The 57671-nt window shown below is 72.2% G+C and carries 32 protein-coding genes (1 of these 32 running past the window's edge); 18 read left to right on the top strand and 14 right to left on the bottom strand.

What is annotated here, in order from left to right; genetic code table 11:
• Positions 1-128: 128 nt before the first annotated feature.
• Positions 129-2357 carry a catalase/peroxidase HPI gene (katG, locus tag ACFVJX_RS07960; protein ID WP_384127414.1) on the bottom strand — a complete coding sequence of 743 codons (2229 nt, stop codon included), beginning with the start codon at positions 2355-2357 and terminating at the stop codon, positions 129-131.
• A 225-nt stretch (positions 2358-2582) separates the two neighbouring features.
• Here katG and ACFVJX_RS07965 point away from each other — a divergent pair, with 225 nt between their 5' ends.
• The 5 genes from ACFVJX_RS07965 to ACFVJX_RS07985 all read left to right on the top strand — a co-directional run bounded on the left by ACFVJX_RS07965 (position 2583) and on the right by ACFVJX_RS07985 (position 11797).
• Complete coding sequence (locus ACFVJX_RS07965) at positions 2583-2999, top strand: Fur family transcriptional regulator (protein ID WP_384127416.1); 417 nt, start codon at positions 2583-2585, stop codon at positions 2997-2999.
• Positions 3000-3125: 126 nt separating this feature from the next.
• Entirely contained in the window at positions 3126-4085 is a 960-nt protein-coding gene (locus ACFVJX_RS07970) for an alpha/beta hydrolase (protein ID WP_384127418.1), read from the top strand.
• On the top strand, positions 4082-6163 hold the full coding sequence (locus ACFVJX_RS07975; RefSeq protein WP_384127420.1) for a hypothetical protein: 2082 nt from the start codon (positions 4082-4084) through the stop codon (positions 6161-6163). Before ACFVJX_RS07970 ends, ACFVJX_RS07975 begins: the two co-directional genes overlap by 4 nt.
• On the top strand, positions 6160-7089 hold the full coding sequence (locus tag ACFVJX_RS07980; RefSeq protein WP_384127422.1) for an AAA family ATPase: 930 nt from the start codon (positions 6160-6162) through the stop codon (positions 7087-7089). The genes ACFVJX_RS07975 and ACFVJX_RS07980 overlap by 4 nt, the downstream gene beginning before the upstream one ends.
• Positions 7082-11797 carry a NaeI family type II restriction endonuclease gene (locus tag ACFVJX_RS07985; protein WP_384127424.1) on the top strand — a complete coding sequence of 1572 codons (4716 nt, stop codon included), beginning with the start codon at positions 7082-7084 and terminating at the stop codon, positions 11795-11797. Before ACFVJX_RS07980 ends, ACFVJX_RS07985 begins: the two co-directional genes overlap by 8 nt.
• A 113-nt stretch (positions 11798-11910) precedes the next feature.
• Here the strand turns inward: ACFVJX_RS07985 and asnB are convergent, their stop codons facing one another.
• A complete protein-coding gene (gene asnB / locus ACFVJX_RS07990) occupies positions 11911-13752 on the bottom strand; it encodes an asparagine synthase (glutamine-hydrolyzing) (RefSeq protein ID WP_384127426.1) in 1842 nt (613 codons plus the stop codon).
• A 955-nt stretch (positions 13753-14707) separates the two neighbouring features.
• Here asnB and ACFVJX_RS07995 point away from each other — a divergent pair.
• A complete protein-coding gene (locus ACFVJX_RS07995) occupies positions 14708-16045 on the top strand; it encodes an NtaA/DmoA family FMN-dependent monooxygenase (protein ID WP_384127428.1) in 1338 nt (445 codons plus the stop codon).
• 124 nt (positions 16046-16169) lie between these two features.
• Here the strand turns inward: ACFVJX_RS07995 and ACFVJX_RS08000 are convergent, their stop codons facing one another.
• From ACFVJX_RS08000 to ACFVJX_RS08035, 8 genes are all read right to left on the bottom strand, one after another.
• A complete protein-coding gene (locus ACFVJX_RS08000) occupies positions 16170-17570 on the bottom strand; it encodes an MDR family MFS transporter (protein WP_384127430.1) in 1401 nt (466 codons plus the stop codon).
• The gene (locus ACFVJX_RS08005) at positions 17567-27541 is read right to left on the bottom strand and encodes an amino acid adenylation domain-containing protein (RefSeq protein WP_384127432.1); all 9975 of its coding nucleotides are present in this window, start codon (positions 27539-27541) and stop codon (positions 17567-17569) included. The genes ACFVJX_RS08000 and ACFVJX_RS08005 overlap by 4 nt, the downstream gene beginning before the upstream one ends.
• A gap of 1 nt (position 27542) precedes the next feature.
• Complete coding sequence (locus ACFVJX_RS08010) at positions 27543-28328, bottom strand: ABC transporter ATP-binding protein (RefSeq protein ID WP_384127434.1); 786 nt, start codon at positions 28326-28328, stop codon at positions 27543-27545.
• Positions 28325-29320 carry a FecCD family ABC transporter permease gene (locus ACFVJX_RS08015; protein WP_384127436.1) on the bottom strand — a complete coding sequence of 332 codons (996 nt, stop codon included), beginning with the start codon at positions 29318-29320 and terminating at the stop codon, positions 28325-28327. The genes ACFVJX_RS08010 and ACFVJX_RS08015 overlap by 4 nt, the downstream gene beginning before the upstream one ends.
• Complete coding sequence (locus tag ACFVJX_RS08020; RefSeq protein WP_384127438.1) at positions 29317-30339, bottom strand: FecCD family ABC transporter permease; 1023 nt, start codon at positions 30337-30339, stop codon at positions 29317-29319. The genes ACFVJX_RS08015 and ACFVJX_RS08020 overlap by 4 nt, the downstream gene beginning before the upstream one ends.
• A complete protein-coding gene (locus ACFVJX_RS08025) occupies positions 30336-31337 on the bottom strand; it encodes an ABC transporter substrate-binding protein (protein ID WP_384127440.1) in 1002 nt (333 codons plus the stop codon). The genes ACFVJX_RS08020 and ACFVJX_RS08025 overlap by 4 nt, the downstream gene beginning before the upstream one ends.
• Positions 31338-31447: 110 nt before the next feature.
• Positions 31448-32299 (bottom strand): siderophore-interacting protein, encoded by an 852-nt coding sequence (locus ACFVJX_RS08030; RefSeq protein WP_384127442.1) that lies wholly within the window; start codon positions 32297-32299, stop codon positions 31448-31450.
• Positions 32296-32535, bottom strand: coding sequence for a phosphopantetheine-binding protein (locus ACFVJX_RS08035; protein ID WP_384127444.1), 240 nt, complete (start codon positions 32533-32535; stop codon positions 32296-32298). The genes ACFVJX_RS08030 and ACFVJX_RS08035 overlap by 4 nt, the downstream gene beginning before the upstream one ends.
• Before the next feature lie 505 nt (positions 32536-33040).
• On the opposite strand from ACFVJX_RS08035, the gene ACFVJX_RS08040 reads away from it, so the two are divergent.
• Genes ACFVJX_RS08040 through ACFVJX_RS08055 form a run of 4 tightly spaced genes read left to right on the top strand, consistent with a single transcriptional unit; the run spans position 33041 to position 37448 of the window.
• Positions 33041-33868, top strand: coding sequence for a 2,3-dihydro-2,3-dihydroxybenzoate dehydrogenase (locus tag ACFVJX_RS08040; protein ID WP_384127446.1), 828 nt, complete (start codon positions 33041-33043; stop codon positions 33866-33868).
• Between the two features lie 49 nt (positions 33869-33917).
• A complete protein-coding gene (dhbC, locus tag ACFVJX_RS08045) occupies positions 33918-35123 on the top strand; it encodes an isochorismate synthase DhbC (protein ID WP_384127448.1) in 1206 nt (401 codons plus the stop codon).
• Positions 35120-36757: a (2,3-dihydroxybenzoyl)adenylate synthase gene (locus ACFVJX_RS08050; protein WP_384127450.1), complete on the top strand. Its 1638-nt coding sequence runs from the start codon at positions 35120-35122 to the stop codon at positions 36755-36757. The genes dhbC and ACFVJX_RS08050 overlap by 4 nt, the downstream gene beginning before the upstream one ends.
• A 58-nt stretch (positions 36758-36815) precedes the next feature.
• Entirely contained in the window at positions 36816-37448 is a 633-nt protein-coding gene (locus tag ACFVJX_RS08055; RefSeq protein ID WP_384127452.1) for an isochorismatase family protein, read from the top strand.
• Positions 37449-37693: 245 nt separating this feature from the next.
• On the opposite strand, the gene ACFVJX_RS08060 is transcribed toward ACFVJX_RS08055, so the two are convergent.
• Positions 37694-39253 (bottom strand): aromatic amino acid ammonia-lyase, encoded by a 1560-nt coding sequence (locus ACFVJX_RS08060; protein WP_384127454.1) that lies wholly within the window; start codon positions 39251-39253, stop codon positions 37694-37696.
• 127 nt (positions 39254-39380) lie between these two features.
• On the opposite strand from ACFVJX_RS08060, the gene ACFVJX_RS08065 reads away from it, so the two are divergent.
• From ACFVJX_RS08065 to ACFVJX_RS08085, 5 genes are read left to right on the top strand one after another with little or no spacing between them, the layout of a single operon-like run.
• Positions 39381-40448, top strand: a complete 1068-nt coding sequence (locus ACFVJX_RS08065; RefSeq protein WP_384127456.1) for an ABC transporter ATP-binding protein — start codon at positions 39381-39383, stop codon at positions 40446-40448.
• Positions 40445-41095 (top strand): ABC transporter permease, encoded by a 651-nt coding sequence (locus ACFVJX_RS08070; RefSeq protein ID WP_384127458.1) that lies wholly within the window; start codon positions 40445-40447, stop codon positions 41093-41095. Before ACFVJX_RS08065 ends, ACFVJX_RS08070 begins: the two co-directional genes overlap by 4 nt.
• A gap of 4 nt (positions 41096-41099) precedes the next feature.
• Positions 41100-41786: an ABC transporter permease gene (locus ACFVJX_RS08075; RefSeq protein ID WP_384127459.1), complete on the top strand. Its 687-nt coding sequence runs from the start codon at positions 41100-41102 to the stop codon at positions 41784-41786.
• Positions 41783-42718 carry an ABC transporter substrate-binding protein gene (locus ACFVJX_RS08080; protein ID WP_384127461.1) on the top strand — a complete coding sequence of 312 codons (936 nt, stop codon included), beginning with the start codon at positions 41783-41785 and terminating at the stop codon, positions 42716-42718. Before ACFVJX_RS08075 ends, ACFVJX_RS08080 begins: the two co-directional genes overlap by 4 nt.
• 55 nt (positions 42719-42773) lie before the next feature.
• On the top strand, positions 42774-44183 hold the full coding sequence (locus ACFVJX_RS08085) for a purine-cytosine permease family protein (protein ID WP_384127462.1): 1410 nt from the start codon (positions 42774-42776) through the stop codon (positions 44181-44183).
• A gap of 171 nt (positions 44184-44354) precedes the next feature.
• Here ACFVJX_RS08085 and ACFVJX_RS08090 read toward each other — a convergent pair whose 3' ends face one another.
• Positions 44355-44642, bottom strand: coding sequence for a hypothetical protein (locus tag ACFVJX_RS08090; RefSeq protein ID WP_384127463.1), 288 nt, complete (start codon positions 44640-44642; stop codon positions 44355-44357).
• A gap of 381 nt (positions 44643-45023) precedes the next feature.
• On the opposite strand from ACFVJX_RS08090, the gene ACFVJX_RS08095 reads away from it, so the two are divergent.
• Complete coding sequence (locus ACFVJX_RS08095; RefSeq protein ID WP_384127465.1) at positions 45024-53306, top strand: type I polyketide synthase; 8283 nt, start codon at positions 45024-45026, stop codon at positions 53304-53306.
• 80 nt (positions 53307-53386) lie between these two features.
• Here ACFVJX_RS08095 and ACFVJX_RS08100 read toward each other — a convergent pair whose 3' ends face one another.
• Positions 53387-55186 carry a subtype B tannase gene (locus ACFVJX_RS08100; protein WP_384127467.1) on the bottom strand — a complete coding sequence of 600 codons (1800 nt, stop codon included), beginning with the start codon at positions 55184-55186 and terminating at the stop codon, positions 53387-53389.
• Between the two features lie 171 nt (positions 55187-55357).
• Here ACFVJX_RS08100 and ACFVJX_RS08105 point away from each other — a divergent pair, with 171 nt between their 5' ends.
• Both ACFVJX_RS08105 and ACFVJX_RS08110 read left to right on the top strand, forming a co-directional pair.
• A complete protein-coding gene (locus ACFVJX_RS08105) occupies positions 55358-56611 on the top strand; it encodes a glycosyltransferase family 4 protein (RefSeq protein ID WP_384127539.1) in 1254 nt (417 codons plus the stop codon).
• Positions 56608-57471 (top strand): hypothetical protein, encoded by an 864-nt coding sequence (locus ACFVJX_RS08110; protein ID WP_384127468.1) that lies wholly within the window; start codon positions 56608-56610, stop codon positions 57469-57471. The genes ACFVJX_RS08105 and ACFVJX_RS08110 overlap by 4 nt, the downstream gene beginning before the upstream one ends.
• A gap of 62 nt (positions 57472-57533) precedes the next feature.
• Here the strand turns inward: ACFVJX_RS08110 and ACFVJX_RS08115 are convergent, their stop codons facing one another.
• Positions 57534-57671 carry the 3' portion of a formylglycine-generating enzyme family protein gene (locus ACFVJX_RS08115; RefSeq protein ID WP_384127469.1) on the bottom strand. It continues 825 nt past the right edge of the window, so 138 of the gene's 963 nt are visible here — the last part of the coding sequence; its start codon lies beyond the right edge, outside the window; its stop codon occupies positions 57534-57536.

The raw sequence follows: 57671 nt of genomic DNA on the forward strand, positions 1-57671 counted from the left end.
TTTTTTTTTCACGGCGGGGGGGGGGGTTGCTTACCAAATGTTGGGGGGGCCCCCGGGCCGCCGCCCCCGCCCCCCCGGGGCGGGGGGGTTTTGCGTCCCCCCGCCCCCCCACGGCCCGTTCACGCTGTTCAGACCAGGTCGAACCGGTCCAGGTTCATGACCTTGTCCCATGCCGCGACGAAGTCCTTCACGAACTTCTCCTTGGCGTCGTCGCTCGCGTAGACCTCCGCGACCGCGCGCAGCTCCGAGTTCGACCCGAAGACGAGGTCGGCGCGGCTGCCGGTCCACTTCACCGCACCGGTGGCGTCGCGGCCCTCGAAGGCGGTGGCGTCTGCGGACGCCGGCTTCCACGTCGTACCCAGGTCGAGCAGGTTGACGAAGAAGTCGTTGGTCAGCACGCCGGGGGTGTCGGTGAGGACACCGAGCGAGGACTGCTGGTAGTTCGCGCCGAGCACCCGCAGCCCGCCGACCAGGACCGTCAGCTCGGGGGCGGTCAGGGTCAGCAGGTTGGCCCGGTCGAGCAGCAGGTACTCGGCCGGCAGCCGGTTGCCCTTGCCGAGGTAGTTGCGGAACCCGTCGGCGGCCGGCTCCAGCTCGACGAAGGACTCCACGTCGGTCTGGTCCTGCGACGCGTCGACGCGGCCCGGGGTGAAGGGCACCTCGATGTCGAAGCCGGCGTCCTTGGCCGCCTTCTCGACGGCTGCGGCTCCGGCGATCACGACGAGGTCGGCGATCGATACCTGCTTCCCGCCGGACTGCGCGGAGTTGAAGGACTCCTGGACGCTCTCGAGGGTACGCAGTACCAGCGCCAGCCGGTCCGGCTCGTTGACCGTCCAGCCGTTCTGCGGCTCCAGACGGATGCGTGCGCCGTTGGCGCCGCCGCGCTTGTCGCTGCCGCGGAAGGAGGAGGCCGCCGCCCACGCGGTGGAGACGAGCTCCGACACCTTCAGGCCGGAGCCGAGGATCCGGGCCTTGAGCGAGGCGACGTCCGAGGCGTCGACGGTCTCGTACGTCCTGGCGGGGAGCGGGTCCTGCCACACCAGCGTCTCCGCCGGGACCTCCGGGCCGAGGTAGCGCACGACCGGGCCCATGTCGCGGTGGGTCAGCTTGAACCACGCGCGGGCGAAAGCGTCGGCGAACTGGTCGGGGTTCTCGTGGAAGCGCCGCGAGATCTCCTCGTACGCCGGGTCGAAGCGGAGCGAGAGGTCGGTCGTCAGCATCGTCGGCGCGTGCGTCTTCGACGCGTCGAACGCGTCGGGGACCGTACCCGCACCGCCACCGTCCTTCGGCCGCCACTGGTGGGCGCCGGCCGGGCTCTTGAACAGCTCCCACTCGTAGCCGAAGAGGATGTTGAAGAAGCTGTTGTCCCAGGTGGTCGGGGTGTCCGTCCAGATACCCTCCAGACCGCTGGTGATCGCGTCGGCGCCCTTGCCGGTGCCGTACGTGCTCTGCCAGCCGAGGCCCTGCTGCTCGAGCGGGGCGGCCTCCGGGTCGGGGCCGACGTTGTCCGCCGGGCCGGCGCCGTGGGTCTTGCCGAAGGTGTGGCCGCCCGCGATCAGGGCGACCGTCTCCTCGTCGTTCATCGCCATGCGGCGGAAGGTCTCACGGATGTCGCGGGCCGCGGCGATCGGGTCCGGATTGCCGTTGGGGCCTTCCGGATTGACGTAGATGAGACCCATCTGGACCGCGCCGAGCGGGTTCTCCAGCTCGCGGTCGCCGGTGTAGCGGTCGTCGCCGAGCCAGGTGGTCTCGGGGCCCCAGTAGACGTCCTCGTCGGGCTCCCACACGTCCGCGCGGCCACCACCGAAGCCGAAGGTCTTGAAGCCCATGGACTCCAGGGCGACATTGCCGGTGAGGACGATGAGGTCGGCCCAGGAGAGGTTCTGGCCGTACTTCTTCTTGACCGGCCACAGCAGCCGGCGGGCCTTGTCGAGACTCGCGTTGTCCGGCCAGCTGTTGAGCGGGGCGAAGCGCTGCTGACCGGCTCCGGCGCCGCCGCGGCCGTCGCTGATCCGGTAGGTACCGGCGCTGTGCCAGGCCATCCGGACCATGAAGGGGCCGTAGTTGCCGAAGTCGGCGGGCCACCAGTCCTGCGAGGTGGTGAGCACCTCGGCGATGTCCCGCTTCACGGCCGGGAGGTCGAGGCTGCCGAACGCCTCGGCGTAGTCGAAGTCCTCGCCCAACGGGTTGGCCACCGCGGGGTTCTTGGCGAGGATCTTCAGGTTGAGCCGCTCCGGCCACCACTGGCGGTTACCGCCGCCCTGGGTCGGGTGCGGCGCGCGACCGTGCGCGACCGGGCAGCCGGAGACCTCCTCCGCCTTCGGGTCGGTGACGATCGCGTCGTGGTTCTCAGTCATTGAAATCCTTCCGGACGGGGCGGATCACGTTGTTCTGGCGCTGCGCGCGGCCCGGATGCCGGCGTGAGCGCGCCCGTCTCCTGAAGTCACGCACTTTCCTCTGCTGTCGACCTGTCTCTTGGCTGTCAGCCGGAATCGATCCTACGATGGACCTAGTCCAAGTCAATACGACAGACGGCTCTGTACGAGTCATTCGTCCGAAGACGCAAAGTTAGGCTGGTGGGCATGAGTGACCTGCTCGAACGGCTTCGTGGACGTGGCTGGCGCATGACCGCTCAGCGAAGGGTGGTCGCCGAGGTACTCGCGGGCGAGCACGTCCACTTCACCGCGGACGAGGTGCTCGTGCGCGCAGCCGCCCTGCTGCCCGAGATCTCTCGCGCCACCGTCTACAACACCCTCGGGGAGCTGGTCTCGCTCGGCGAGGTGATCGAGGTCGGCACCGACGGCCGGGCCAAGCGCTACGACCCGAACGCCCACCACCCCCACCAGCACCTGGTGTGCTCCGAGTGCGGCGCGATCCGGGACGTGCACCCCGATGTCGACCCGCTGTCCGGACTTCCGCCCTCGGAGCGTTTCGGCTTCACCGTCTCGGAGGTCGAGGTGACGTACCGGGGTCTGTGCCCCGACTGCGGCGGCGGGTGAGCCCGTTCCGCCGGATCCTCCCGCGACCCGGCCCGAACGGCCCCTGTTGATACTGTCGCCCTGTCCGGATACCTCGTCCGGGCAGGGCATTCCCGGACAAGGCAACCGGGGACTTCAGGGGGATGGATGCGGCCGCGCCTGGTGTTCGTGCACGGAGTCGGCGGCCCCCGCGACGCCACCGCCGAACTGGAGGGCCTGCTGCGCGCGCTGGCCGAAGGCGCGGGAGCGGCCGGCCACTCCCGCGTGGTCCCGGGGCTGCTGGACGGTTCGGCCGCCGACGTACGGTTCGCCCACTACGGCGACCTGTTCACGGACGGCCGGGTGCAGGGCGGAGCAGGCACGAGCACGGCGGAAGCCGGGCCGGAGGTACTGCGCGAGCTGCTGCTCGAAGCGGTCGGCGAACGACTGTCCGACCCTGCGGACGAACACGGGGCACGGGTGCTGCGGCGGGCCCGGACCCAGCTCGCTCCCGAGGGGGAGCAGCAGGGCCTCGGCAACGTCGGCCGCCTGGTACTCAACGCGGCGAACACCCTCATGGCGCTGCCCGGTCTGCGCAGGGCGGGCGGCTGGGCGAGCGCCGCCGTGATGGTGCACCACCTCGGCCAGGTCAGGACGTACCTGGCCCGCGAGGGGACGGCCGGGGACGTTCCGGGCATCGACCGGAGGATCCGCGAGCGGGTCGCCGCGGAGCTCGACCCCGTGGGCCCCACCGTCGTCGTCGCGCACTCGCTGGGCACCGTCGTCTCGTTCGAGACGCTCCACGGCCATCCGGGGCCGGTGCCGTTGTTCGTCACGCTGGGCTCCCCGATCGGGATGCGTACGGCAGTGCGGCCCCGGATGCGGCCGCAGCCCCTGCGGGTGCCCGCGAGCGTCGGCGCCTGGCTGAACTTCTGGGACCGCGACGACTTCGTCGTTGGGCAGCCCGCGCTGGAGAAGCACATCGCCATGAACGACGCGGCGGTGGCCCCGGTGAGCCGGCGCGTCGACTCGGACGGCGCGTGGGCACATCCCGCGGTCAAGTACCTGTCCCAGCCCGGCGTGGCCGGTCCCGTCGTCGAGGCGCTAGAGGCAGCCGCCCTCCGATGACCGTCCGGTTCCCGCCCCGGCACCTGCTGGTGATCGCGCCCCAGTGCGCGGACCTCGGGATGCTCACGGGTCTGGAGGACCTCGCGGGCTCCCTGCACACCGCGCTGCTGGATCCCTGGACCGGTGGCTGCGCAGACGCGCCGCCCGGCGTGACATCGATCCTGTCCGGGCCGGCGGTGGGACAGGCACGGATCGAGGAGGCGGTACGTGACGCGGCGCGGCGCGCCGGAGAGGCGGGCGGCGTACTCGTCCTGGCCTTCATCGGGCACGGGACGCTGCCGGGTGATGTGCCGAAGCTGTTCCTGATGGCGGGCGACTCCCGGCGCGACGTGCCCACCACGGTGGTCAACGTCGGTGACCTGCTCTCGCAGGCACTGGACACCCACGGGGTCGAAGAGGTCATAGCCCTGGTGGACACCTGCCACGCAGGCGGAGCCGTGCCCGACATCGCCGCGCTGGGGACGGGGATCCGCAGGGGCGCGACGAGGCTGACCCTGCTCATGTCGGTGGGGGTCACGGAGCCCGCGTTCGGGCTGGACTTCACTCGCGCGCTGTTGCGCGTGTTCGGTGCGGGTGTCGCGGGCGCGGGCGAGTACCTGTCGGCCGAGGCCGTTCTCGACGCGGTGAACGAGGCCACGGACACGGGTGCGCGGCTGGTGCACATGGACGGCGACCCCTACGGCAGACCCCGCTGGCTCGTGCGCAACGTGCGGCATGCACAGGGCGGCGGGCCTCTCCTGGGTCCGGCAGGTGAGGAGGATCTGGAGTGGGCGTTGGAGCCCTTCGGCGAGGGGTGGCCGCCGGCTGCCGTGCACAGCGTGTCCGGCCTCGAAAAACTGCGGGAGGCGCTGCGCGCGGCCCCTCCCGGGTGTACGGACGGCCCCGCTGATGTCGCGGTCGCCCTGCGCGTCGTCGACGGTCTGCTGGACGGGCTGCTGACCGCGGAACTGCTTCGTTCCTGGCCGGGCGCCCCTCTGACCTCCGAGCGGATCCGGCGGGCTGCCTGGACGGCGGGCGGCACCTCGGTCCCGCTGCCCGAATCGAACGGCAGCGATCTGCTCCGCGACTGCGTCGAGTTGCTCAGACTGCGGGCGCCGCGTACCGGCGGCAGCCGGACGGCTCCGCTCGCCGCCTTCGTGGCCTCGCTCGCCGACGAGGACGGCCTGGACCCGCACTGCGACGCGCTGACGGCGTGGGCGAGGTCGTGCGGTGCGGTCGTGGAACTCAACGACGCCTTCGCCGCGCTGGCGGAACACGACACCTCCTCCCGCCTGCGGCTGGTCGTCAGCCTGCACGCGGCCCTCGCCGACGAATGGCCCGAGACCCTGGTCGCCTGGCTGCTGGACCGCGGGACCGTGATCGCGCACCGCGAGTTCGGCTGCGCTCCCAGCCGGGCCGGGGTCGAGCGGCGGCTCGTGGGAGTGCTGAAGTGGGCTTCCGGCGAGGCCAGGCGGGTCGGGGCGGCACTCAGACGGGTGGAGGTCGCCGCGTCATCGGCGCTGCTCACCCAGTGGAGTCCCGAGGAAGCGGATCTGGGGATCCGACTGGGTGTGCGGCACGACGTCGTGCTGCGCTGGAGCGAGCGGCTGTGCCCGCCCGACCACCTGTACTGGATCAACGACCACGCCCGCGACCGCCTTGCGACGATGCGGTCGGAGCCGGATACCCGGGCGCCGGTGGACTGGCTCGGTCGCGACGAGACCAACAGGCCGTCGGAGCTCAACGAGCGGCTGCGGAACGGCGTGTACGAGCGGGCCGTGGCCCTCGGACACCGACCCGAGCGCCTCGACCAGGTCATGCCGAGTCTGCTGGCCTACGCTCCGATCGTGCTGTGGCCGAAGGACAAGGACGATCTGCCGCCCGACTCCCGGACCAGCGTGAACCGTTACTGGCACCGGCTGCCCGGCGAGTTCAGCGCCGCCTACCGCGACAGCTGGCGGGGGCGCGGCACCGGTGAGGGCGCCGCGGGGGGCCGATTTCCGCTCGCCCGGCTGCGGTCCGTGTGGCACGACACGGAGTGGCTGGACTTCTGCGACTGGTTCGAGACGTGCTCGACGGATGGGGAGAACACCGTATGACCTGGCAGCCCTTCTACGTCGGCGACGGCCGGCCGCGGGACGTGGACCTCGGCGCGCCGCCGCCCTGGCGGACCTTCCCCCGTGCACCCCTGGACCAGCAGTTCCAGCCGCCCGCGGGTCTGATCACCGCGGTCAACGCCGCGCTGACCCTGCGCAGGCCACTGCTGGTGACCGGCACGGCGGGCTCGGGGAAGTCGACGGTGATCGAACAGGTGGCTGCCGAACTGAAGCTGGGCGACGTGCTGCGCTGGCACATCACCTCCCGCAGTACCCTCGCCGACGCGCTGTACCGCTACGACGCGCTGGGCCGTATCCACGCGCAGCGCCTCGAAGGCGCGGGCGGCGGGGACGATATCGCTCCGTTCCTGCGGCTGGGCCCGCTGGGAACCGCGCTGTTGCCGGCCCGGCACCCGCGAGCGCTGCTCATCGACGAGATCGACAAGAGCGATCTCGACCTGCCGAGTGACCTGCTCGACGTGCTGGAGCGCGGGGAGTTCGAGGTACCCGAGCTCGCGCGCTACCAGGAGGAGGTCGTGCGGGTCCGTGAGTGGGGCGGCGACGCGCACCATCCGGTGGCCAAGGGCCGGGTGGGGTGCGACAGCTTCCCGTTCATCGTGATGACGAGCAACGGGGAGCGGGACTTCCCCGCCGCCTTCCTCCGCCGCTGTGTGCGTTACACGATGCCGATGCCTACGGCCGATTCGCTCCGGCAGGTGGTCGAGGCGCATCTGGAGATCGGGCCGGACCGGTCAGGTTCGGTGGACGCGCTGATCAACGGCTTCGTCGAACGGCTCGCGGCGAACGAGAGCCTGGCCGTGGATCAACTGCTCAACGCGGTGCACGTGCTGACCGGGGCGGGGGCTCCCGACGGGGCGGACGAGCGGGAGGTCGTGGAACTGATCCTTCGGGAACTGTCCCGTGTCTGAGCCCCCGCCCACCGCGCCCGGCGCACGGTCCACAGCGCCGACGCCGGACGCGCCGCGCTCCGGCCCGGGGCCTGCGGCGCCGGCCGGGGCCGTCGCGGCCCTGCATGCCGCCGTTCCGGAGCTGGACGCCACCGCCGTCGCCGAAGCGCTGTGGCTGGCGGCCCGGATGGGCGCCGCGACGGCGGCGGACGCCGCCGCCGGTCCCGCGCCGGAGCGCGCCGGGGAGGGCCGTCCCGGCGTCGGGAGCCCGTTGCCCGCGGAGCCGTCCGCGGACGCCCCGCCGGCCGGCCGGGACCGCGGGGCCGGGCGGGCCGTGCACGAGAGGCTGCCCGGATCGGGTGCGCGTGTACCGGGCGACGCGGTGACCGCGGGGCGCGGCGGACAGCTGCCGCGCGCGCTCGACATCTCGCGTGCACTGCGCCCGTGGAAGCGGCAGTGGCGTACCGGCCGGCGCCAGGAGGTCGACGTCGACGCGACGGTGCGGTCGTACGCGCGGAGCGGGGAGCTGATCCCGGCCTTCAGCGCGGCCCCGGAGCGGTGGTTCGATCTGGTCCTGGTCGTGGACCGGTCCCCCTCGATGCAGGTGTGGGAGGAGACGACCGGCGCCTTCGCCACCGTGCTGGACCGCCTCGGCGCGTTCCGTACGCTCCAGGTCCAGGACCTCACCTTCACCGCCGGGGCCGGAATGGAACTCCGCGACCGCCAGGGGCGGCCGACGGCGCCCGGCCGGCTCCGGTCACCGGACGGCCGCCGTCTGGTGCTGGCCGTGTCCGACTTCACCGCCGAGGCGTGGCGCGGCCCGCAGGTGTGGAAGCAGTTGCGCGCGTGGTCGGCGACGACACCGGTGGCGCTGCTCAGTCCGCTGCCCGCCACGCTGTGGCGCAGAACCGGGCTGGACCTCCCGGCGGCCCGTGTCTCACCGGGTGCTCCCGGCGCCCACAACGCCCGGCTGCCCTTCGAGCGGCCGCCTTTGCTGCCGCCGCCCGAGGCGGCCGGCAGTGGCGGCTGGCTGCCCCTTCCCGTGCTGTCGCTGTCGCCCCATTCGCTGGGCCGCTGGTCGCGCACGGTGATGCGCGCGGCGCCGGACGGATGCGGTGCGGTACTGGTCCCGCCCGCCGGCCGCGTCCGGACGGACGGCCGCTCCCCGCGGCAGACACCCAGGAGCCCGGAGGAACGTACCGAGAACTTCCTGCGGACGGCTGCCCCGCCGGCCGCCCGTCTGGCTGTGCTGTCCAGTGCGTTCGACCGCCTGAGCCTTCCGCTGTTGCACCTGATCAGTCAGGAGCTCGTACCGGAGGCGGCCACGGCGGACCTCGCCGAGCTGCTGACAAGCAGCCTGTTCACCCTGGAGACGCGGATCGGCGGCGCCGTGGAGCTCGTGGTACCGCCCCAGGTGCAGCCTCTGCTGCGGGAGCACCTGGCGGAACGCGATGTGTGGCGGCTGCAACGGGCCCTGAGCCGGTTCGTCGCCGCGCGGGGAGGCGGCCGGGGCGGGCTGCCCGCGGTCGCCGCCGACAGGCCGGACGGCGACCGGGGGCCCCTGGGCGTCGCGGAAATCCCCGCGGAGCTGCGGCCTTTCGCGCAGGCATCGGCGCGCACGCTGGAACTGCTGGGACTCGCCGCGCCGCCGTCATCGGCGGAGAGGCAGTCCCGGCGATGGCCCGCCCCGGACCAACTCCCGGCACAGACCGAGCACTTCGCCGGACGTCAGGCTGCGGTCGCCACCGTCGGCCGCCTCGTCACGACTTCCGGCACCCCCACCGTGTGCATCACCGCGCCGCGCGGTGTCCAGGGGGCGGGAGCCACCGCCCTGATGCTCTTCGTGGCACACCGGGTGAAGGATCAGTTCGAGGACGGCGTGCTGTACGCCGACCTCCACTCGACCGACATCTCCTCGGTCCTCTACGGCTTCCTGCAGGCTCTCGGCGTGCCCGCCGAATCCATTCCGGCCGGGGCCGCCGACATGGCGGAGCTGTACCGCTCCACCCTGACCGGCCGGCGCGTCCTGATCGTCCTCGACAACCCGTCCAAGGACTCGGCGTCCAGACTGTTCCCGGCCGGCCCCGGCTGCGCGGTCCTGGCCACCGGGGACTCGGGGGAGGTATTCGGTTCGGTCGTCATGCTGGAGCCTCTGGACGGCGCGGGCGTGCGCGCGATCATGCGCCGGAGCGCGCAGTCCGGGGGCGGCGGCCACCGCTCGGAGCCGTCCTTTCCGGGCGACGCGTGGCCGCTGGCCGTCAAGCTGGTCGCGAAATGGGCGGCCACGGACGACAACGCGTTCACCCTGCTGCGAGCGGCGCGCCCCGACGCGCCGCAAACCGCGCCCGGCTGGGACCTGCACACCGTTCTGGGAGCGCGGCTGGCCGCGCTGGCGCACGGAACCCTGAGGGGTCTGCTCCTGCTCGCTCTGCATCCGCGCGCCCGGCTGGCATCCGCGGAGATCGGTGTGCTGCTGGGTGCCAATGACCGCGCGACCTTCCTGGTCATCGACGAACTGGTCGGCGCCGGACTGCTGGAGGCGTCCGCCGACGGCCTCCACCATCTGCATGACGCCGTCAGGAGTTTCGCGCGGGCCCGCGCGCTGCGTGACATCCCGCCCGCCCGGTGGCGCGCCGCACTGGAGCGGCTGGTCGCCCACCACGCCCGCATCGTCGTGGCCGACTACACGCGGGACCACCCCTCGGACCCCTTCCCCGCTCATGTCGTCGCCGGGGTCGACGTGGAACAAGGACCAGGCGTCGTCGAGGGGGTGGGCCGGCGGGGGAACTCCCCGGCGAGCCACGTCTCCCGGTACCCGCATCTTTTCGCCCTGCTCACACCGCGCGACAGCACCGAGGACGTGGCACTCAGGACCCGGGCGGGCCTGTTGGTGATCCTGCGGGACGTCACGGCTTCACCACGCCATCGGACGGCGTTCGAAAGGGCCGCCGACCGGGTGTCCGACGCGGCGCGCGAGGCACGGGACCCGGTGAGCCATGGCTGGGCCCAGGTGGCGCTCGCCTGGAGCCAGCTGTCCGCGCACCGGTACAGCCGCGCCTGGAGAACCCTGTCGAAGCTGCCGGATGAACCCCCTTCGCTGCGCGGCATGACGCTCCGCCTGAAGGCGGAGGCCGCCCGCGGCAAGGGGGACACGGCCACGGCGGAGTCGCTGCTCACCACGGCGGCCGAACTGGCCCGGGAGGAAGGCGACCCCTTCAACGAGGCACAGGCCCTGCGCGATCTGGCCGGCCTGCTCGCCGGTCCCGGTCAGCCGGGCTCCGTCCCGGGGAGCCCGAGCGGCGAGCCCTCGGTCCTGCCCGGCCGCAGCGCCGCGAGCCATCCGGCCGGGGCCGGGAGCGCGCGCCGCGAACCGGCAGCCGGAACGGGCGCACCCGCGCGGCCCGAGTCACCGCGCGCAGGCCGGGGCACGGAACACCTGACCGTCATCATGGCCGACGCCCGCCGGCCGGACGCCTCGCTCCTCGGGCGGCTCCTGCGGGCGGTGCGGCTCGCGGGGGCCACGGACGCCGACTACCGGGTCCACGACTCGCAGGACAACCTGACGGTGACCGTGGCACGCCGGGTGCCGGTCGCGCGGATCGTCGACGGCCTGCTGGAGGGGTTCCCCGCCGAGACGGAAACACCGTTCAGCGTCGTCGTGCACACCGGCCCGGTCCAACGGGACTTCACAGGGGCAGGCATCAGCGCCGCCCGGAAGATCCTCCGCTCTCCCGAACTGAACCGCACCGCATCGACACTGCGCCTGCTGAATCTGCTGACCGTCTCGGACGCGGCCATGGCGCGGTCGGAGCTGCCTGGTGGACCCTTCAAGCGGGTCCGCCTCACCGACGGGGCACTGGATGCCTGGCTCCACTGTCCCGACTCCCCGGCCGAGGACGGCCCCGCCGCGACGACGTACGGAGGGCCTGACACCGAGCTCAGCTCCCTGCACTCGGTCCTGGTCCGGTCGGACCCCGACGGCAGCCTCATGGCCGGTGCGCTGCGCGATGCCTTCGACTTCGTCCTCGACGGAAGCCTCACGGGCCGCTTCGACCTCATGGATCTCTCGCGTGCGGAACGGACCGTCATCGGGGTCAAGGTCGAGCAGACGATCATGTCGGCCTTCGCGCTCCGGCCCGGACAGCGCATGGACCTGGTCCGCGATGGCATCGAATTCGACCTGCGCTTCTCGACACGGCTCGGCGGCTGGGCCTTTCCGCCCGAGAACGAGGGCCAGATCTGCCTGCTCGTCCACGCGGACGACGCGAAGGGCCGCTGGGGTGCCGGGCTGCTGCGGATCGAACCCGGTCTCCTGCGGTCGGCGGGCAACCGCGACAGCAGGCGTGGCCTGCGGCCGGACGCGATCCATCAGGTGCGGTGGCTCCACCGGGACCTGCCACTGCCCGAGAACGTCCTGCTGCACCTGGACCCGGACGACCGGTCAGCGGTCCTCGCGCCCACGTCGGCGCGGCAGCGCGTCGACGAACTCTTCAGGAGAGCACTCGGCAGACGCGTCACGACCGCGACCCTGAACACGCTCGCGGGCCCGGAGGGCAGCCGCCGCGCCCGGGAGTCCAAAAAAGCCCTCGCCGCCGAGGGGATCACCGTCCTCACCCACACCCCGCAGGACATCGAACTGGCGAAGGTCCTGCGGTGCGCGGTGCCGCGGCGCGGCGAATTCGTGAGCGTACGGACCCAGTTGCCCACGTCGGCCGTCCCGGGCTCCTAGCGGGGCAGGAAGGGCCGCCCGGCCGGCCTCCGGGGCACGCACCCGTGCCCCGGAGGCTCCTGACGACCCGCTCCCGCGTCGTCGCGGACGGCTGGCCTGCCTCGCCCGCCCGGTCAGGAGAGCGCTATGTCCGGCTTGTAGAGATCGAGCCAGAGCGCCAGGTCAAGCGTGCGCTCGAGCCCCCGCCGGGAGGCCTGGGTGATCTGTGGCGCGTCATGCTGCGCGGCACGCGCGACCCGGCCCCGGTCGACGAGGTCGAAGACGGGGTGCGAGGGCCGCGCCAGCAGGTCCTTGGCGTGCCCCTGGAGGGCGAGCGCGTACTTGGGGTCCTGGGTGGAGGGGTACGGGCTCTTGACCCGGTCGTAGACGGACTTCGGCAGCACGTCCGCGGTGGCCTCGCGCAGCAGTGACTTCTCCCTGCCGTCGAAGGACTTCAGGGACCACGGCGTGTTGTACACGTACTCCACGAGGCGGTGATCGCAGAAGGGCACCCGCACTTCGAGGCCGACCGCCATGCTCGCCCGGTCCTTGCGGTCGAGCAGGACGCGTACGAAGCGCGTCAGGTGCAGATGGCAGATCTTGCGCATCCGGTACTCGAAGTCGCTCTCGCCGTCCAGACGCTGGACTCCCGCGACGGCCGTGCCGTAGCTGTCCTGGATGTACGAGGGGATGTCGAGGGCGGCCGTCAGGTCGGGCCTCAGCACGTCGGAGTCGTCCCCGAAGTGCTGTGCGAAGCGCACCAGCCAGGGGAAGGTGTCGGCGCGGCGCGCCTCCTCGTCGAAGAACTGCAGGTACCCGCCGAAGACCTCGTCCGCCGACTCGCCGGACAGGGCGACGGTCGAATGCTCGCGGATGGACCGGAACAGGAGGTAGAGGGAGGCGTCCATGTCACCGAAGCCCATCGGGATGTCCCGGGCCCGGATCACCTGGGCGCGCACCTCGGGGTCGGCGAGTGCGTGCGAGTCCAGCACGATGTCGCGGTGGTCGGTGCGGGAGGCCCGTGCGACGTCGTGCACGTACGGCGTGTCCGGGGTGCCCCGCAGCTCGTCGGGGACGAAGTTGTCCGCCTGGCCCTGGAAGTCGACGGCGAAGCTGCGCACCGTCTCGCCGTTCTCGGCCAGTTGGCGGGCGGCTATCGCCGTCATGGCGGAGGAGTCCAGCCCGCCGGAGAGCAGCGTGCAGCGCGGTACGTCGGAGACCATCTGGCGCCGCACGATGTCGTCGAGGAGCGAGCGCACATGGGCGATGGACTCGTCCTTGCCGTCCGTGTGCGGGCGGGTCTCCAGCTCCCAGTAGACGTGCCGGCGCAGCCCGTTGCGGTCGACCGTGACGACCGTGCCGGGCTCGACCTCGCGCATCCCATCCCACACGGCGTGACCGGGCGTCTTGACGAAGGCGAAGAGTTCGCGCAGCCCGTCGAGACCGACGCGGGCGCGGGCCAGCGGGTTGGCGAGGATCGCCTTGGGTTCGGAGCCGAACAGGACGCCGTCGGGGGTCTCGTAGTAGTAGAACGGCTTGATGCCCATGCGGTCGCGGATCATGACGAGTTTGTCGTGGCGCCCGTCCCACACGGCGAACGCGTACATCCCGTTGAGCCGCTCGGCTACCGCCTCGCCCCACTCCAGGTACCCGCGCAGCACGACCTCGGTGTCGGAGTCCGTGCTGAACCGGTGCCCGCGTCCGCTCAGTTCGCTGCGCAGCTCGGTGAAGTTGTACGTCTCCCCCGAGTAGACGAGCGCGACCGTTCCCCGCGGGGTGTCCGCCGTCATCGGCTGGCGCCCGCCGGGCAGATCGATGATGGCCAGTCGACGGTGCCCGAGCGCGGCCGGACCGCTGATCCAGGTGCCGCGGTCGTCCGGGCCGCGGCAGGACATCGTCTCGGTCATGGCGTCCACGGTCGCGGACGCACTGTGCAAGTCACGTTCGAAGGACACCCAGCCGGTGATGCCACACATGCGCTACCTCCTGCGTGCTGTTGTCGACCGGGGCCCGGGAACAGCGCCTGAACAGCGCGTTCGAGGGTTGCGCCACTCCCGGCCGAACTAGATGTACTAACCAGTTACGTAATGAGAGTGCGGCTTGCCATTGCATACGGTCAACGTGGCCGTAACGCGGCGAGGGCGGCCGCCCGCACACTTTCGGCCGCCCGCCGCGCCCGACCGCACGGCGCCGACGCGGGCCCACGCCGTGCCCACCCACCCGGGACGGGGTCGAGAGAGAGGCGGAGCGTCACGTTCCGGCCACGGGCAAAGACTTACTCAATGTTGCGCCGCGCAGAACCGGGCCCGCCCGCCGGATGGGGCGGTGGGGCGGTCTTGACAGAGCCACCCGGGCGGCACGTACCTTCGTCTCGCACATCGTGCGCGGCCGGGCGACCCGAGTCGTCCGTACCGCGCATATCAGGTGACGCTTCAGGCGTCGGGGCAGAGGGGTCAACGTGGGCGCAGCGCGCGTCGGGCCGGGTGGGGCCGAGGCTCTGCGTCCGGGCCGGACGAAGCGCCGCCACGTGGACCTCTGCCGGACACACACCGCGCTCTGTCGCTGACAACCCGCCCCGGCCCGGAACCTGCCGGGTGATCCTCGTTCGGAGATCGGACGCGGCCCGGTGCGTGCGATGCCCAAGGCGCCGGACCGCCCCTCGGACAGGACACCCCCGCTCCAACGGGGTTGAGAGCGGGACAAGGGCTGCCGATGGACCATTCCGGCCGTGCGGGAAGCAGGTACGGCGGGCGTGGCAGGTGCGGCAGGCGTGGGCGCCCGATGGCGGCCACCCGGCGGGCTCCTGCGCCGGTTCGGCCGGCCGCGCCCCATACCGCCCGGCCGTCCCGGGTACTGGCCCGTCCCCCAGAGATCCGCCACCCCTTGACGCCACCGGTCCGCGTAGCGAAGGCCGGTGAGAATGGACGAGTTGTGAGTGCGAAGCGGCCCAGGACGCTCAAGACCGTGACCGGAGCCGGCGGCACGTCGGAGACCTACGACTTGGCGATCGATCCCACCCGGTCCACTCTGGACACCGCCCTGCGGGTGGCCGGGCTCGCCGAGGCGGCGCGGATCGACGCGCTGTTCACCGCCGACCTGCTCAGCTTCGGAGCCCAAGGGGCGATCGGGTCGCAGGAACCGCTGGTCTTCGTCTCGGCCCTGAGCCAGGTGACATCGCGGATCGGCCTGATCGCCACCGTCTCGACCACGTTCCACCACCCGTTCAACCTGGCCAGGCTGTTCGGCACGCTCGACCACGTCAGCAACGGGCGGGCCGCCTGGAACCTGGTGACCTCCTCGATCGGCGAGGAGAACTTCGGGCCGGGCGAGTTGCCCAGCCCCGAGGAGCGCTACGCGCGGGCCGCGGAGACGCTGGAGGTGGTCAACGCCCTGTGGGACAGCTGGGAACCGGGGGCGCTGACGGTGGGAGCGGACGGCAGTGCGGTGCTGCACCCGGACCGGGTACACCGCATCGACCACACCGGCCGGTTCTTCAGCGTGGCCGGTCCGCTGAACATCCCGCCGCTGCCGCAGCGGCGCCCGGTGCAGATCCAGGCCGGGCAGTCCGAGGCGGGTACGGCCCTGGGCGCCCGCTACGCCGAGGTCGTCTTCACCTCGCTCCCCACCCTCGACGTCGCGCTGGACTTCACCCGGAAGATCCGCGGTCAGGCCGAACGGCTGGGACGGGCCGACGGTCTGCCGCTGATCTTCAGCTCGTTCCACGCCACTTACGGAGCCAGCGAGGAGGAGGCGCGGCGGCTGGTGCGGGAGAGGCGCGAGTCGATCGACTTCGAACTGGGGCGGGCGCAGGTGGCCGACATGCTCGGTGGCGGCGTGGATCTGTCGGAGCTGCCGCTCGACGCGAAACTACCGGAGAGCCTGCTGCCCGACCCGGCCTCGGTGAACCGCCGTCGCGGCCGGGTGGACATCTTCGCCGGCTACGCCCGACAGGGCTACACACTGAGGGAGTTGGTGATCGCGGCCCAGGACACCGGGCACTGGGCCGCCGCGGGAACACCCGAGCAGCTCGCCGACGCCGTCGAGGAGCGCTTCCGGGCCGGGGTGCTGGACGTGATCACCCTCGGCGGCCTCGCGGACCCGCGGCAGCACGACTTCGTCGTCAACGGCCTGCTGCACGAGCTGCGCGGGCGGAAGATCGTCGCCGACGACTACACCGGCACCACCCTGCGCGAGAACCTGGGGCTCGAACTCCCGCCGCGCGCGGGTGTGCCGGTCCGGGTCGGCCCGGAGGCCCGGCAGTCGCCGTGAGCCCGCGGGCCGGTCGAGATGAGCCGGACACACGGTCGCGACCGCCGGCCGGTGACGACCGGCGGACAGGACCGCGACGTCACGGACTCGCCCGCAGGGGCCCTGTGACGCGGCCGGACACTCGTCACGCCCCCCTGGCCCGGGTCCGCGGAAGCCTGGTCGCCCCCGCCGCGGCGAAGAGGCAGAAGCCGAGGACCCACCAGAAGGTGTCGCCGAACGCGGCGGAGATGTCCGGGCCGCGGGCGGACAGACGGTTCTGCAGGACCACGGCCAGGGCTGCCGTGCCGACCGAGCCGCCCACGGTGTTGAGCAGGTTGAGCGCGCCGGACGCGCGTGGGAGGTGCTCGGGGTCGATGCGGCTGTAGACGATGTTCATCACGGGCGCGCCGACCATCGCCATCCCGAAGCCGCGCACCGCCAGTGCCGCGACGATCACGGCGTCGGGGAGTCCGTGGCCGAGCTGGGTGAAGGGGGCCGTGCCCGCGAGGATGAGGACGATGCCGGTGATGACCAGGGTCCGTGGGGGGACCTTGTTGATGGTGCGGTTGACCAGGACCGATCCGGCTGCCGCTCCCAGGCCCTGGGGGGCGAGCAGCAGGCCGGCTTCCCAGGCCGACATGTTTCGGCCGGTCTGGAAGTACAGCGGCAGCAGGAACATCGTGCCGAACACCGACGCGCCCAGGACGAGGAGGGAGAGGGCGGCGGCGCCGAAGGGGGGACGGGTGAACAGACGGGGGTCGACCAGGGGGGTGCCGATGGTCCGCAGGCCGTGCACCGTGAAGCCGGCCAGCATCGCCAGTCCCACCGCCACGCCGGCCGTGGCCGGGGCGGTGCGGCCGTGGGCGACCTCGGTGAGTCCGTACACCAGCACGGCCAGACCGGGCGAGAGCAGCAGCGCCCCGCGCAGGTCGAACGGTGTCCGCCGGTTCGACGGGGGTACCGCGGGGACGTAGCGGCGGGCGAGGAGGGCGGCGGCCACTCCGATCGGCAGGTTGACCAGGAACAGCCACGGCCAGGGCGCGACGGAGAGGATGGAGCCGCCGGCCAGCGGGCCGAACACCGGTGACAGCAGCGGGACGACCGCGACGACGCTGATCACCCGGCCGGTGCGGCCGGGGCCCGCGACGCGGGCCAGCAGGGCCTGCCCCGTCGCGGGCAGCAGTCCGCCGCCGAGGCCCTGGATCACCCGGAACACGACCAGGCTGGTCACCGACCAGGCCGAGGCGCAGAGCACCGAGCCGAGCAGGAAGACGCCCACCGCGGCGAGCCAGGTCCGCCGGCCGCCGAACCGGTCGGCCAGCCAGCCGGACGCGGGCACGGCGGCTACGACGGCCAGCAGGTAGGCGGTGGTGACCCACTGGATCTCGGCGACGGACACGTCGAACTCGTCGGTCAGGCGGTCGATGCCGACGCTGACGATCGTGGCGTCCAGCGTGGCCATGAAGGTGCCGAGCACCAGGATGAACGCGATCCGCAGCAGTTCCCGGTCGACCCGCTCGTCGGGCGGAGCGGCCTTCTCACTCATCGGTCCGCCAGGAGGTCGCGCACGTCGTTGTCGAGGTGCTTGTCGAGGTTGCGCAGGAGGTCGAGCAGTTCGCCGGCGAGCCCTTCGACGTCCGTGCCGGAACGGTGGGCGAACACACCGGTCCAGCCGTCTCCGTCGGGCATGACGGTCAGGGTCACCGGGTGGTGCGTGGCCTCACGGAAGCGGGTTCCGACGACCGTGAGCCCGGGGGCGGGTTCGCGCAGACGGTCCGGGTCGACGGGATAGTTCTCGAACACCACCAGGCTGTCGAACAGCCTGCGCCGCCCGGTCAGCCGTTCCAGGTCGGTCAGGGCCACGTGGTGGTGCTCGATCAGGGCCCGCTGACCGGACTGGAGCCGAACGAGGGTGTCGGCCAGTGTGCCGGCCAGCCGTGCACGCACGGGCACGGTGTTGGCCAGCAGGCCGATGATCTCCTCGACGCCCGCCAGCTCCGGGGGACGGCAGGACACCATGGCGCCGAAGCAGACGTCCAGGTGACCGGATCGCCGGGCGAGCAGCACCGACCAGGCGCCCTGCACCAGTGTGTTCAGGGTCAGACCGCGCCGGGCGGCGAGGGTGGTGAGGTCGGCCACCAGCGCGGCGTCGAAGTCGATGACCTCGGGTTCCTGCCAGGCGGGGCCGGGTTCGCCGCCGCCCAGGTAGTCGCCCTCGGGCAGGCCGTCCAGCTCGGCCGCCCACGCGCCCAGGTCGGGTTCGTGGTCGGCGGACCAGCGGAGGTAGTCGCCGAACGGTACGGGGGCCGGCAGGCCCGGAGCGCCGCCGCGCACGTTCGCCGTGTAGAGGGCGAACAGTTCGGCGAGGATGCGCGGGGCGGACCAGCCGTCGGAGAGCACGTGATGGCTGGTCATGACGAGGTCGACGAGCTCGGGGCCGCGCCGGATCACGGTCAGGCGCAGGAGCGGGCCCCCGGCCAGGTCGAAGGGTTCGGCCAGGTCGGCCGCGAGTACCTCGTCGGCGGGCCCGTCGGCCACGCGGAAGTCCGGCGTGGGCGATACGGGGATCACCGCCAGGCCGGCGGGGAACACGGCACCCAGGTTCGGGTGGCGGGCCAGCAGACCGGCGCCCGCGGCGCGCAGGGCCTCGATGTCGAGCGGACCGGCGAGGGTGAAGGCCGACTGCACGGTGTACGGGTCGGGGCGCTCGGTGCGCGAGTGCCGCAGCATCACCTCCTGGAGCGGGGTGAGCGGCTGGACGTCGGCGACCGGGCGGTCGCCGTCGAGCGCCCTGATCTCGGCGGTGGCGGCGATGCTCAGGAGCGCGGTCCGCAGGTTCTCCCCCAGTTCCTCCGCCTCGGCGGTGGTGAACAGGGCGGCGGGCCAGGTGATCCGGACGCCGAGCGCGTCGTCGCGTACCAGGGCGTTGACCATCAGGCTGTACGGGAGCGGCATCGTGCCGGAGCCGTTGGAGCCGAGCGGGTCGGCGTCCGGGGGCGCCTGCCACGGCGTCTCCTCGTCCGGGGCGCCGGGGTAGCGGCCGAGGTAGTTCCAGGCGATCTCCGGGTGCACGGGTTCCAGCAGACCGGCCGCGGTGAGAATGCCGTGACCGAGGCCGTCGCCCTGGGCGCGCAGCCGCTCCCTGACCGCCTTCACGTCGTCGTCCGCGTCGAGCCGTACGGGGTGGACGGCGGTGAACCAGCCGACGGTCTGGGACAGGTCGACGTGGCGGGGACGCCCGTGGCTCTCCAGCGCGACCAGCAATTCGGGTGTGCCGCGCCAGGCCCGTACCGCCTGTGCGAGCGCGGTCAGCAGTACGGCGTCCGGAGTGGTGCGGTAGAGGGCGGGCAGCGTCGTGATCAGGGCGCGGGTCGATTCGGTGTCGAGCCGGATCTCGTGGTGCGTGGCGGTGGCCACGGTGTCCCGGGCGGGGTCGAGCGGGCGGGTGAGCGCCGGTGTGGCGTTCATCAGCCGCCAGTGCGGCAGTTCGTCCCGCCGGTCGGCGTCGCTCAGGGCGCGCGCCCAGCCGAGGAACGACTGACCGTGCCGGGTCAGCGTGCCGCCGGAGTGGGCGTGCTCCAGGTCGTCCAGCAGGACGCGCCAGGAGACACCGTCGACGACCAGGTGGTGGGCGATCAGGACGAGGCGGCCGGGCCGGTCGGGGCCCGCGTCCACCCATACCGCGCGCAGCAGCGGGCCGGTGCGCGGGTCCATCGACTCACGGGCCGCGGCGATCCCCGCGTCGGAGGGGGCGCGCAGGTCGCCGTCCGCCCGTACGCGGGTCAGCACGTCGGCCCCGGTCACGGTGCCGGCCGGCGGGATGTGCAGTGTGCCGCCGGTCAGTCGGGCCCGCAGCACGTCGTGCCGGGCCAGGATCGCGTCGAGCACGGACCGCCAGGTCGTCTCGTCGCCGCCGGGCGGTACACAGATCTCCACCCACTGGCAGAATCCGTCGGCCGCCTCCCCCGCACGGCTCAGCAGGTCGCGCATGATCGGGGTCAGGGGCGCTTCCCCGGTCGCGGGGGCCTCACCGGCGTCGAGGGTGGCGGCCCGCGCGGCGATCCCGGCGACGGTCTCGCCCTCGAACACGTCCTTCGCTGTCAGGCCGAGTCCTTGGCGACGGGCCCGGGACACCACTTGCAGGGACACGATGCTGTCCCCGCCGATGGCGAAGAAGCTGTCGTCGGGTCCGATGCCGTCGGTGCCGAGGACATCCCGGAACACGCCGAGCAGCACGGCCTCTTCCGCGGTGGCGGGTTCGCGTCGGGCGGCGGCCACGGTCTCGGGCGCCGGCAGCGCGGCGGAGTCGAGCTTGCCGCTCGGGCTCAGCGGCAGCCGGTCGATCGGCACGAGCGCCGTCGGCACCATGTGGTCGGGCAGTTCCCCGGCCAGGTACTCGCGCACCCGGGCGATGTCGAGGTCGGCGTCGTCGGTCGGGATGACGTAGCCGACGAGCCTGCCCTCGCGCACGATGACGGCGCAGGCGCGCACGTCGGGGTGGCCGGTCAGGGTGGATTCGATCTCGCCCAGCTCGACGCGGAAGCCGCGGATCTTGACCTGGTGGTCGGCGCGGCCGAGGAACACCAGCTGGCCGTCCGGCCGCCAGCGCACCAGGTCACCGGTGCGGTACATCCGCTCGCCGGGCGGGCCGAACGGGTCGGCGACGAAGCTGGCCGCGGTGAGGCCGGGGCGGCCCAGGTATCCGCGTGCCAGGCTCGGCCCGCCGAGGTACAGCTCGCCGGTGACGCCGGTGCCGACCGGCTGGAGTCCGCCGTCCAGCACGTAGGCGCGGACGTTGGGGTCGGGGCGGCCGATGGGCAGCGGTCCGGCGTCGTCCGGGTCGTAGTGCCAGGTCGCCGAGTTGATCGTGACCTCGGTGGGCCCGTAGGCGTTGAAGAGTGCCCGGCGGCCCCGGCCCCAGCGTCGCGCCAGCTCGGGGTCGAGGCGTTCGGCGCCGACGACGAAGAAGACGTCGGGGTCCACCGTGCGGTCGTCGGGCATCGCGGCGAGGAACGACGGAAGCAGGTTCACTCCGGTGACCCGGTGCTCGGTGATGTAGTCGAGCAGTTCGTCGCCCGGTACGCGCACCTCCTCGGGCGCGATCACGGAGGTGCCGCCGGAGAGCAGCGGCACCATCGTCTGCCAGAACGCGACGTCGAAGCCGGTCGACGCGAAGTGCAGGTAGCGGTCGTGCTCGGTGACGCCCACGACCTCCTCCTGCAGTGCGATCAGGTCGGGCACACCCCGGTGGGTCACGCCGACGCCCTTGGGCCGCCCGGTGGTTCCCGAGGTGTAGATGACGTAGGCGAGCGCGTCCTCGGTGAGCCTGGCGCGTGCCTCGGCCGGATCGGCGTCGGGGACGGTCGCGAGGGTGGACGGGTCGTCGAGCCGCAGGACGGGGATGTCGCGGTCGACGGGCAGTTCGGCGCCGGTCGTCACGGCCGCGGCCGGGTTGATGTCGTCGAACATGTAGGCAAGCCGCTCGCGCGGGTAGCTCGCGTCCATCGGCACGTACACCGCGCCCGCCTTGGCGACGCCGAACAGTGCCACGGTCATCTCGATGTCGCGTCCCAGCAGCACCGCGACCGGGTCCTGGGGCCGTACCCCGCGTGCGATCAGCGCCCGGGCCAGCCGGTTGGCCTGCCGGTCCAGTTCCTCGTAGCTCAGGCTGCGGTCGCGGCAGACCAGGGCCTCGGCCCCGGGCTTGCGCCGCACCCAGGCGGCGAACTCGTCCAGCCAGTGGCCGCGGTCCTTCGCGGGGACGATCTCGGTGCCGGTACGCAGCATGAGCGCCCGCTCGTCGGCATCGAGCGCCGGCAGCCGGAGCGCGGGCCGTGACGGGTCCTCGACGATCTCCCGCAGGAGGTTGTGCAGCCAGCGGCCGTAGTCGCGGACGGTCGACGCGTCGAAGGCGCGCGGCTGGTAGCCGAGGCCGATCGTGATCTCGTCGTCCGGGATCACGATGACGGTCAGGGCGTAGTGCGTGGCGTCGGTGATGTCCACCCCGGCCAGGTCGAGGCCGCGGGTGAGCGGGGTGCGCTTGCGGCTGGAGAGCGGGAAGTTCTCCATGACGAGCATCGTGTCGAAGAGTTCACCGACGCCTACGGCCCGCTGGATCCCCGGCAGGCCGGTGTGGTGGTGCTCGGCCAGGGCGACGCTCTCGGCGTGCACCCGGGCCATGAGGTCCCGCGCGGTCTCGTCCTGGGTGTGCCGGACCCGCACCGGGATGGTGGTGCCGAGCTGTCCGATCATCGACTCGACACCGTCGACCTCGGCGGGCCGCCCGGAGACCGGGCAGCCGAACACGACGTCGCGACGTCCGGTGAGCCTGCCGAGGAGCAGGCCCCATGCCGTCTGGAGGACCGTGGTCAGGGTGACGCCCTGCTCGCGGGCGAACGCGCGCAGCCGGTCACTGAATTCGGGGCCGAGGCCGACGGTCTCGCGGCCGGGCCGCTCGACACCGGTCTCGATGCTCGCGGGTGCCAGCCGGGTCGCGTCGTCGACGCCGGCCAGGGCGTTCCGCCACGCGTCGAGCGACGCCTCCCGGTCCCGGCCGGCCAGCCAGCGGAAGTACTCCGAGAGGGGTGGGGAGGCCGGGGCGGCGGGTCCGCCGCTCAGCTCGGCGTAGATGGCCAGCAGGGTGCGGCCGACCAGTGGCATCGACCAGCCGTCGAGCAGCGCGTGGTGGTTGGTGATCACGAGCTTGTGCTCGGCGGGGCCGACACGGGACAGCAGGAAACGGATCAGCGGCGGCCGGGCCGGGTCGAACGGGCGCGCCAGCTCGGCGCGGGCCGCCTCCGGGAACCGGTCGTCCTCCCGCCAGTCCAGGGCGACCTCGGTCGGGATCACCTGCACCACGTCGTCGCCCGCCGTGCCCAGGTACACGCGCAGGGCGGGGTGGCGGCGCAGCAGTTCCCGGGCGGCCTCCGCCATCCGGCCCGGCTCCAGCTCGCCGGCCAGGGTCGTCACGGCCTGGACGACGTAGACGTCGGTGTCCTGGTCGTCGCGGACCAGGGTGTGGAAGGACAGTCCGACCTGGAGCGGGGTGGCGGGCAGCACGTCGGCGATGGGGCCGGTGCGTTCGAGTACGTCGATGGCGGACTGGTCGAGGCCGACGAGCGGCAGGTCGGAGGGGGTGAGGCCACCCCTGGTGTGCAGGGCGTGTGCGGCCAGGGCGTCCAGGGCGGCGGCCCAGGCCTGCTGGAGGGCCGTCACGGCGTCGGCGCCGAGCACCTCGGTCGCGGCGGTCCACTCGACGGCGAGCCGGGGCGCGTCCTCCTCGTGGACGAAGCAGTTGAGGGCGAGGACCTGTTCCAGGGACTTTGCCGCGGGCTCGGTCACCGAGAAGGCGTCGTGCTCCGGCAGCCGCCAGCCGGTTCCGGACAACGGGGCGAACCGGCCGAGGTAGTTGAGCAGCACGTCCGGCGGCGGGGTGGCGGCGAGTTCGGCGCCGGCCCGCGGGTCGAGGTGGCGCAGGACGCCGTAGCCGATCCCGCTGTCGGGAACGCCGCGGCGGGCCTCCTTGGCGGCGCGCAGCGCCTGACCCACGTCGTCGGAGGCGGGTACACGTACCGGGTACTCGCTGGTGAACCAGCCGACGGTGCGGGACAGGTCGAGGTGTTCGCGGCCGTGGCCCTCCATCGAGACCGTCACCGCGTCGTCGGTGAGGCCCCAGCCGCGCAGGGCGAGGACGAGGGCGGCCAGCAGCACTTCGTCGACCCCCGCGCGGTACGCCGCCGGCAGTGTGGTCAGCAGGGCCTCGGTCGCCTCGGCCGAGGCGACGGTGACCGAGCGGTGGGCCGTCGATACGGTGTCACGCGTCCGGTCCAGCGGCCGTGTTCCCAGCCGGGAGGCGGAGCCGAGCGCGGTTCGCCAGTAGTCGAGTTCGTCCCGGCGGGCGCCGGATCGGCCCTGTTCGGCGAGGAGCGTGGCGTGCCGCCGCCAGGACGCCCCGACCGGGGCGAGGGCGGCGCCCGTGCAGGCGCTGTACAGGTCGGGCAGCAGGATGCGCCAGGACACTCCGTCCATGGCGAGGTGGTGGACGACGACGACCAGCCGGTCCGGTGTGCCGTCGCCGGTGCGGAGCAGGGACACGCGCAGCAGGTCGCCGGAGCGCGGGTCGAGCTCTCCGGCCAGCCGCTCGGCCAGGGCTGTCACGTCCTCGCCGTGCACCTCGGCGACGACCGCCGGCACCGTGCCGCGGGGCAGCACCTCCAGGCCGTCGGCCACTCGCAGCCGCAGGGCGTCGTGGTGGTCGAGCACGGTCTGTACGCCCGTGACCAGGTCTTCGTGGGCGAGTTCACCGACGCGCAGGGCGGTCCACTGCGCGTATCCGGCGACGACGTCGACGTCCGGGTGAGGGTCGAGCAGGCCACGCACGATCGGTGGCGCGGGCACGGGTCCGGTCGGGTCGTCGACCGCCTCGGGAGCTTCCTGGAGCAGTTCGGCGGTGGCCGCCAGTGCGGCGAAGCTGCGGCGGGCCAGGAGGTCCCTGGGGCGCAGCGCTAGGCCGGCGGCCCGCAGCCTGCTGCTGACGGTGATCGCGGTGATGCTGTCCCCGCCGAGGGCGAAGAAGTCGTCGTCCACGCCGACCCGTTCGACGTCGAGTGCCTCGGAGAGGACGGCGCACAGCAGCCGCTCCCGCTCGGTGCCGGGCTCCCGGCCGGCCCCGCCCGGCAGCGTGGGCGCGGGCAGGGCGGCCCGGTCGAGCTTGCCGTTGGGTGTGACAGGCAGCCGGTCCAGCACCACGACCGCGGCGGGCACCATGTGTTCGGGGAGCCGCTCGGCCAGGTGGGCGCGCGCCTGTTCGGCGGTGACCGAGGTGGACGCGATGTATCCGATCAGCCGGGACGCACGCACCCCGGCGGCGGCCGCGGTGACCCCGGGTACGGCGGCGAGCGCCGCCTCGACCTCGCCGGTCTCCACCCGGTGGCCGCGGATCTTGACCTGTCCGTCGCCGCGGCCCCGGTACTCCAGGCCACGGCCGGGCACCCAGCGGGCCAGGTCACCGGTGCGGTACATCCGCTCGCCCGGTGCGCCGAACGGGTCGGCGACGAAGCGGTCGGCGGTGGCCCCGGGCATGCCGAGGTAGCCGCGGGCCAGGTGCGGTCCGGCCAGGTAGAGCTCGCCCGCCGTGCCGTGCGGGACGGGCTGGAGGGCGCTGTCCAGTACGTAGGTCCTGGTGCCGGCGAGCGGGTGGCCGATCGTCGGCTCGTCGCCCTCGATCCGTGCTGTGGTGCTGTCCACGGTGGCCTCGGTCGGCCCGTAGATGTTGCGTGCGGTGACCCCGGATCCGGCGACGCGGCGCCACAGGGCGGGCGGGGTGGCCTCCCCGCCGAGGACGAGCAGCGTCGGCCGCCGGTCGAGCAGACCCGCGTCGATCAGGGGTGCGGCCATCGACGGTGTGGTGTCCACGATGTCGATGCCGTCGTGGGCGAAGGCGGCGAGCAGGGCGTCGGCGTCCCGGGCGGTCTCGGTGTCGTAGACGTGCAGTTCGTGTCCGCACAGCAGCCACACCAGGTGGTCGAAGGCGGAGTCGAATGCGAACGAGTAGGTGTGCGCGACGCGCAGTTGCCTGCCCGCCGCCTGCTCGGCCTCGGCGACGACGGTGGACCGCTGGTGGTGCAGGAGCGAGGCGAGCCCGCCGGCCCGGCCGAGCACGCCCTTGGGGCGGCCGGTCGATCCGGAGGTGTGGATGACGTAGGCGAGGTGCTCGGGGTGCCGGGGCGCGGCCAGTTCGGCGGCTGTCAGCGGCTCGCCGGACAGGCCGGCGGCCTCGTCGAGCAGCGTGCCCCAGGGCAGTCCGTCGACCGCGCCGGCGGTCAGGACCAGGGCGGGGCGGGTGTCGTCGATCAGCTCGCGCAGCCGCTCGGGCGGGTGCGCGGCGTCCAGGGGCAGGAACGCGGCCCCGGCGTCCAGCACGGCCAGCAGTGCGGCCACCGAGTCGGTGGAGCGCGGCAGCGCGAGCGCCACGACGTCGTCGGGACCGATCCCGCGGGCCCGCAGGGCGCGGGCCAGCCGGTGCACCCGGTCCGCCAACTGCGCCGCGGACAGCCGGTCGTCACCGCCGACCAGGACGGTACGCCCGGGACCGGCGGCGGTCATGGCGTCGAAGGCGGCCGGTACGTCCACCGGGGTGCCGGGCAGCGCGGCCGGGCGCCAGGGTGCCAACAGCGCGGCCACGTCGTCGGTCAGCGCGATCCGGCCGACGGGAAGCCCTTCGGTCAGCCCGGACAGCAGGGCCCGCAACCCGGACAGCAGACCGTCCACGGCCGCCTGGTCCTTGGAACGGGCGTCGACCTCGAAGCCGAGCAGCAGCCCGCCGTCCCGGGTCGGCAGCACGCTCAGGCCCATGTCCTCCGGCGGTCCGCCGGCCACGTTGCGCATCACACCGCCGGCGCCGGCGAAGTCGATCGCCAGGTCGAACGCCTTGAGGTTGATGCCGCGTCCGTGCAACAGCGCTCCCGCGCCGGGGACTTGGAGGTCCCGGGGCAGGTCCTCACCCCGGTAGCGCTGGTGGTCGCGCATCTCGCGCATGGCGGACGCGACCCGCCGGCTCAGCTCACCGAGCCCGTCCCCGCCACGGACGGCCACCCGCAGGGGCAGCACGTTGACGGCCATGGCGGGGGTGCGCAGCTCGGTCGAGCCGGCCCGGCACATCAGCGGCAGGGCGAACACCACGTCGGTGTGGCCCAGCATGCGGTGCAGGAAGGCGGCGTAGCAGGCGATCAGCGCCTCGCCCCAGGCGACACCCTCCTTGCCTGCGAACTCGCGCAGCCGGGCGGTCTCCTCGGGCGTGATCACGGCGCGGGCGGTCAGGGTCCGCTCGGGCGAACCGCCGGTGTCGGGCTCGGCGGTGTCCCCGAGTTCGGGCAGCGGGGTGAACCGCTCGACCCAGTACGCGCGGTCTTCGGTGAAGCGGTCGCTCTCGCGGTAGGCCCGGTCGGCGGCGACGAGCTCCGCGAATCCGCCGAAGGTGCAGCGCGGCACCTGTGTCCCGCGCACCAGGGCGGTGTAGCGGGCTGCGGTGCGGCGGGCGAGCATCGCGGCGGTGTAGCCGTCGAAGACGAGGTGGTGGCCGAGCTGGGTGTACCAGACCTCGCGGTCGGACAGCCTGATGACGGTTCGTGCGTACAGCGGCCGGTCCACCATCCCCCGGCAGGCCTCGGCCGCCCTCCCCCGCTCCGCGTCGACGAATGCCTGGGCCGCGGCCGCGGGATCGGCCTCGGCGCTGACGTCGACCACATCGGGCAGCGGGACCGGCTCCTCGCTCACCGCCTGGCGCGGCCCGTCCTCGGTGTCGTACACCCGCAGCCGCAAGCTCTCGGCCTCTTCGGTGGTCGCCCGGACCGCCTCGGCCAGCGCGTCCGCGTCGACCGGCTCGCTGCCGGATATCTCGACCACGTCCCCGACCACGTAGTACGGCGAGTCCGGCTCCAGGCGCTGCGCGTTCCAGATGCCCAACTGGGCGCTGGTCAGGGCGAGAAGGCCGTCCGAGGGCGCGCTTGCGGTGCTCAACTTACTCTCCTAGAAGTGTGGGTACGACCATCGGTGTGCCGGTCACCGGGTCGGGGACGATGACGCTCGGCAGGTCGAACACGTCCTTGATCAGCGCGGCGTCCACGACGTCCCCGGGGTCTCCCTCGGCGACCACCCGGCCGTCCTTCATGGCGACCAGATGGTCGGCGAAGCGGCAGGCCTGGTTGATGTCGTGCAGGACGGCTACGACCGTGCGGCCCTCGTTGCGCAGCCTGGCCAGCAGTCCGAGCAGCTGGTACTGGTGGGTGATGTCCAGGAACGACGTCGGTTCGTCGAGCAGCAGATAGGACGTCTGCTGGGCGAGCACCATGGCCATCCACACCCGCTGCCGCTGTCCGCCGGACAGCTCCTGCACCGGCCGGCCGGCCAGGTCCCCGACGCCGGCTGCGGCCATGGCCTCGGTGACGGCCTGTTCGTCGTCGGCCGACCACAGTGCCAGCATCGACTGGTGCGGGTACCGCCCCCGTGCCACCAGCTGCCTGACCCTGATGTCGTCGGGCGCGAGGGGGTCCTGCGGCAGGAAGCCGAGTTGCTTGGCCAGTGCCTTGGTCCCGTAGCCGCCGACCTCTCGGCCGTCGAGCTCCACCTGACCGGAGTCCGGGCGCAGCAGCCGGACCAGTGCGCTCAACAGGGTTGATTTCCCGCAGGCGTTGGGGCCCACGATGGCGGTGAACGCGCCGTCGGGGATGTCCAGGCTCAGCCGTGTGGACACGACGCGGTCTCCGTAGCGCAGGGTTATCTCCCGCGCCGTCAGGCGTGCGGTCACGCGCGCCTCACCTCCTTGGTCAGCAGCCAGATCAGATAGCAGCCGCCGATCGCGGTACTCACCACGCCGACGGGCAGCGCGACGGGCGCGAGCAGCATCTGGGCGATCAGGTCGGCGCCCTGGAGGAGCACCGCCCCGGTCAGTGCGGCGGGGAGCAGTGGTACTCCGGCCGCGCCCGCGAGCCTGCGGCCGATCTGCGGGGCTGCCAGCGCGATGAACGCGATGGGTCCGGCGACCGCGGTCACCGTGGCCGTGCAGCCGACGCCGACCAGCACCATGAGCAGCCGCAGCCGGTCGAGTCCGACCCCGGTGGTCACCGCGATCGCGTCGCCGAGCGATGCCTGGTGCATGGCGTGGGCCCGTGCGGTCATCAGGGCCAGCAGCACGGCGATCACCGTGAACGGGATCCTCAGGTCGGACCAGCCCACTCCGTTGAGCGATCCGGCGCTCCAGCCGACGGCGGCGATGGCCACCTCCAGGTCGGCGCGCAGCACGATCCACGAGTTGATCGCGGTCACCATCGCGTTGACGGCGATGCCGATCACGACCAACCGCATTCCGGAGAAGCCGTGTTCGATCGACAGCAGGTAGATCGCGGCAGCGACGAGCAGTCCGCCGAGCACCGAGCCCGCGGCGAGTTGCGCGGATGTGCCGGACAGCACGGTGAGGGCGACCAGGGCGCCGGTGTAGGCGCCCGCGTCGAGGCCGATGACGTCGGGGCTGCCCATCGGGTTGCGGGTGAGGTTCTGGAAGATGGCCCCCGCCACGCCGAGCGCCGCGCCGAAGACCAGTCCGGCCAGCACGCGCGGCAGCCGCCAGTCCCGGATCACCACGGAGTGTTCCGTCCCGGTGAGCACGGAAAAGACCTTGCCGGGGGACGCCCATGACGCCCCGTAACACAGTCCGAGCAGGCCCAGGCCGAGCATCAGGGCGACCATCACGGCGACGAGCAGGACCGTGCGGCGTTCGGTCCTCAGTCCGAGCACGTTCACAGCGACCCCGCCCCGTAGCGGCGAACCGCCCAGATCAGCATGGGGCCGCCGAGGAACGCGGTCACCACGGCCACCGGCACCTCGCCGGTGGGCAGCAGTACCCGCGAGCCCATGTCGGCGATCAGCAGCAGGACGGGGCCGAGCACCATCGTGTAGAGGATGAGCCAGGGCACCGAGCCCGCCGCGGGCTTGCGTACCAGGTGCGGCACGATCAGCCCGACGAAGAGGATGGGCCCGGCCACCGCGGTCGCCGCGCCGCTGAGGACGGTGATGAGCACCAGGGTGGCGGCCCGTACCCGGCCGACGCCCGCGCCCAGGGTGTGGGCCACGTGCTCGCCCAGGGTGAGGGCGTTGAGCGCCCGGCTCAGCAGCAGCGCGCCGAGCAGGCACACTCCGATGGCGGTCAACGGCACTGTCAGTGGCTCCTGTTCGCGGCCGGCCAGCGATCCGACCGACCAGAAGCGGTAGGTGTCGAAGACGTCCGGGAGCATCAGCCGCATGCCCAGCGCTACGCCGCTCAGCACCGCGGTGAGCGCCACACCGGTGAGCACGAGGCGCAGGGGCGAGCGTCGCCCGACCGCGGCGACCAGGAGTGCCGCGAGTACGGAGCCGAGGATCGAGAAGCCCAGTTCGCCGCCCTGACCGGTGGCGAGGCCGAGGGCCGAGCCGATGGTGACGGCGAACCCGGCGCCCGCGGTGACTCCGAGGATGCCGGGCTCGGCCAGTGGGTTGCGGGCCAGCGTCTGGATCAGGGCGCCGGCCACCGCGAGCGCGGCGCCCACCGCGATGGCCAGCAGCGCTCGCGGCGCCCGGACGTCCCGGACGACCACGTGGTCGTCGGTGCCCCGGTAGTCCAGGAGTGCCTTGACGACCTCGGTGGGTGCTACGTGGCGGGCCCCGATTCCCATGCTGAGGACGGCGACCGCCGCCAGCAGCACCAGTCCGCCGACGAGCAGACCGATCTGCGGCACGGCCCGCCCCGTTTTCGCCGCCCGGGACGCGCGGCCCGCGACCCTCACGGCTTCAGCAGCGGAGCGAGCGACTCGTCGATCGCGTCCAGGGTCTTCAGTGCCTCACCGTAGGTGGCGGCCTCGGTGTAGCGGAACGGGAACGCCTTCCCGGCCTTGACGGCGGGGAGGTTCTTCCAGAGCTTGGAGTCCAGGACGTACTGGACGGGCTTGGGGACGCTGCCGTCGGCGTTGACCGAGTAGGTCAGTGCGTCGGCCCCGCGGAAGGCGGCCGGGAGTTCCTCGATGGACGGGTACTCACTGACCGAGGCCGATCCGGCGCCGGGCTTCTTGACCTTGCCGTAGTACTTCGCGCCGATGTCGTTGGCGATGTTGGGGCCCCACGAACCGTCGAACTCGCGCTGGAAGGTGCCCTTGGCGGCGTCACCGTAGGCGCCGACATGGCCCAGCTTGAGCTGGGGCAGCACGTCCTTGTACTTCTTGGCCAGGCCGGCGGCCTTGGTCTCGTAGGTCTTCTTCGCGGCGTCGAACTTCGTGAGCGCGCCGGCTGCGTCGGCCTGCTTGCGGGAGAGCTCGCGCCAGGCGGACGGCACGGTCGGGCCGATCGCCACGACGGGGGCGATGGACTCCAGCCGCTTGATGTCGATGTCACCGAGCACGGGAGCGGGAACACCGATGACGATCAGATCGGGATCGGCCTCGGCGACGGCCTCGTAGTTGGTCTCGGCCGCCTGCTCGCCCGCCACCTTGGGGAGCTTCTTGTACGTGGCGAGATCGCCCTTGGTCATCATCGGCTCGCCACGCTGCCAGGAGGAGATCCCGACCAGCGGTGCGCCGGCCTCGATCATGACGGGGACGGCGTAGCCGGTGGCCACCACACGCTTCGGGTCGGCCGGAATGGTGATCTTGCCGTTGTCCGCGGTGAACACCCGGGTCTTGGCCTTACCCGAAGCGTCCGACCCGTCGTCCGATGACGACCCGCCGCATCCGGCCAGGACGAGGGTCAGCGACACGGCGCCGATCAGGCCGAACGATCTGCGTATGGACATGTAATGCTCCCTGTTGCTCAGTTACTTAGGTAAGGCTTACCTTAGTTGAAGATCTTCCGGCAGGACAACCCGGGGCCGGGCCCGCCGCCCGCCCGCCCACGCCCGGTCGGTCAGTGGTCGTCCTCGTCGAAGTCGGCGACGCCGCGCTTCCAGTAGCCGGTGATGTCGTGGTCGGCCCTGTCCAGCCGCAGTTCGTCGCGGACCCATCGGCGCAGCGGCTTGATCTGCCCCGCCTCACCCGCGACCCACACGTACACCCGCTCGCCCCCGGGCACGCTCACCGCGGTCACCGCACGCTCCAGGGCGTCACCGGTGCCCGCCGGCAGGTCCCCGCGGTGCAGCCAGCGCACCTCGACACCCTCGGGGGCGGACAGCTCGATCTCCTGTTCCGCGTCGGCGACTTCGACGAACGCCCAGCCCTTCGCGGATCGGGGCAGTTCCTCCAGCCATCGCGCGATAGCTGGGAGGGCCGTGATGTCGCCCGCGAGCAGATAGCGGTCGTAGGTGTGCGGGACGATCAGCCCGCCGGGCGGACCCGCGATGTGCATGATGTCGCCGGGCCGGGCCTCGTGCGCCCAGTCCGACGCGAGTCCGCCGTCGTGCGGGGCGATGTCGATGTCGATCTCGCCCGCCACCGGGTCGTAGCGGCGCACGGTGTACTCCCGCGAGACGACCGCCGGCCGCGGCCAGTGGAGCATCGCCCCGTTCGGCTCGGGCAGCCGCAGCGTGCCGTCCGGGTCCGGGAAGATCAGTTTCACGTGTTCGTCCGGTGAGTGGGCCTCGAACCCCTCGGTGCCCGCCCCGCCCAGTGTCACCCGCAGCAGGCCCGCGCCGACCGGCGCGGTTCGCACGACCTCGGTCCGTCGGATGCCGATCGGATATCCCACCTTCTCGGCGCTCAGGCCCGTCCGGACCTCCGCGATCCGGTCCAGGTGGCGGTGCCGGTGGTCGATCCGGCTCATGCGGCACCGCCCGTGACGACCGCCGTCCAGTGGGCCAGTTCGGGCTTCTCGGCCAGATCGGGGAATTCCAGCGTCGCCGCCCCCGCGGCACGCCAGCGCTCGACCAGGACCATGATCCGCATCGAGTCCAGGCCCAGGTCGACCAGGTTCTCATCGGGTGCGATGTCGGCGGGGTCGCAGTCGAGCAGCTCCGCTATGTCGGCGCGGAGGCGCTCGGGCGACAGGGTCTGGGTCATCGGGTGGCTCCTGCGGGGATGGGCGCCGGCGCGGAAGGCACCGGCGAGGACGATCACGTCATCCCGGGGCGGCGTACGCGCGCGCCCGGTCATGGCGTGGCGGGAGAAGTCAACGGCCGCGACGGCCGGTTGCGCGGGGCCGTCTCACGCGATCGGCCCGGGGCCGGGGCGCGCGGCACATGCTCGCGCGGCGCACGGGAGACGGCGGCACAGCGCGCGCCCCCACGGTCCGCTCCGGTGGTACCTCACACATGGACTCCCCCTCTCCCGCTCACAGCCAGGCAAGGCTAACCTAACCCAAGGACGCTGGGTACATGCACGTAGACCCCGCGCGCATGCCACCGCGACCCATCCCTGCTCGACATGACTGCCAGTCACATCGGCCCGCGGGAACGCCGATCGGACAAGATGCGCAAAGAAGGACACATTCCATCGACCCCGCTCGCGCCGATCATGGATCGTAAGTTAGGTTACCCTTACCTAACACCCCCGTAGGAGGTTGCTCATGTATGAGCACATACCGGGCAGAAGTGGTGAGTTCGATGGCCGCACCGCCCTGGTGACCGGTGCCGCGCAAGGCATCGGGGCGGCCGTCGCCGAACTGCTCGCCACCCTCGGTGCCCGGGTGGCCGCGACCGACCGCGCACTGGACGGCGTCGAAGCCCTGTCCGCCCAGTGGGACCGGCGACAGACGAAACCGGGAACCGTCCGCTCGGCGGGGCGCCTGGAGCCGTACGCCATGGACGTCACCGAACGTCCATCAGTGGAGCGGACCGTGGCACGTGTGGAGCGCGAACTCGGCCCCGTGGACGTGCTCGTGAACGTCGCGGGCATCCTGCGCCCCGGCCCCGCCGCCGAACTCTCCGTCAAGGACTGGTCGGACACCTTCGCGGTGAACACCAACGGTGTCTTCAACGTCTCGCAGACCCTCGCGCCGCTGATGGCCGCCCGCGGCGGCGGCGCCGTCGTCACCGTCGGTTCCAACGCCGCGGGAATACCCCGTACCGGCATGGCGGCCTACGCCGCGTCGAAGGCGGCGGCCACCATGTTCACCAAGTGTCTCGGCCTCGAACTCGCCCGCAGCGGCGTCCGCTGCAACGTCGTCGCCCCCGGATCGACGGACACCGCGATGCAACGCGCCCTGTGGACCGGGTCCGGTGCCGAACAGCGGGTCATCGACGGGGACCCGGCGACCTACCGCACCGGCATCCCGCTGGGCCGGATCGCGGCCCCGCAGGACATCGCCGACGCCGTCGCCTTCCTCGCCTCGGACCGCGCCCGCCACATCACCATGCAGGAGCTCTACGTCGACGGCGGCGCGACCCTGCGCTGAAGCGCCCCCGCACCCTCCCCCACTGACGAAATCCGAGAATGGAGTCCCTGTGTCGACGGCATCCCAGGTCGCCACGCACGTACCCCCGGCCGATCCGGCCCATCCTGCCGTAGGCGCGGCCACCTCACTGCTGGACCTCTACAGACCGGGCGACCGCTTCCTCGCCACTCCTGGCCGCACCCTCCTGGCCCACGGCGCCGCACGCCCCGTACCGCACGACGCGCGGCCCCTGGACCAGCGGGTCGGCGCCACCCTGGCCGAGGCCGCGGCAGCCGGGCAGGAGTCGCCCGTGGTCATCGGCGCCATCCCGTTCGACCACGAGGCACCGGCCGCCCTCTCCGTTCCCGAGGCGGTGCGCATCGCGCCGCCGCTCGCCTCCGACCCGCTGATCGCCCTGCCCGTCGGGGTGTCCGGCTCGGCGGACTGGCGGATACGCCCGGTGCCGGGACCCGAGGTCTACGGAGCCGGCGTCGCCTCGGCCGTAAAGCGCATGTGGCGTGGGGAGTTCAGCAAGGTGGTGCTCGCCCGCACCCTCGAACTCACCTCCTCCGCCCCGCTCGACCTGCCCGCGATGCTCCAGCGGCTGGCCCGTCGCGACCCGCTCGGCTACACCTTCGCGCTGCCGACCGGGGCCGGCCGCACCCTCATCGGTGCCAGCCCGGAACTGCTCGTGTCCCGCCAGGGGCAGCAGGTGGTCGCCAATCCGCTCGCCGGGTCCACCCCGCGCAGCAGCGACCTCGCCGAGGACGTGCGCCGTGCCGCCACGCTGCTGGAGTCCGTGAAGGACCTCCACGAGCACGCCGTCGTCGTGGACGCCGTCCACCAGGCCCTGGCGCCGTACTGCTCGGAGATGACCGTCCCCGCCCGGCCGACCCTGATCCGCACCGCCACCATGTGGCACCTGTCCACCACGGTCACCGGCACGCTCGGCTCCCCCGATACCTCGGCGCTGACGCTGGCCTGCGCCCTGCATCCCACCCCCGCCGTGTGCGGCACCCCCACCTCGACGGCCCGTCAGGTCATCGCGGAGACCGAGCCGTTCGACCGCGGGTTCTTCACCGGAGTGGTGGGCTGGGGCGACGCACGGGGCGACGGGGAGTGGGTCGTCACGATCCGCTGCGCCGAGGCCGAGGAGCGCATGCTGCGCCTCTACGCGGGTGCGGGCATCGTGGCCGCGTCCGAGCCGGAGGCGGAGACCGCCGAGACGGCCGCCAAATTCCGTACCTTCCTCAGCGCCGTGGGGGCCGAACTGTGAGCCTGGACGACGCACCGACCTGGCCGTCCGACTTCGCCGATCGGTACCGGCGAGCGGGCTGGTGGCGCGGGGAGACCTTCGGTTCCATGCTCAGGGAGCGTGCCGAGGCGCACCCGGACCGGATCGCCGTGGTCGATCCCGTCGCGGGAGTGCGGTGGAGCTACGCGGAGCTGGACCGGCGCGCCGACCGGCTCGCCGCGGGCTTCCTCTCCCGCGACATCACCAAGGGCGACCGGGTGGTGGTTCAACTGCCCAACATCGCCGAGTTCTTCGAGGTCGTCTTCGCGCTGTTCCGGATCGGCGCACTGCCCGTCTTCGCGCTTCCGGCCCACCGCGAGACGGAGATCTCGTACTTCTGCGAGTTCACCGAGGCGGTCGCGTACGTCATCGCGGCGGAACACGGCGGCTACGACTACCGCGAGCTCGCGGCGAAGGCCCGCGCGGGCGCAGGCACGCTGCGGCACGTGTTCGTCGCCGACGGGGACCCGGGCGAGTTCGAGGCACTGTCCGACGTGCCGGAGGACCCGGTCGGTTACGGCGCCCCGCGCCCGGACGAACTGGCCTTCCTCCAGCTCTCCGGCGGCAGCACCGGCGTACCGAAACTGATTCCGCGCACCCACGACGACTACATCTACTCGCTGCGCGGATCCAACGAGATCTGCGGGGTCGACGAGAACAGCGTCTACCTCTGCGCCCTGCCCGCGGCCCACAACTTCCCACTGTCGTCGCCCGGTTCGCTCGGCACGCTGTACGCCGGCGGGCGTGTGGTGCTGTGCCCGCAGCCCTCCCCCGAAGCGGCCTTCCCGCTGATCGAGCGGGAAAAGGTCACGCTCACCGGGCTCGTACCGCCGCTGGCCCTGCTGTGGACCCGGGCGGCAGCCACCACCTCGCACGACCTGAGCAGCCTGGACGTGCTGCTGGTGGGCGGCGCCAAGTTCAGCGAGGAGGCGGCACGGCGGGTCCGGCCCGCGCTCGGCTGCACCCTGCAACAGGTCTTCGGGATGGCCGAGGGCCTGGTCAACTACACCCGGCTGGACGATCCCGTCGAGGTGATCGTCACCACCCAGGGGCGGCCCATCTCGCCGGACGACGAGATCCTCGTCGTGGACGACGAGGACCGTGAGGTCGCGCCGGGCGAGACGGGTCATCTGCTGACCCGCGGGCCCTACACGATCCGCGGCTACTGGCGTGCACCGGAGCACAACGCCCGTTCGTTCACCGAGGACGGCTTCTACCGCACGGGCGACGTCGTCCGGGTCACCCCGAGCGGGCACATCGTCGTCGAGGGGCGCGCCAAGGACCAGATCAACCGGGGCGGTGAGAAGGTCGCCGCCGAGGAGGTGGAGAACCACATCCTCGCCCATCCCTCCGTGCACGACGCCAACGTGGTGGCGGAGCCCGATCCGTATCTCGGCGAACGCGTCTGCGCGTACGTGATCCTGCACCCGGGCGAGGGCCCGCTGAAGCCGGTGGACATCAAGCGGTTCGTGCGGGAGCGGGGTCTGGCCGCGTACAAGGTGCCGGACCGGGTCGAGTTCGTGGAGACGTTCCCGCAGACCGGCGTCGGGAAGATCTCCAAGAAGGACCTGCGGACCGCCGCCGCCCGCGGCGCGTCCGCCTCCCCGGCCGCCTGACCCTCCTGCCCCGCCTCCCCGGCCCTCCCCTCTCGACCCCGAACGGAATCCCAGCACCATGGCCCTGCCCGCCATTGCCCCCTACCCCATGCCGGCCGCCGACGAGCTGCCCGCCAACCGGGTCGAATGGACCGTCGATCCCGCCCGCGCCGTACTCCTCGTCCACGACCTGCAGAACTACTTCCTGTCGGCCTATGACACCGATTCCGCCCCGATTCCCGAACTCCTCGCACACGTAGCCGAGTTGAAGAAGGATGCGGCACGTTTCGGGGTACCGGTGCTCTATACCGCGCAGCCCGGCGGCCAGAGCCCCGAAGAGCGCGGCCTGCAGCAGGACTTCTGGGGCCCCGGGCTGCCCGACGACCCGCACGCCGCCGCCATCGCACCGGCCGTCGCGCCCGACGAGGGCGACACGGTGCTCACCAAGTGGAAGTACAGCGGATTCGTCCGCACCGATCTCCTGGAGCGGCTGCGCGAGCAGGGCCGGGACCAGATCGTCATCACCGGCGTCTACGCCCACATCGGTGTCCTGATGACCGCGTGCGACGCCTGGATGCAGGACATCCAGGCCTTCGTGGTGGCCGACGCGGTGGCCGACTTCTCCGCCGACGACCACGCGATGGCGCTGCGCTGGGCGGCCGGAAAGTGCGCCGTCGTCACCACCACCCGCGAGGTCTTCGGGGAGAAGTGACGGTCGCGGCCGCGCGCCCCTGAGCAACCCGGTACGGCCTCACCCGCACGAGCGGCGACGCCGTACGGGGCCGTCCACGCCCGGGTCACGCCACCCGGCGTGATCACGGCCGTGAGTGCCGTTCCCCCGGAGGGATCGCACGTACTGCCGTGCGCGTGCCCAGGGGCGTGCCCCTGGGCACCGCCTGCGCGCGGCGGGCACGTACCCCGCCGCCCCCGCCCACTCCGGCAGGCCCGTGGCCGCGCTCAGACAGCGCCCCGCACCGCACCCGCACCGTCGAAGGCCGTTCCGCCGGCGGACCCGAGTTCCAGCCACAGCCCGGTGAACCGGTCGAGCAGGGCGGCCGCCGCCGCCACATCGTCCGTCAGCGGCCGGTCGGCCAGTTCCGCGTCGAGGACCGCGTCCGCCAGTGCGAAGGCGCGGCCGACCGGCAGTTCCGGATCGAGCCGCATGTCTCGTTGGCGCAACGCCCGCACCGCCGCCACGAGTTCGCAGCCCACCACGAGCCGGTAGGCCTGGCAGGCGCGCAGTGTCTGGCGCGCCGCCAGCGAGGCGAAGCTCGCCTGCTCCTCGACGCCCCGGGAGAGCACCGCGTGGCCGAGTGACGCGGGCGCGGAGAAAGCCCGCAGATCCCCGAGCGCCGCCCCCGCCGCGTACTCGAGGATCATCACGCCCGACGACGCCGGCTCCCCGTCCGCGAGGAAGGGCCGCAGGCGGGTGAAGCCCGGTTCGTTCAGCGTGGACAGACGCGAGGTCGACAACCGCGCCACCTGCGCCACCGCCAGGCGGAAGTGGTCCAGGGACAGGGCGAGTTGGGCGAGATAGAAGCCGCCGTGATGGTAGGCCGCCATGTCGTCGGCCGAGATCAGCGGGTTCTCGGCCGCCGCGTTGATCTCGATCGAGAGGACGTCTTCGAGTGCGTCCGCCGCGTCGTGCGCCGGCCCGTGGATCTGCGGCACGCAGCGGAAGCCGTAGGGGTCCTGGATCCGGCCGAGGGGCGGCCGGGGACGGTCGGGCGCGCCGAGCAGCAGCCGCATCCGTTCCGCGACCGCGTACGAACCGGCGTGCCGCCGCGCCTCGTGCACGGGCAGCGCGTACGCCTCGTACGAACCGTCGGTCGCCATCAGGGACAGCGCCGCCACCACCTGTGTGGCCGCGATCAGACCACGCAGCTCGTGCAGGGCGAGCGCGGACTGGCCGAGCGTGAGGGCGTTGCTGCTGATCAGGGCGAGGGCGTCGTTGTTGTCGAGGGGCTGCGGCTCGGGAGCGGCGCCCGCACCCTGCCAGGGGTGTTCGCCCGCGAGCGCGAGGCCCATCTGTGCGAGGGCGGCGATGTCACCGGTGCCGACCGAGCCGAATTCGTTGACCTTGGGCCAGGCGCCCGTGGCCAGGGCCTCGCAGAGTGCCGTGACGACGGTCGGGCGCAGGCCCGCACCGCCCGCGAGCAGCTGGTTGGCGCGGACCGCGAGCATGGCACGGACCTGGCGGGCGGGCAGCTCGTCGCCGATCGCCCCGGCATGGCTGCGCAGTAGCCGCAGGCCGTGGTCGGCGGCCGCCTCCGTCGGTACGGACTCATTCCGGTTTGCGCCCACGCCGGTGGAGCGACCGTAGACGCGCCCCCAGGAGGCGATTTCCCGCGCGGCGTTCCACGAGGTCTCCACGCGCTTCATCCCGTCTGCCGCCGGAATGGGCTTTGCGGTGGATTCGGCCATACGTACGACATCTGCGACCATCAGTCCACGGCCGTCGAGGACGACGATCGCGTCGCTGTTGTCGGTCACCCCGTTCACGATATGAGACGACATCACTCGCAATTCCTCCTCAAACAGGCGCTCCGTCTTGCCCTACGACCACTCGTAACCAGGGATTTACGCCTGTGCGGCGACTACCTATTGACAACCTATTCAGTCACCGAGAACTCTGCATGATGATATGCAGCCGGGCAAGGGACTCCTCATGATCCAATTCGACAAGGTCCACAAGCGCTTCCCGAACGGCACAACCGCAGTGCACGACCTCAGTCTTGAACTGCCGGAAGGCGGCGTGACCGTCCTCGTCGGATCTTCCGGTTGCGGCAAGACGACGACCCTTCGCATGATCAACAGGATGGTCGATCCGACCTCGGGGACGATCCGGGTCAACGGCAAGGACGTCCTGGAGCAGGACGCCGCCGAGCTGCGCCGCTCCATCGGCTACGTCATCCAGCAGTCCGGGCTCTTCCCGCATCGCACGGTCCTGGACAACATCGCGACCGTGCCGCTCCTGCTCGGCTGGGGCCGGAAGAAGGCGCGGGCCCGGGCGGCGGAACTCCTGGAGACGGTCGGCCTCGCCGCCGACGCCGGCAAGCGCTACCCGCACCAGCTCTCCGGCGGTCAGCAGCAGCGCGTCGGCGTGGCCCGCGCGCTCGCGGCGGACCCTCCGGTACTGCTCATGGACGAGCCGTTCGGCGCTGTGGACCCCGTGGTCCGCACCCAGCTCCAGGACGAACTACTGCGTCTTCAGAGGGACTTGAAGAAGACCATCGTCTTCGTCACGCACGACATCGACGAAGCCGTACGGCTCGGTGACCGCATAGCCGTCTTCCGCACCGGTGGCCACCTCGTGCAGTGCGCCGGACCGGCGGAACTCCTGGCCCGCCCCTCGGACGCCTTCGTCGCGGACTTCCTGGGCGCGGAGCGCGGACTGAAGCTGCTGTCCCTGACGACGCTCGCGGACGTCCCCCAGGGGCCCGCACCCGAAGGCGGCCGCTGGCAGCTGACCCTCGACGCCGCGCGCAAGCCGCTGGCCTGGCGCGACAGCGAGACCGACGCGCAGACGCCCGCCCGGCCCCTGCGGGACACGGACTCGCTCCTCTCGGCGCTCAACGAGTCGATCGCGGCGCCGAGCGGGCTGGTCGCCAGGGTCGACACGGACGGCGTCCTCACGGGTGTGACGTCCCGCGAGGACATCCACGACCACGCGGGGCACGTGCACAGCGAGGCGAGCAAGGTGGTCGCATGAGCGTCGACTGGTCGTGGATATCCGACCACGCCGGTGATCTCACCACCCTCGCCCTCTCCCACCTCCAGGCCGCCCTCACCGCCGTACTCCTCGGCCTGGTCGTCTCCCTCCCCCTGGCCGTGGTCGCGCACCGCGTACGCAGACTGCGCGGGCTCCTCCTCGGGCTGTCGAACGTACTGTTCACCATCCCGTCCATCGCCGTCTTCGTACTCCTGCTGCCGGTCAGCGGACTGACCCGCACCACCACCGTCATCGGCCTGACGATCTACACGCTCGTCGTGCTCCTGCGGAACACCGTCGAGGGCCTGGACTCCGTCCCCGCCAGGACAAAGGAGGCCGCCGAGGCCATGGGCACCCGGCCGCTGCGCACCCTGCTCACCGTCGAACTGCCCCTCGCGCTGCCCGTGATCATGGCGGGGGTGCGGATCGCGACGGTGATGGCCATCTCCCTCGTCTCCGTGGCCACGTACATCGGCGACGGCGGGCTCGGGCAGCTCTTCACGGACGGGTTCCAGCGCAACTTCCCCACCCCCGTCATCGTCGGCGTCGTCCTGACCCTGCTCCTCGCACTCGTCGCGGACGCGCTGCTCGTCATCCTCCAGTACGTCCTGACCCCCTGGACCCGCCGACAGAAGCAGGGGGCCTGACCTCATGTACGAACTCTTCAAGGGCCTCGGCGCCTGGCTGGTCAGCGGCGACCAGTGGGCCGGCCCGGACGGCATCGGGCACCGCCTCGCCGAGCATCTCCAGTACTCGCTGCTCGCCACCCTCATCGCCGCCGCCATCGCGCTGCCGGTCGGGCTGCTCATCGGGCACACCGGGCGGGGCGCCTTCCTCGCCATCAACCTCGCCGGTTTCGGACGCGCGCTGCCCACGGTCGGGCTCGTCGTCCTGGTCTTCCTCGCCAGCGGTCTGTCGATGTGGCCCGTCTACATCGCCCTGGTGGCGCTCGCCGTACCCTCCATCGTCACCAACACGTACGCCGGGATGACCGCCGTCGACCCCGAGGTGCGGGACGCGGCGCGCGGGCAGGGGATGCGCGGGCACCAGGTCCTCCTCCAGATCGAGCTCCCCCTCGCGCTCCCCCTGATCATGACCGGGCTCAGGCTCGCGCTCATCCAGGTCGTCGCGACGGCCACCATCGCCGCGTACGTCTCCTTCGGCGGGCTCGGCCGGTACGTGTTCGACGGGCTCGCCCAACGCGATCTCGTACAGGTGCTCGGCGGTGCCGTGCTCGTGGCAGTCGTCGCCGTCGTACTCGATCTGGCGCTCGCCGCACTCCAGCGCTTCCTTTTCAGCAACCGCCCCGCCAAGTCGGCCCAGGAGCAAGCACGATGAACCGAAGGAACCTCATCGGCGGGCTGTTCGCCGCCGCCGCCGTCCCCGCACTCGCCTCCTGCAGCGGTGGGATCACCTCACTCGACGGGCAGGGATCGGGTGGCGGAGGCGGGGGCTCCAGCAAGGACGGTGTCACCATCGGCACCGCCAACTTCACCGAGAACCAGGTCCTCGGCCACCTCTACGCCGCCGCTCTCGAGGCGGCCGGAGTGAAGACCACGGTCCGCCCCAACCTCGGCACCCGCGAGATCCTCATCCCCGCGCTCAAGGGCGGCGACATCGACCTCCTGCCCGAATACCAGGGCGCGCTGCTGCACTACCTCGACGCGAAGGCCACCGCCACGGAGGAGGGCGAGATGCAGAACGCCCTCGCCATGGTCCTGCCGGCCGGCCTCCAGATCCTTCCGTACGGCACGGCGGAGGACTCCGACGCCTTCGTCGTCACCCGGGAGACCGCCGACAAGTACGGTCTGAGCTCGCTCGCCGACCTCGCCCGGCACAACGGGAAGCTCGTCATCGGCGCGGCACCCGAGGTCAAGAAGCGCACAGTGGGCGCGGTGGGCCTGAAGGACGTGTACGGCGTGGAGTTCAAGGAGTTCAAGTCCCTGGACTCCTCGGGGCCACTGGTCAAGGGCGCGCTCAAGAAGGGCGACGTGGACGTCGCGAACCTCTTCACCACCGACACCGACATCGTCGCCGAGCACTGGGTCGTCCTCACCGACCCCAAGAACCTGGTGCCCGGCCAGCGCGTCGTCCCCCTGATCGCCGACCGCAAGGCCGACTCGACGGTCCGCAAGGCGCTGGCCCGCCTCGGCAACGCGCTGACGACCAAGGACCTCACCGAGCTCAACCGCCTGGTGGACAAGGACAAGAAGGATCCCGAGGACGTCGCGCGCGACTGGGCGGCAGAGCACGGGATCAAGAAGAAGTAGCCGTCACCGGACCGAGACGGCAGAACACACCAGCGAGAGGCCGGGTAACCGAGTCATGGCAGCTGAAGACCTGGTGGAGCGACGCTCCATCGACGTCGTCCCGGACGACGAACGGCACGGGAAGGCGTTCAGTCAGTTCACCCTCTGGCTCGGCGCCAACCTCCAGATCACCGCGGTCGTCACGGGCGCGCTCGCCGTCGTCTTCGGCGGCGACGTGGTGTGGTCGGTGACCGGCCTCCTGCTGGGCAATCTGCTCGGCGGCACCGTCATGGCCCTGCACTCCGCGCAGGGCCCGAAGCTGGGCCTGCCCCAGATGATCCAGTCCCGCGCCCAGTTCGGGGTGCGTGGCGCGGTCGTCCCCCTCCTGCTGGTCGTCCTCATGTACGTGGGCTTCTTCGCGAGCGGCAGCGTCCTCGCGGGACAGGCCACCGCCCAGCTCACGCACACCGACGACACCACCGGCATCATCGTCTTCGCCCTCGTCACCGCCGTCACCGCGGCGGTCGGCTACCGGGTGATCCACGTCCTTGGCCGGGTGGCCAGCGTGGTCTGCGCGCTCGCCTTCATCTACCTCGGCATCCGCCTCCTGGATCGCGTGGACCTGTCGGCGCTGCTCGGTGACGCACACTTCGACCTGCCGATGTTCCTGCTGGCGGTGTCGCTCGCCGCGTCCTGGCAACTCGCCTTCGGGCCGTACGTCGCCGACTACTCGCGCTATCTGCCGCGCACGACGTCGGGACGGGCCACGTTCTGGTGGACCCTCTCGGGATCGGCCGTCGGCTCGCAGTGGTCGATGACGTTCGGAGTGCTCGTCGCGGCGAGCGCCGGGGAGGCCTTTCTCGATGACCAGGTCGGATACGTCGTCGGCCTGGGCGGCACGGGCCTGATCGCATCGTTCCTGTACTTCGTGATCGCGCTCGGCAAGCTGACCATCAACGTGCTCAACACCTACGGCGGCTTCATGTCGATGGTGACCGGGATCAGCGGGTTCCGCGGCCAGAAGACCCTGTCGCAGCGCGGCCGGACCGCGTACATCGCACTGATCATGGTGGCGGGAACAGCAGTGGCACTCCTGGGCAAGGACAGCTTCCTGACGTCCTTCAAGGACTTCCTGCTGTTCCTGCTGACCTTCTTCACACCGTGGTCGGCGATCAACCTGGTCGACTACTACCTGATCTCACGGGAGCGGTACGACATACCGGCGCTCTCCGACCCCGCGGGCCGCTACGGCGCCTGGCGCTGGGACGCCCTCACGGTCTACGGGGTGGGAATCCTCGCCCAACTCCCGTTCCTCGCGACGGCCTTCTACACGGGCCCGCTCGTGGCCCCGCTGGGCGGCGCGGACATCTCCTGGATCGTGGGCCTCGTGATCCCGGCGGCCCTGTACTGGCTGCTGGCCCGTCGCGACACCTCGCACGTCCCGCAGGACGCGCAGTACGCCCCGGCCGCACCGCGGGAGCGCTGACCGGCCGACGATGCCGCAGGCCCATGTGAGGGCCTGCCCCGCGGCGTGCGGCGCGGAAAGGGCCGCACTCAGCCTCGGACTTGGGACGGGGCGACCACGCGTCGCCCCGCTTCCGTTTCGCGGAACACCAGTGCCGTCGGGAGTCAGCCGCCGGCCGATCGTCAGCCGCTGTCAGTCGACAAGCGTGCCCAAGTGGGCCGAGGCGACCGGTTCCTGTCCACCGATCGGACGCACATCGGTCGGTGTGCGGTCCGAGGTCCAGATGGCCTCGAGTCCGAGCGGGCGGTATCCGTCTTCCTGTGTCCACTTCAACGAAGGCTTACGTTCCTGCGCATGGGCGGGCACCAGGGGCCCCGGCAGCGCCGTGCGTTCGATACTCCCCAGGCGTCGCTCGAATTCGGCCTGCAGCCGATTCAAGGTGTGCAGGAAATCCTCAAGCGGGGTGCTTCCCTCGTACATCTACTCCTCGTTTTCTTCATAATCTCCTCGCCGCACGCAGGATCGGCATGCGGCGAGGATCGGATGCACATGTGATCGGCGGAGGCGGCATGCCCCGCAGCCACACCCTTCGAACGGCGTCATATGCGATAAGGAAGGGGGTTTTCACTGCCGCACCCGAGACAACGATCTCCCCCGCCGCGAGGAATGCAGCATTCGGGTGACTTGTGAAGAAACTGTGCACCCCTTGTGGGATCGCGCGCATCGCCTCGGCCCGCGACGCGTCGGGCCCCTCGCCGCCCTCACCGGGCGCCGTCTCCCCGGCCCGGGAGGCCGGTCATCTATCGTGATCACCGGCAACTCCCGTATCCAGAGGAAGCGTTCATCCTGGTGACAGCACATATGGCCGCTCTCCGTCCGCTGCCGGAACTGCTCCGCGAACACGCCCGGCAGCTCGGCACCAAGACCGCCTTCCAGGACGGCTGTTCGCGTGTGACCTACGGTGAACTCGAGCTGCGAACCGGCCGGCTGGCGGGACACCTCGTCGGCCTCGGCCTGCGGCACGGGGAGCGAGCGGCGATCCTTCTGGGCAGCCGGGTGGAGGCGGTCGAGAGCGTCCTCGCCGTCCTCAGGGCGGGCGCGGTCGGTGTTCCGCTGGACGCGCGCAGCACCACCGCCGAGTTGGAGCATCTGCTCGACGACAGCGGGGCCCGGATCGTCTTCACCGACCGGTCCTGCCTGGTGCGGCTGCTGCCGTTGCTGGCCGACCGCCCCCGGCTGGACGTGGTGCTCGTCGACGATGCCGGGACGCCGGACGGTGCCGAGGCAGCGGGGACGGGTGACGGCACGGCCGGCGGAACGGACCTGCTGAGCTACACGACCCTGGCGGCCACCGAGCCGTCCGTGCCGGCCCCGGACGATCTCGGGCTCGACGAGGTGGCCTGGCTCCTCTACACCTCCGGGTCGACCGGCCTGCCCAAGGGGGTGCTGTCCACCCAGCGCAGCCGGCTGTCGTCGGTGGCCGCCGGTTTCGTCGGTGTCCTCGGCCTGTCGGCGGACGACCGTCTGCTCTGGCCCCTCCCCCTCCACCACGCCATGGGGCAGCTCCTGTGCGTCCTCGGGGTGACCGCGACCGGAGCGTCCGCCATGCTCCTGCCGCGGTTCTCCGTGACGGACGTACTGGCTGAACTGCGGGGTTCCGTAGACCCGTTCACGCTGCTTGCCGGTGTACCCGCGACGTACGGCAAGCTCGTCGACGCGGTGGGGAACGACGGGCCGGGGGCCGGGCTGGGGGCGCCCGCGCTGCGGGGCTGCGTCAGCGGAGGCGCGGCCGCCTCGCCCGGTTTCCAGCGGGCCTTCGAGGAAGTGTGCCGGGTTCCGTTCCTCGATCATTACGGAAGCACCGAGGCGGGGCCCGTCACCATGACGGCGCCGGGTGCCGCCCGCCCGGCCGGCTCCTGCGGCCGTGTGCTGCCAGGCATGCGGGCACGTATCGGCGACGGCAGCGGCGTCGAGGGCGACGGCTCGGGCGAGGGAGAGCTGTGGGTCTCCGGGCCCGGAGTCATGGCCGGGTACCACCAGCGGCCCGACGACACCGCCGAGGTCCTGCGTGACGGGTGGTACCGCACCGGTGACCTGGCCCGGATCGGCACCGACGGTGAACTCACCCTGACGGGCCGGGTCAGCGAGCTGATCATCCGGGCCGGGCAGAACATCCATCCCTCCGAGGTGGAGGCGGTACTCCTTGCGCTGCCGGGCGTCCGGGACGCCGCGGTGGCCGGTCTGCCGGACGCCGTGTTCGGGGAGGTCCCCGCCGCCTACCTGGTCGCGGCGGACGCCGGTGCCCTCGACCGGCGAGAGATTCTGGCCGCCTGCCGGGAACGCCTCTCGTCGTTCAAGGTGCCCGCCGTCCTCCACGAGGTGGACGCGATCCCCCGTACCGCCTCGGGCAAGGTCAGGCGGTACGCGCTCGCAGGCCTGGCCGCCCGTCCTCTGCCGGCCGGGCCCCTCACTCCCGTACAGGCGGAGACCGTGGACCTGACGGCCCTGGTGCGGGCCGAGGCCGCCGCCGTGCTCGGCTGCGCCGTGGACGAGGTGGAGCAGGGCACCGCGTTCCGTGATCTGGGTCTGGACTCGTTGACGTCGGCGGTGCTGTGCAACCGGCTGTCGGCGGAGACCGGTCTCCCGCTGTCCGAGGCGGCGCCCTTCGACTTCCCCACCGCGGCGGAGCTCGCCGCACACCTCCGGGCACGGCTGACCGGCGCGCCGGCGGCCACCACGTCCAGTCGCCCCGAGGAGGCCGGTCCGGACGAGGACCCCGTGGTCATCGTCGGCATGGCGTGCCGCTTCCCCGGCGGCGTGCAAAACCCCGATGACCTGTGGCGGCTGGTCGAGGGCGGGACCGACGCGATCACCCCCTTCCCCACCGACCGGGGGTGGGACGTGGACGGGCTGTACGACCCGGATCCCGCGCGGGCGGGCCACACCTACGTGCGCGCGGGAGGCTTCCTGTCCGGTGTCGACCGCTTCGACCCGGCCTTCTTCGGAATCTCGCCCCGCGAGGCCCTGGCCATGGATCCGCAGCACCGGCTGCTGCTCGAAGTCGCCTGGGAGGCCTTCGAGCACGCGGGCATCGATCCCGTCACGGTCCGCTCCACGCCCGTCGGTGTGTACGCCGGGCTCATGTACAGCGACTACGCAGGCCGTATCGCTCGCACACCGGAACGAGTGGAGGGCTATCTCGGCATCGGGAACGCGGGCAGCGTCGCCTCCGGCCGTATCGCCTACACCCTGGGCCTGGAGGGGCCCGCGGTCACCGTGGACACGGCGTGCTCGTCGTCGCTGGTGGCCCTGCACCTGGCAGTCCAGGCCGTGCGCAGGGGCGAGTGCTCGATGGCGCTCGCCGGCGGCGCCACGGTGATGTCGGCGCCCCTCTCCTTCGTCGAGTTCAGCAGGCAGCGCGCGCTGGCCCCCGACGGCCGCTGCAAGGCGTTCGGGGCGGCGGCGGACGGCACGGGGTGGGCCGAGGGCGCAGGCATGCTGCTGGTGACCCGGCTGTCGGAGGCCCGGCGGACCGGCTGTCCGGTCCTGGCCGTGGTGCGCGGTTCCGCGGTGAACCAGGACGGCGCGAGCAACGGCCTGACCGCACCGCACGGGCCGGCCCAGCAGCGAGTGATCCGCCGGGCCCTGGCCGACGCCCGGCTGGAACCCTCGGACATCGACGCGGTGGAGGCGCACGGCACGGGCACCCGGCTCGGCGACGTCATCGAGGCGGAGGCCTTCCTGGAGGTCTACGGGCAGCCCGGAACGCGGGAGAATCCGCTGTGGCTCGGCTCCGTCAAGTCGAACATCGGGCATACGCAGGCGGCTGCGGGTATGGCCGCCGTGATGAAGACGGTCCAGGCGATGGCACACGGCGTACTGCCGCGCACGCTGCACGCCGAGGAGCCGAATCCCGGCGTCGACTGGTCATCGGGTGCGGTGTCGCTGCTGACCCGTCCGGTGCCCTGGCCCCGGACCGGGCGGCCGCGGCGGGCAGGTGTGTCGTCCTTCGGGATCAGCGGGACCAATGCGCACGTGGTGATCGAGCAGGCGCCCGTGGAGCAGCCAGGCCGCCCGGAAAGCGGGGCCGGGGCCGCCCGCGTCGCCGCGGACCCGGCGGCGGCCGTGGCGTTCCCGGTGTCGGCGAGGACGGCTCCCGCGCTGCGGGCGCAGGCCCGGCGGCTCCGTGCCCACGTGGCCGAACACCCCGGAACGGATCTGCTGGACCTCGGCTTCTCGCTGGCCACGACCCGTTCCCGGTTCGAGCATCGTGCGGTGCCGGTGGCCGCCGGCCGTGCGGAACTGCTGGCCTCACTCGACGCGGTGGCCGAAGGGCGCTACCTCCCGGGGCCGACGAGGAACGGCTCCCGCCCCACGGGCCCGGTGGCCTTCATGTTCACCGGGCAGGGCAGTCAGCGGGTCGGCATGGGCCGGGAGCTGTACGAGACCCATCCCGTCTACGCCCGTTCCTTCGACGAGATCTGCGCTCTGCTGGACCCCCTCCTGCCCGAGCCGCTGCGGGACGTGGTGTTCGCCGCCGAGCACGCCGGGAGCACGGAGGAAGTGGCGGGCGCCGGGGGCCCGGGCGCGGGTGGGCTCCTGCACACCACGCGTTTCACGCAGCCCGCGCTCTTCGCCCTGGAGGTCTCCCTGTTCCGGCTGCTGGAGTCCTGGGGTGTACGCCCCGACATGGTGGCAGGGCACTCGGTCGGCGAACTGGCGGCGGCGCACGTCGCCGGGGTGCTGTCCCTCGCGGACGCCTGCGCCCTGGTCGCGGCACGGGGCCGTCTGATGGACGCGCTGCCCGCCGGTGGGGCAATGGCCTCGGTGGAGGCCGGCGAGAGCGAGATGGCCGCATACCTGGCAGGCCGTGCGGACGCTACGCGGCACCTGGACATCGCGGCCGTGAACGGTCGCACCGTGGTCGTCTCCGGGGACGAAACCGCGGTGCTGGAGGCAATCGCGCACTGGCGTGAACTGGGACGCGCGACGACGCGGCTGCGGGTGAGCCACGCCTTCCACTCGGCGCACATGGAGCCCATGCTCGGCGCCTTCGCTCCGGTCGCGAGCGGGATCCGCTACTCCCCGCCGGTCCTTCCCCTCGTCATGGCGGTGGCGGGCCGCCGGGCGACCACCGAGGAGATCTGCTCGCCCGGGTACTGGACGGACCACGTACGCCGACCCGTCCGATTCGCCGACTCGGTGCGGTACCTGCGCGAACAAGGGGCCGCACACTTCGTGGAGCTCGGCCCGGACAGTGTGCTCGCGGGCCTGGCACGCGACTGCCTCTCCGACCCCCGGCCGGCGGACGCGGCGGTCACAACGGCCGACGCGTCCGCCGGTGGTACGGACGCGCCCGCGCCTCTGGTCATCCCGACACTGCGCGGCTCACGGCCCGAAACCGGGGCGCTGCTCGCCGCGGTGGGCGAACTCCACACCCACGGTGTGGACGTGGACTGGCACGCGGTCTTCGCCGGACGCGGCGCACGGCGCGCGGCACTGCCCAGCTACGCGTTCCAGCGTGAGCGGTACTGGCTGGAGGCCGACCCGGCGGAGCCGGCGGCGGAACCCGGCGCCGCGCCCCACCCGTTCCTGCGGACGGTGACGCGGACGGCGGACGACGACGGACTGCTGCTGAGCGGCCGGCTGTCCCCGCGCGACCAGCCCTGGCTCGCCGACCACGCGGTGCTGGACACGGTCCTCCTGCCGGCAACGGCCTTTGTCGACATGGCGATCCATGCCGGAGACCACGCGGGAGCCTCCGTACTGGAGGAACTGACGCTGACGGCGCCGCTCGTGCTGTCCCCCGACGCCGAGGTCGAGCTCCAGGTGAAGGTGGGACGAGCGGACGCGCAGGGGCGCCGGGCCCTGGTGTTCCACGCACGGACGTACGCTCCCCGATACGACGCTCCCGGACCCGACGACCGCCCTTGGACCCGTCACGCCTCAGGAGTCCTGGCACCGGCAGACGTCGGCACTCCGGAACCGGACACTTCAGCCCGGCCGTGGCCTCCGGCGAGCGCCGTGCCGCTGCCACTCGTCAGCGACGCGGGGACCGGTCTCTACGAAGCACTGGCGCAGGAAGGGCTCTGTTACGGACCGGCCTTCCAGGGCCTGCGGGCGGCCTGGCGCCTGGGCGACGACCTCCTCGCCGAGATCGAACTCCCGGAGGACGAGCATGCGAACGCCGGCCTGTTCACCCTGCATCCGGCGCTGCTGGACTCGGCGCTGCACACCTTGACGTTGCATCAGGAAGCGTCTGGAACCGAGGTGTTGTCGCTGCCGTTCGCGTGGAGTGGGGTGCGGCTGCACTCGTCAGGCGCGCGCACACTGCGGGTGCGGGTGTCCCGGGCCGAGGGGAACACCGCGCGGCTGGAGCTGACCGACGGGGCCGGAGCTCCCGTCGCGACGGTGCGCGCGCTCGCCCTGCGCCCGCTCTCCCGCGAGCAGTTGAGCGGGGTACGGGCGCGGAGCGACGGCCTGTTCCACCTCGGCTGGACACGCATGCCGGAATCCGCCGCCCCGCTGCCGGCGCATCCGCCTCTGTACGGATTCCTGGCCGGGCCCAGCACCCCGATGAGCGAAGCACTCAGCCGGTCGGGCGTCCGGTCGGGGGCCTACCCCGATCCGGCCTCGGCCGCAGCCGACGCACCGACCGTCGTGGTGGCCTGCCCTCCGCCCGCCGGAGCGGAAGGGCCGGACCTGGCCCCGGCCGCACACCGTGCGGCCGGCTGGGCGCTGCGGCTCGTACAGGACTGGCTCGCCGAGGAACGTCTCGTCAACTCTCGTCTTGTCGTTCTCACTTCAGGCGTGGTGACCACCGGGTTCGAGACCGGCGAAGACGTCGGCGGCGGCGATGCCGCTCTCGTCCACGCACCTGTGTGGGGGCTGCTCCGGTCGGCGCAGACCGAGAACCCGGGCCGCTTCTCGCTGATCGACGTCGATGACCATCCGGCCTCCGCGGCGGCCCTGGCGCGAGTCCTGACGAGCCCGGAGCCGCAGACCGCCCTGCGCCACGGTGTCGCGTACGTACCGGAACTGGTCCGCGCACCCCGGGCGGCCACGGAAGCCGGTTCGCCGCTTCGGCTTCGCCCGGACGGCACCGTGCTGGTCACCGGCGGCTCCGGCTCCCTGGGCATGGCGACGGCCCGGCATCTCGTGGCCGCCCACGGGGTGCGGCACCTGCTGCTGGTTGGTCGGCGCGGAGCCGATGCGCCCGGAGCCGCCGAGCTGCGGGCGGAACTCACCGGACTGGGCGCGGAGGTGACGGTCGCGGCCTGCGATGTCGCCGACCGCACGGAGCTCGCCGCTCTGCTCGCGAGCGTGCCGGAGGCACACCCGCTGACCGGTGTGGTGCACACCGCGGGGGTCCTGGACGACGGCGTGGTCCCGGCGCTCACTCAGAAGCGGCTGGCGCGGGTACTGCGGCCGAAGGTGGACGCGGGCCTCGCCCTGCACGAGCTGACCCGGGGCAGCGACCTCGCGGTGTTCGCCCTGTTCTCGTCGGTGGCCGGGGTGTTCGGCTCCGGTGGCCAGGGCAACTACGCGGCGGCGAACTCGTTCCTGGACGCGCTGGCACAGCACCGCAGGTCGCTCGGGCTGCCGGGCACCTCACTCGCCTGGGGACCGTGGCAGCAGAGCGGTGGGATGACGGCGGGGCTCCGGGGTGCGGACCTGCGCCGGATGGCCCGTTCCGGTTTCGTCCCGCTGCGTACCGAGGAGGGCCTTTCGCTCTTCGACACCGCCGTTGCGGGGCGGGAGGCGGTCGTCGTGGCCGCTCGTCTGGACCCGAGTGCGACGAAGACGTTCGGGGGGCCGGGGGCACCGCTCTCCCGCGTACCGGGCCAGGGGCCCGTACGGAGGGCCTCCGCATCGCTCGCGGGACCCGGCGCCGAGGGAGCGGAACCCCTGCGCCGACGGCTGGCCGCCATGCCCGCGGGCGAGCGCGGTGCCCTGCTGCTCTCGCAGGTCCGAACGGAGGCCGCTCTGGCGCTCGGCCACGGCTCGGGGGATTCCGCGGTCGAGGCGGACCGCGCACTGGCGGAGCTGGGCCTGGACTCACTGGCCGCCGTCGAACTGCGCAACCGGCTCGCGGCACTGACGGGGCTCGCGCTGCCGGCCACGCTCCTGTTCGACTATCCGACGCCGCGTGGGCTCGCCGGCCAGTTGGAGGAACGCTGGTCCCAGGAGGCCGCTGAACCACTCGGCTCCTCGGCGTCCGCTCCCCGGCGGCAGGACGGTGCGGCGGAGGGCGAACCGGACCCGAAGGGCTCGAACACCGATTCCCTGTCCGCGCTGTTCCGTACGGCGTGCGCCCGCGGCAGGGCGTGGGACGGGATGGCTCTGCTGACCGTCGCAGCACGTCTGCGTGAGGTGTTCGGGGAACCCGAGGCCGTGGACTCGTCGCCCTCTCCCATGGCCCTCGCGGCAGGAGGCCCGGGGGCCCGTCTGATCTGCTTCCCTGCCCTGAGCGCGCTGTCGGGCCCGCACGAGTACGCCCGATTCGGGCCGGCCCTCCAGGACCGGCGCCCGGTCTCGGTGCTGCCGAATCCGGGGTTCCTGCCCCAGGAGCGGCTGCCCGCCACGCTGTCCGCCTTCGTGGCGGCCCAGACGGCCGCGGTGCGCGCGTGCGCGGGCGACGAGCCGTTCGTCCTGCTGGGGCGCTCGGCCGGCGGATGGGTGGCCCACGCGGTCGCCGAGGAGCTCGAGAGCACCGGCCTGGTTCCGTCCGCCGTCGTCCTGATCGACACCTACCCCGGCGAGGAGAACGGCCTCGGTGGGCGCGACGACGACGGATCCGCGCTCTCGGCGATGACCGCGGGCATGCTGGACAACTCCGCGCAGTTCGCCTCGGCCGAGACCGACCGGCTCACCGCGATGGCCGGCTACCTGGAGCTCTACGCCGGCTGGAAACCCGGCCCTGTGACGGCCCCCACCCTCTTCGTCCGGGCCGGGGACCGCCTGCCCGGCATCGAGGCCGCCGAGCCCTGGTGCCTGCCGCACTCCGAAATCACCGTGCCCGGCGACCACTTCACCGTTCTGGAGGACCACTCGACCACCACCGCCCTCGCCATCCACACCTGGCTCTCCGAGCACCTCCGCGACGGCCGGGAGGCCGGGCCGGACCCGAGCCCCCGGCCGTAGGCCGCCGGCACGACGGCGGCGGCCCCGTCGCCGTGGCACAGGCGGCGGACTCGATTCCCGGGCGGCCCGCCGCCACGGTCCTAACGGCGGCGGAGGGGGCCGAAGCCCTGAACCGGCCTGGCCGCCGTGCGGACGGCATCGGCGATCCAGGCCATGGCCTCGGGCAGGTCGTAGTTGCCGGCGTGCGGCTGGTTCCAGGCGAGCCGGTAGTCGAGGTTCTTGACCTGCCTGTCCGCGGCGAGCGCCCGGTCGAGGTTGAGCGAGACGGTGAAGGCGGTGTCCCGGTCGCGGGTGCCGGCGCGGACGTACCAGTTCGGCGCCGTGTCGGCGCCGGTGCCGACGAAGTCCATGGGGTTGAGCAGGTGGACCTGGTCGTCGACGGTGGTGGTCTTCCTGGCGGTGTACTGGTCCCAGGTCAGGCCGGTGTCGTCGATGCCGCTGCCGTCGCCCGCGACGTCGTTGTGGTTCCAGCTGTACTTCGTGTAGTTCAGGTACGTACGCGTCGGCGGGCCGAAGAGATTGGTCTCGGTACCGCTGGTGGTGTTGCCGTTGACGCCGACGGCGTCGAAGGCGGGGGTCGTCTTGAGCGTGGCCTGGGTGACGACGAAGGCGAGGTACTTCGTCATGTCGAGGGAGAGCACCTTGTCGGTGTCGTTGTCGACGTCGATCCAGTCGTTGACGTACGACTTGGTCGTGGGCGGGCCCCCTGGCCCTGAGGACCGGATCTCGAACGTGCCGCCCAGTGGCGGGATCGTGTGGGCGGGATCCGCTTTCAGGTAGGCCTCCGCGGAGCGGATGACCTCCTTCTCGATGGTGTCGAGCATGTTCGCGGCGGTGAGCCGGGAGCCGTCGCGGTTGCGCAGCCCGAGGCTCCTCTCGTACGCGGGGAACTGAGCGGCGATCGCGGCGGCGTCCTCCGGCGAGGGGTTCTCGCCGGAGGTTTCGCGGGTGGCGAGGATGTTGTACAGCCACTCGTAGGCCGCGTCGGCGTTGCCGAGGTCGGTGATCGGGCAGTACGCGTTCACGGCGAAGACGTCGTCGCGCACGGTGCTCCTCCCCCGCGCGTCGATGCCGGCGGCGCCGATCGCGGAGAGGTAGGGGGTGTACTGGCCGCTGTTGCCGGAGGCACCCAGGATCGACGCGAGCGCGCCGCCCCCGCTGGTGCCGTTGACGACGATCCGCTCGGCGCTGCCGGGCATGGCGGCGTCGTTGAGGCGCAGGTAGCGCACCGCGGCCTTGGCATCGACCACCGCCGCGGGAGCCTTGCCCGGCGACGAGCCGTCGGCGCCGACCAGTCCCCGGCTGCGGTTGGCGACGTCGACGAAGACGTATCCGGCCTTGAGCGCGGCGCCGACGTTGCTCGTGGAGCTGTCGTACGAGGCGCCGGTGGTCACGCTCGCCTTGAGGTGACTGGCCATCCAGCCACTGTTGTTCACGGCGAAGTAGACCGGTGTCCGCCGGTCGCCGAAGGCGCGCTCGGGAACGAACACGTTCATGCTCTGGTAACCGCAGGCGGTGTCGGGAATGGTGGTCGTGCCGCCACCGGGGCCACCGGGCTGTTGCGCCGCCGCGGCAACCGGGTTGGCGACGTAGCAGATCTCCTTGTACTGGCGCACGTCCATCGGCCGCCCGTCTACGGTGGCGGTGATGGTCGTATAGGCCGCGGGGTCGAAGGCCAGTGCGGCGTCCTGCGGGTCCTCGCCAAGGCCGTGGCTCTGCACGTGTGCCGCCGCGGCGGTGGCCGGCACCGCGACGGCCATGAGGACGAGCGAGCCCGCGATCGCCACACCCGTCAAGAGATGCCTGCGGGCCGCCCGGCGCCCCGCACACCCACCCGTGGTGAGTGCCGCGCGCCCGAAGGACACGTGTAGCCGCTGCATGGGGTCTCCCCTCATCGAGCACCAGGTGCTCCGCCGATGCCTCGTGGTCAAGGCGTGACGCGCACGCCACAAGATTGTCAACAATATGCCCAGCAATCCCGCAGACGATCTATCCCCGACCGGAGGGGCCACGCGGGCAACCTTCCGCAGGCGCCGGCCGTCATGTACGGCATGAAAATCTCATTTCTTATACACAACGCGTATGGGATAGGAGGGACGATAGCCACCACGTTCAACTTGGCCCGGGCGCTGGCCGATCGGCATGAGGTGGAGATCATCTCGGCTCTCCGGAACCGGGAACGGCCGAGCCTCACACCCGACCCCCGTGTGCGGCTGCGCCCGCTGGTGGATCTGCGGCACGAGCAGCACGACCCGCGGCATCTCACACCGGCGGCGGTCTTCCCCTCGTCCGAGTACCGCTACCGGGAGTACAGCGCGCTCACCGACGAACGCATCGGTGAGGCGCTGGCGTCGCTCGACGCGGACGTCGTCGTGGGTACCCGACCCGGCCTCAACGTCCACCTGGCCCTCCAGGCCCCCGCGCGGACGGTGCGGGTCGGACAGGAGCACCTCACGCTCGACAACCACCCGCCGCGACTGCGCAGGGCGCTGCGCCGGGTCTATCCGCGCCTGGACGCGATCACCCCCGTCACGGAGGCCGACACCGCCGCCTACCGGCGCAAGATGCGGCTGCCGGGCGTACGTGTGCAGGCGCTCCCCAACAGTGTCCCGGCCCCCACCCTCCCACCGGCGGACGGCCGCGAGCGGGTCGTGGTCGCCGCAGGACGGCTGGTGCCCATGAAGCGGTTCGACGTGCTGATCGAGGCGTTCGCCGCGGTCGCGACGGCCTATCCCGACTGGAAGTTGCGCATCTACGGCAGGGGCGAGGAACAGGAGCGGCTGCGGGCGCTCATCGAGCGGCTCGGGCTGTACAACAACGTCTTCCTGATGGGCGCGGTGACGCCGATGGAAGCCGAGTGGGTCAAGGGCTCGATCGGGGCGGCGACTTCCGATTTCGAACCCTTCGGCATGACCATCGTCGAGGCGATGCGCTGCGGGCTGCCTGTCGTGAGCACCGACTGTCCGTACGGCCCCGGCGAGATCATCACCCCCGGCGACGACGGCAGGCTGGTTCCGGTCGGAGCCCCGGACGCGCTGGCAGGCGCCCTGCTGGACCTCGTGGGCGACGACGAACTGCGCCGACGCATGGGGCGCAACGCCCTGGAGAATTCCCGGCGTTACGCCCCCGCCTCCGTAGTGGCCGAGGCGGAGCAGCTGTTCGAGGAGCTGCTGGCGGCCCGGGGCGGCGACCGGCCGGCCCGTGGGACGGACCACGCCTTGGTGAGCGGTGGTTACGCGGCCAGGGACACCATGCTCGTCGCGGCCGGCAGTGTCGTGAGGACCGTACGGAAGGCGCGGCGATGAGTGACGACGCCGACATGAACGAACCGGTGGAGAAGCCCCGCGGGGAGGCGACCGTGGAGGAGGAAGGGCGGTTGGTCGTACGCGTGCGATGGGCTCTGCCCGCCTCGGCGCGTCCCGGTCTGCTGCTCCGACTCCGCCCGAAGAAGGGGAAGCCGGAGGAGACCGGCCGTTACGTCGAGCTGGAGCCCGCGGGCCGGGACCGGTGGCGGGCCGTACTGGAGGCGGCCCCGGCTCTGGAGGAGGGCCGCTGGGACGCCTATGTCGTGGGCGCGCCCGGGGAGGATCGCACACCGCTGCTGCCCGGTCTGCGTGATCTGCGCACGCTGGTGTCCGGCGGGGGCGACGGCCGGACCGCACCGGTGGCGGTCCGGATCCCGTACGCCACCAAGGACGGCCGGCTCGCCGTACGGGCCTGGTGGCGGGCCACGCACGCGGAGGCCGGCCGGATCGTCGTCGCGGACGACTCGGTGACCGTGACGGCGCGGCTGTTCGGCGCCCGGCTGGGGGAAGGCGCGGTGGCGTCGCTGAGCCGGCGGGGGAAGGACTCCTCGGTACGGCAGATCGCGCTGCGTTCAGAGTCGGAGGGGGGCCAGGACTTCTCGTTCACCGTCGGCTATCGGGAGCTCGTGGCGGAGGGCGGAGGGCCCGGTGCCGGGGAGGCGCCGGTGGTCTGGGACGTGTTCGTACGCCCGGCGGGCGGCGCGCCGCGGATTCGGGTGGCCCGGCTGCTGGACGATATCGCGGACCGCAAGACGGTCTTCGTCTACCCGGCGACCGTGCTCGGCGAGGTGTCCGCGCGTCCGTACTACACGCTCGACAACGACCTCGCCGTGCAGATCACACCGCAGCGGGGGCGGTGAACCTCGTTGCCCGGCAAAGGGGTTGATCTGCCGGTCCCGGGAGCGGCGCCGCCCGCAAGGTGTCAGCCGACGTCGCGGGCCATACGGAAGCCGAGGTTGCCCGCCGAGCTGTCGACGGTGTTGGCGGTCCGGGCGGCGACGCGGTACCGGTTGCAGTACGAGTCGTGGCAGAGGTAGGAGCCGCCTCGCATCGCGCGGCG

The organism is Streptomyces sp. NPDC127177 (assembly GCF_042672475.1).
Classification (GTDB): domain Bacteria; phylum Actinomycetota; class Actinomycetes; order Streptomycetales; family Streptomycetaceae; genus Streptomyces.

Coding starts and splice junctions, on each gene's coding strand:
- katG (WP_384127414.1), bottom strand. CDS start 2,357: ATGACTGAGAACCACGACGCGATCGTCACCGACCCGAAGGCGGAGGAG.
- ACFVJX_RS07965 (WP_384127416.1), top strand. CDS start 2,583: ATGAGTGACCTGCTCGAACGGCTTCGTGGACGTGGCTGGCGCATGACC.
- ACFVJX_RS07970 (WP_384127418.1), top strand. CDS start 3,126: ATGCGGCCGCGCCTGGTGTTCGTGCACGGAGTCGGCGGCCCCCGCGAC.
- ACFVJX_RS07975 (WP_384127420.1), top strand. CDS start 4,082: ATGACCGTCCGGTTCCCGCCCCGGCACCTGCTGGTGATCGCGCCCCAG.
- ACFVJX_RS07980 (WP_384127422.1), top strand. CDS start 6,160: ATGACCTGGCAGCCCTTCTACGTCGGCGACGGCCGGCCGCGGGACGTG.
- asnB (WP_384127426.1), bottom strand. CDS start 13,752: ATGTGTGGCATCACCGGCTGGGTGTCCTTCGAACGTGACTTGCACAGT.
- ACFVJX_RS08000 (WP_384127430.1), bottom strand. CDS start 17,570: ATGAGTGAGAAGGCCGCTCCGCCCGACGAGCGGGTCGACCGGGAACTG.
- ACFVJX_RS08025 (WP_384127440.1), bottom strand. CDS start 31,337: ATGTCCATACGCAGATCGTTCGGCCTGATCGGCGCCGTGTCGCTGACC.
- ACFVJX_RS08030 (WP_384127442.1), bottom strand. CDS start 32,299: ATGAGCCGGATCGACCACCGGCACCGCCACCTGGACCGGATCGCGGAG.
- ACFVJX_RS08035 (WP_384127444.1), bottom strand. CDS start 32,535: ATGACCCAGACCCTGTCGCCCGAGCGCCTCCGCGCCGACATAGCGGAG.
- ACFVJX_RS08040 (WP_384127446.1), top strand. CDS start 33,041: ATGTATGAGCACATACCGGGCAGAAGTGGTGAGTTCGATGGCCGCACC.
- ACFVJX_RS08055 (WP_384127452.1), top strand. CDS start 36,816: ATGGCCCTGCCCGCCATTGCCCCCTACCCCATGCCGGCCGCCGACGAG.
- ACFVJX_RS08060 (WP_384127454.1), bottom strand. CDS start 39,253: ATGTCGTCTCATATCGTGAACGGGGTGACCGACAACAGCGACGCGATC.
- ACFVJX_RS08065 (WP_384127456.1), top strand. CDS start 39,381: ATGCAGCCGGGCAAGGGACTCCTCATGATCCAATTCGACAAGGTCCAC.
- ACFVJX_RS08070 (WP_384127458.1), top strand. CDS start 40,445: ATGAGCGTCGACTGGTCGTGGATATCCGACCACGCCGGTGATCTCACC.
- ACFVJX_RS08075 (WP_384127459.1), top strand. CDS start 41,100: ATGTACGAACTCTTCAAGGGCCTCGGCGCCTGGCTGGTCAGCGGCGAC.
- ACFVJX_RS08080 (WP_384127461.1), top strand. CDS start 41,783: ATGAACCGAAGGAACCTCATCGGCGGGCTGTTCGCCGCCGCCGCCGTC.
- ACFVJX_RS08085 (WP_384127462.1), top strand. CDS start 42,774: ATGGCAGCTGAAGACCTGGTGGAGCGACGCTCCATCGACGTCGTCCCG.
- ACFVJX_RS08090 (WP_384127463.1), bottom strand. CDS start 44,642: ATGTACGAGGGAAGCACCCCGCTTGAGGATTTCCTGCACACCTTGAAT.
- ACFVJX_RS08095 (WP_384127465.1), top strand. CDS start 45,024: ATGGCCGCTCTCCGTCCGCTGCCGGAACTGCTCCGCGAACACGCCCGG.
- ACFVJX_RS08100 (WP_384127467.1), bottom strand. CDS start 55,186: ATGCAGCGGCTACACGTGTCCTTCGGGCGCGCGGCACTCACCACGGGT.
- ACFVJX_RS08105 (WP_384127539.1), top strand. CDS start 55,358: ATGAAAATCTCATTTCTTATACACAACGCGTATGGGATAGGAGGGACG.
- ACFVJX_RS08110 (WP_384127468.1), top strand. CDS start 56,608: ATGAGTGACGACGCCGACATGAACGAACCGGTGGAGAAGCCCCGCGGG.